The following is a 55,409-nucleotide window of genomic DNA, read 5'->3' as shown; positions in this document are numbered from 1 at the left end:
GCCTCCCGCTTTGCTGCATCCTTCGTGGTGACGTACGTTTCCGGCTCCGCCGAAGCATCGTCCGGTAAAGCGTTCCCGTACTGGTCGAGGGAGGTTCCGGCAGAGTCTGCAGGCCACTGGTTTTCCGTCATTGTCACTCTCTTCCATTGATACGCAGCTGGACACTGGAAACAGCAGGACTAATAGTAAGTATGGTTACTAATTAGATGGTAGGCATAGCTGGCGACGGCTGCCAAGGCGGGAACCAAGATTTATATGCAAGAATATGCGCATGAATGCAGATAGCAGTGCTTGCGCGTTGAGCGCGGACAGCCAGTACGTGGAGCTGGCCGTCGAGGTCTTCGCCATGCTGGCCGACGCCACCCGTGTCCGGATCATCCTGGCCTTGCGCGACGGCGAGATGGCCGTCGGTGAGCTGGCCGAAGTAGTGGGCAAAACACCGGCCGCAGTGTCCCAGCACCTCGCCAAGATGCGCTTGGCCCGGATGGTCTCCCCGCGCCAGGACGGCACCAGGGTTCTGTACCGGCTGGAAAACGAGCATGCGCGCCAGCTGGTGGCAGACGCGATTTTCCAGGCCGAGCACGCTCTCGGCGGGGAACCGGAGCACCACCGCCGCGAGCGGACGGCAGACGCATGAGCAGGCAGGAGCACCTTCACGAGCACGCAGACGCCGAGCATGATCATGGGCATCCTCACGAGCCGGACCACGGGCACAGCCACGCGCATGAGCCTGGCCACGATCATGACCACGGCCACCATCACCACGGCGGCTTCAAAGGCTGGCTCTTCGAGCTGTTCGTCCCGCACACGCACGATGCCGCCGACTCCATCGACGACGCCATGGAAGCCAGCGTCGAAGGTATCCGGGCGCTGAAGATCAGCCTGTTCCTGCTGCTGGGCACCACGGTCCTGCAGTTCCTCGTGGTGCTGGTCAGCGGTTCCGTGGCGCTGCTGGCGGACACCATCCACAACTTCTCGGACGCCCTCACCGCGGTTCCGCTGTGGGTCGCCTTCATCCTGGGCCGCCGCGCCGCCACCCGCCGCTACACCTACGGCTTCGGCCGGGCGGAGGACCTCGCGGGCCTGTTCATCGTCGCCGTCGTTGCCCTGTCCGCCGTCGTGGCAGCCTGGCAATCCGTGGACCGGCTCCTGCACCCCCAGCCGCTGACCAACCTGTGGTGGGTCTTCGCCGCAGGCCTGATCGGCTTCGCCGGCAACGAGGCAGTGGCCATCTACCGCATCAGGGTGGGCCGCCGGATCGGATCCGCCGCCCTCGTGGCCGACGGCGTGCACGCCCGCACCGACGGCTTCACCTCCCTGGCCGTGGTGTTCGGCGCCGTCGGCGTGATGCTCGGCTTCCCGCTGGCCGACCCCATCGTTGGCCTCCTGATCTCCGCGGCCATCCTCGTCCTCTTGTGGGGGACGGTCCGCAGCATCGGGCGGCGGCTGATGGATGGCATTGAACCGGAGCTGGTGGACACAGCCCAGCAGGCCCTCGAGGGCACGCCGGGAGTCCTTGCCGTGCCGCATCTGCAGCTGCGCTGGTCAGGTCACCGCCTGCAGGGCGCGGCAACCCTGGTGATGGACGACGGCGTGACGCTGGCTTCCGCCGAACAGGTCATCGAGGAAGCCGCGCACCGCCTGAAGCATGCCCTGCCCAAGGCGGACCACATGGTCCTCACCCCCTCCGGCGGCAGCATCCAATAGCGCAAGGCCGGGCCGCCGTCGTCCGTTCCATCCCGGTTGCTTTCCGTACGCAACGGCACCGCGCCGGGAACGACGGCGTGTCCTCCCCCTGAACCGCAACCCGGCAGAAGCAACTGGGCGGGAGGTTACGGGGTCAGCAGCAGAACTTTCAGTTGTACTTTCGACTGTCGTGTTCGGGTGGGCGATCCCCTTGGGCAAGGTGTCCCGACCAGGTTCCGACACGGCGATCTGCTTTTCCGCAAAGAGTACAGTGCCGGCGAAAAGTCCCTTTCGGGTCCTCCACGGTCAGCCAGTGGTGCCCAACGTTCAGCTTACAAAGCAGCGTCTGAAACATGATGATCCATCCAGGGATGCCCGCACGGAAGTTTTGTACGGCCTTACCAATAGGGCGGAAAGCCGGTGCGTTGCCCAGAAAGTGGGACGGCAAGATAATTCCAACAGTTACTGCCAAGGCTCCAATTGTCCGCCCCTGCAGACGTGGGCACCAGTACCAGGCATCCCCTGCCCGCCGGCGCTGGCCCGAAGCCCTTGTCATCGGGAATTGTCTGACCCTCCCTTGAGGATTGGTGCAGGTGGGAAGGACGCACTGGCGAAAACAGTCGGGCAAGGGGTGAGGGGCCATAGGCTGGGCTGATGGCCGAGATCGCTGATGATGCCGCCCAGCACCAGGCTGATGAGGGCGAGCTGGGCGGCGCCGCGGAGGATGGCCAGAGCGGGGGCAACGTACGACGGCGTGCGCGCGCCCCGGAGGACGGCAACGGTGAGTGCCATCAGGATGGCCACTGCCACGAGAGTGGGCACCAAGGCAGCGAGATGCGGTGGGTGGCGATGGCGCTGCTGGTGATGTTCACGGTGGCCGCCGTCACCGCAACCCGCCGGCTGACGTGGTCCTGGCAGCGGTTTCCCGTGGTGGCAGGGACCATGGCCGCGGGCATCACGGTGACTCTCGCCGTCGTGTTCGGCACGGGGGCCATCGAGTTTACGCCGCGGTACGTCCTCGCCGTCGGCGGCATTGTGATCGGCAACTGCATGACCATCGCGGTGCTGGCAGGGCGCCGCTTTTTTGAAGCCGTCCGCGAGCAATGGGACCAGGTGGAAGGCTGGCTGGCGCTGGGCGCCACGGCCCGGCGGGCCACATTAACCCAGGCGCGCTACTCGGTGCATGCCGCCCTGATCCCCTCCACCGACCAGACCAAAACCACCGGCCTGGTGACCTTGCCCGGCGCGTTTGTGGGTGCGATCTTCGGCGGCGCGTCCCCCTTGGAGGCCGGCCGGTTCCAGGTGGTGGTGCTGGCGTCAATCATGGCGGCCGGTGCCCTCACCGCCGTCGCACTCATCCGCTCCCTCGGAGCCGTAAAGGTTCGGCCGGAACAGTTCTAGGCCCGCTCACCCGGCAAGCATCTGCCGCAGCTCGGCGGTCATCGCGTTCACCAGCTCGGGCCTGCCGTGGAACTGGGCCGGCGTGTTCTGGAAGAGCTCGATGCCCCAGACGCCGTCTTCGCGGACGGCCACCATGGTCTGGTGCGCGAGGGTGGCCGGGGATACGTCGGTCCGCCCGGGCGGCACCAGTCCGGTGATGGCGATCAGTAGCGCCGTGCCGGGCCCCAGCGGGCGCACTCCGCGCACCTTGGTGACGTACGTAGCGGTTTCGTGGTCCTCGAAGATGGGAGCCAGGTGCTGGAAGATCTCGTCCGGCCCCGTGGCTGTACTGCCGTCGAATCCGATCTGGAGCCCGCGCTCCCGGAAAAGTTCCGCCATACCCCGGGCATCCCGCCGGTTCCAGGCGGCGATCAACCCCCCGTACGGCCTGCGGACTTCTGAATCATCCATTGCCGCTCCCAAGGAACGTCCGGATGGCCTCTGGGTCTACGAGGCCGGGCGCCACCGCGATCACCGCGCGGAGCCCCAGGGCCGCGATCCCGGCGCGGCGCGACCCGCGCCGGGGCTCTGCAGGCCTAGGCAGGCTTGGCAAAGGCAGCCGCGCTCATGATTTCGTAAGCGACGAATGGCGCGTCACCTTCCACCCACGCGTCATGGCCGGCCGGAATGGTGTAGGCGTGGCCCGCAGTGACCGTAGCCCGGGTGCCGTCATCCATTTGGACCGTCAGCGTTCCGGCAGCGCAGATCCCGACGTGATTGACCTGGCAACTGTCCGTGTGCACCACGGTCTTGATGGTCTCGGACCACCGCCAGCCCGGCTCAAAAGTAAACCTGCCCAAAGTGGTGTCTCCGATGTTGACCACATCGACGGCGGTCTTGGGCGGACGGCGCCGTTCGTCGGGTTCGTCGAACGACTTCGCCTCAAGGGCTTTGACTGCTTCTCCGGCCATTTCCTTCTCCTGACAGGGAGTGATTGGAACTATTCATCCGGAGCGCCCAGACCGCTCCTGGGGTAGGTTGGCCGGCCTGGGGTAAGTCTCACGCCGTGCCAACACTGGCACCCAGCGGTATCAGCGTGCGCCCGGGAGGGGAAGGTGTCAATATCTTGTTACCCTCCATTCAGGGCAGGTCCGCTGTGGCACGGCTTTGCTGGAGCTGCCATAGTCTTATCCTCATCCAGCGCTACTCAACGGTAGGGACAGACACATGAGCATCAGCGTGAACCGGCGCCTGGTCATCGGAGCCGACCACGCCGGATTTGGGTACAAGCAAGCCCAGAATGCCGATCGGGAGGCTTAAGGTGTCATCTCTTCCTGACCGCGCCGCGGGCGCAACACGCACAACCGGGGCCGGGGCCGGGAATCAAACCGGGGCCATCATCGGTGTCAGCCTGAAAATGTACTTCGGCTATGAACGCACCCTCGCCTGGTGCAGGGCCGTTGCCGGCATAGCCTCCGCACACCCGGCAGTGCGCAACGGTGACATCGAACTCTTTGTCCTCCCGGCCTTTCCGGTTCTCGCCGAAGCGGCCCGTGTCCTGGCCCCGACCGGCACCGGCACTGGTGCCTAGGACATCTTCTGGGAAGACGAAGGCGCCTACACCGGGGAGGTCGCCGGACCAATGATCACAGAACTCGGCGGAGCGTATGCGGAGATCGGCCACGCCGAACGACGCCGCCTCTTCGGGGAAGACGACGATGTCATCGGGCGGAAGCTCGCTGCCGCCTACCGCAACAGCCTTACGCCCGTCCTGTGCATCGGCGAGAGGTACCGGGGAACTGCCACTGAGGCGGTGCGCCAGTGCATTAGCGAGATGGAGGCCGTGTTCAGGCGTGCAACAAGTCTGGGCGCCGGGGGGCGGACTATCGTGGCCTACGAGCCGCAGTGGGCGATCGGCGCGCCGGAACCGGCAACGCCGGAGTACATCAGCGCCGTCATCACCGGGCTGGACACGCACCTGCGTTCATTGCCCGGGCAGGCCGAGAGCCGGGTCATCTACGGCGGCAGCGCCGGGCCGGGCCTGATCGGCCGGCTCGATATGTCCGTCGCCGGCCTGTTCCTGGGTCGCTTCGCCCATGACCCGAAAGCGCTGAAAACCATCCTGGACGAGACCGCCGCGCGGCTGGGCCTGCCCGGCCCTGCAGAACGCACGCCATGACCTCAACTATAGGACTGAGCTGTGCTATCGGACTGAGTTGTGCGACGAGAAACCCGCGAAGGGTCAGGAAATCTGCAGCCCCCCGTTGATGTCGTAGGTGGAGGCCGTGATGAAGCCGGCGTCCTCGCCGAGGAGGAACACCATCAGGGCTGCGATGTCCCGCACGGTCCCCACGCGGCCGACCAGGATGTCCGCAGCCATGTCTGCCTTGCGCTCCTCAGTCAGCGTGCCACCCATGATGTCGGTGTCCACGGGTCCGGGAGCCACGCAGTTGACGGTGATTCCATGCTGGCCCATTTCCCGGGCCAAGGCTCGGGTAAAGCCGATGATGGCCGCCTTCGAGGCGCTGTAAGCCACCTTGGAATAGGTGCCGCCACCGCGCTGCGCGGAAATGGACGAGACACTCACGATCCTCCCGAGCTTCCGCTCAATCATGCCCCGGAGCACGCGCTGAGTAACGAGGAACGTACCTGTCATGTTGATCTTGAACACCCGCTCCCAGCCCTCGAGCGTCTCGTCCATGAACTCCGTCGGTGAACTGATGCCCGCCAGGTTGACCAGGCCTACGATTGGCGGCAGCGTGGCCTCGACCTCGTCAATGGCGGCGTTGACCGTCGCCTGGTCGGAGACGTCCGCGCCTACCCCGATCGCCGGGACCCTGTAAACGTCCGCGATTTCTTCGGCGGCCTTCCGTGCCGAGTCGCCGTCGATATCCAGGATCGCCACCGCCCAGCCTTGGCTCGCGAGCATTTCCGCCGTTGCCCGGCCGATACCGCGCGGCGATGCGGCACCCGTCAGCACCGCAGTCCGCTCGGCCGGAAACGTTTGTGAAGGAGTCATGTCCAGTTGGCCTCTCGTAGCATGGTTGTCAGTTCCTGGTGTCGAAATCGTCGGCAGCGACAGCTTCCTCACCGACCGCGGCCGGCGTGCCCGGCTTTACATGTCCCTCCGCGCGGTGGCGCGCGTAGAGGAAGGTGGCGACGGCGGTGATCGCAAGGCAGGCGGCGAGGAACACCAGGCCGGACCGGTTGTCTCCGGTGGCGTCGTTGAACAGCCCTACGGCGTAGGGAGCAACGAAGCCGCCCAGGTTGCCGAGCGAGTTCACCATGGCAAGCCCGGCTGCCGCGGCAGCGCCGACCAGAGCCGTCGAGGGCATGGCGAGGAACGGGGCGATGGCGGAGTAGATGCCCATGGCCGCCAGCGTCAGGGCCATCATGGCCAGGACCGCGTTGACCTGGACCAGGTATCCGGCGGCCAGCAAACCAACGGCGGCCATGACCATGCTGATGCTCGCATGCATGACCCGGTTGCCGGTGCGGTCAGAGCGCCGGCTCCAGAAGTACACGAAGACGGCGGCAATCGTGTACGGGATGGCAACGATGAAGCCGACTTGCGTGGTGGTGAATTTGCCCAGTGCGGCGACGATGGTAGGCATCCACAGGCCGAGGCCGTAGATGCCGCAGACCAGTCCGAAGTACAGCGCGGAGTAGGCGATGGTCCGCGAGTCCTTGAGGCCTGCGAGGAAGTGATGGGGCTGGCCCTTCTGCTTGTGTGCCAGCTCATCGTCCATGGTCTTGGTCAGCCATTCCCGCTCATCGTCCGCCAGCCAATGCGCATGGCTGGGGCGGTCGGTCATCAGGAACGGGGTCAGGAGGCCGAGGAGGATGGCCGGGACGCCTTCAATGATGTAGAGCCATTGCCAGCCTTGGAGGCCCAGAATGCCGTCCATCTGCAGCAATAGGCCCGAGACCGGGGCGCCCAGGGCATTGGAGACGGGCTGGGCGAGGATGAAGATGCCCAGTACCGTGACGCGCTGGGCGGCAGGGAACCACAGCGTCAGGAAGAACAGGATGGCAGGGAAGAACCCCGCCTCAGCGGCACCCAACAGGAACCGGATGACGTAGAACGTTACCTCGCCATTGACCAGCGCCATGGCCGTGGCAAAGATGCCCCAAGAGATGAGGATCCGGGCGATCCATTTACGGGCGCCAAACTTGTACATGCCGCCGTTGCTCGGGATTTCCAGCAAGGCGTAGCCGAGGAAAAAGATGCCTGCGCCGAGGCCATAGGCAGAGGCACTGAGGCCGATATCCTCGCTCATGGTCAGCTTTGCGAAGCCGACGTTGTTCCGGTCCAGGTAAGCGATGAAGTAAAGCAGGACGACCAGGGGCATAAGGCGGTTGCGGACCTTGCGCAGCGTCCGCTGGCCCAGCTCGTCAAGTTGATTGGCAGGATTCATTGACGTCATCGTGCACCTCGCTGTGAGTAACGATCCCGCCCGGTTCCGCAGCGGAACAATACATATTTACCACTGAGAAACGCAATAGTCACCATACTTAGCATCTTCAGTTTGGGATTATTGCCGGGCAGCACTTCCCATCAAGCAGGTTTTAGTTGATGGGTGCGGGTCCGAGTTCTTCGAGGAGCTTTTGCATGGCGACGTAGGCCTTGTTGCGGTAGGCGACCAGTTCGGGGGTGCGCTCTGCCGGGACGTTGAGGAAGCCGGATCCGGTTTTGGTGCCGAGCTTTCCGGCCTCAACCAGGTCCGTGAGGATTTTCGGAGTCGCGAAGCGTTCCGGGAAGTCGGTCTGCAGGGATTTGTAGCAGAAGTTGTAGACGTCCAGGCCGGCCATGTCGGCGATCGCGAACGGGCCGAAGAACGGCAGCCGGAAACCGAAGGTGGTACGGACCAGGGTGTCGACGTCTTCCGCGGTCGCGATGCCCTGTTCCACCAGCTGGGCAGCCTCGTGGAAGAGGGCGTACTGCAGCCGGTTGAGCACGAACCCGGTGACGTCCTTGACCACGGCGGTCTGCTTGTTGGCGGCGTGAACCAGGTCCCGGACGGTCCCAACGGTGGCAGCGGAGGTCCCGGCGTGCGGGATGATCTCCACGCCAGGAATGAACGGGGACGGGTTGGAAAAATGCACGCCCAGGAACCGTTCCGGGTTGGTGACCGGTTGTGAGAGCTCAGCGATGGAGATGGTGGAGGTGTTGGAGCCGATGATGGCGTCAGGACGGGCGGCGGCGCTGATGCGGGCCAGGGTCTCGTGCTTGATGGCGATGACCTCGGGGACGGCTTCTTCAATGAAGCCGGCGTCCGCCACGGCTTCCTCGATGTCCGTGGCGGCCCAGAGGTTTTGCCGCAGGGTCTCGGTGGCGCCCGCGGGGAACAGGCCGTCGGTTACGAACTGGTCGGATTCGGTAAGCAGCCGCTCGTAGTTCTGCCGGGCCACCTCGGCGGACACGTCCGCCAGTGCCACCCGGGCGCCGCCAAGCGCCAGTACCTGGGCGATCCCGCCGCCCATGTAGCCGGACCCGACCACCGCGATCTTGCCTGGGTTTTTAGGTGTTTCCGTCATGGCCAGTCATTCTCCAATCAGTCGGATTCGTAGGAGTGGATGGCGTCCACCTTGGCCGCGGAGGCCGAGCTTTCATCGAAGCGGTAGCTGAGCCATTCGCCCACGAGCTTCTTGGCAAGTTCCAGGCCGATGACCCGCTGGCCCATGGTGAGGACCTGGGCATTGTTGCTCAGGACCGAGCGTTCCACGGAGTAGCTGTCGTGCGCGGTGACGGCCCGGATCCCTGGGACCTTGTTGGCCGCGATAGCCACCCCCAGGCCCGTGCCGCAAACCAGCAGCGCCCGGTCGGCTTCGCCGTCGGCCACCTTCCGGGCGGCGTTGACGGCAAGATGCGGGTAGGCGGTGGAGTCGTTGGCGTCGACCCCGATGTCCACCACGGAGGCAACGCGGGGATCGGCTTCAAGCAGCGCCTTCAGGGCGTCTTTATATTCAACGCCAGCCTCATCGTTACCGATGACGATGCGCCAACCTTCGGTGTTAGTCATTGTGTACTCCCTTACCGGCCGTTGTGGCCTCGTCCGATGTTGCAGATTCTGGCCTGGTCAGTTCCCTCTTGATGTGTTGGGCGATCCGTTCGCTGATGAGTCCGAACGAGACCGCGCCGGGGTCAGGGTGCCCAAGGCTCTTTTCCGCGAGGGGCCGGGCGCGGCCCTTGAGCGGGCGGAGATCAGCAGTCCGGTCGGCGGCTGTCTGTGCAGCGGCGGCAGCGGCGGCGAGGGCGTCAGCCAAGGAGGTGCCGCCGTCGAGCTCGCCCAGCAAGGTGTCCCGGAAGGGCAGGAGGGCGTCCACCATGGTCTTGTCCCCGGGTTCGGCCTTGCCTAGTTCGGTGATCGCACTCGCGAAGGCCTTCACCGCGGCGGCCGCATCCCCGGCCGAGTAGGACTGGCGGTTGCCCAGCGCCAGGCCCGCGGCGATGACCGCTGATCCCCAGAGCGCTCCCGAGGTTCCGCCGGCCCGTTCGCTCCAGGCCTCCCCGGCGGCGGTCAGGACCCGTTCAACCGATGCCCCGGTTGCCGCCTTCCGCTGTCCGGCCTCGAGGGCCGCGTCCACGCCGCGGCGCATGCCGATGCCATGGTCCCCGTCGCCGGCGATGGCATCGAGGTTGCCCAGTTCCTCTTCGTACTCGACGACGACGTCCCGCACCCGGGCGAGCACGGCCGCCGCCTGCTGCCCGATCGCTGCCGCTGCGGAGGTGGTGTCCTCGGCCGCCTCGGACGCGGCGGCCTCCGGGCCGGCAAGTTCCCGGCGGGCCCGGGCTGGCGTGTTGCCCTTGCGGAACGCCGGGGTGTCGGCCGGGGCGGCCCAGTACTGTTCGAGTTCCTCGTCGAGCCAGAGCAGGGTCAGGGAGAGCCCGGACATGTCCAGACTGGTGACGAGTTCGCCGCATTCGGGCTCCACCACGGTCAGTCCGGCGGCACCGAGGAGCTTCTCAATCTTGCCGAAGAGCAGAAACAGCTCGTCGTACTTGACCGTACCGAGACCGTTGACGATGGCGACCACGCGGCTGCCGGCGTCCTCGGGCTTGTCCTCCAGAAGCTTGGAAACAAGCAGCCCGGCCAGCTCCGAGGCGGTCGGCATCGGGTGTTCGGAGACGCCCGGCTCGCCGTGGATTCCCAGGCCGAGTGACATCTGGCCCTCCGGGACGCTGAACAGCGGCGCGTCCGAGCCCGGCAGGGTGCACCCACCGAACGCCACCCCGAGCGAACGGGTGCGGTGGTTGGTCCGGACCGCGAGGCGCTCCACCTCGTCCAGGTTGAGGCCAGCTTCGGCGGCGGCGCCGGCGATCTTGAAGACGGTAAGGTCCCCGGCGATGCCGCGGCGCTTTTCGATCTGCTCCACCGGTGCGCTGGCGATGTCGTCGGTGACCAGGACGGTGCGGGTCTCGATCCCTTCGGCGTTCAGGCGCAGCTGGGCCTGGCCGAAGTGCAGCACGTCCCCGGCGTAGTTGCCGTAGCTCAGCAGCACACCGCCGCCGGCGTTTGCGGCTTTCGCCACCCGGTAGACCTGCCCGGCCGCTGGTGAGGCGAAGATATTCCCGCAGGCCGCGGCGGCGGCCAGGCCCGGACCCACGAGCCCCGCGAACGCCGGGTAGTGGCCGGAGCCGCCGCCGATCACCAGGGCGACCTGCCCGGCGGGAACCTCGGTGGCGCGGACTACGCCGCCGTCCACCCGGGCGACATGGCCGGGGTAGGCCGCGACGAAGCCGTCCAGTGCCTCATCCGCGAACTCGGCGGGATTATCGAAAATCTGCGTCATGATTCCTCATCGAATCCGTGTTGGATTATTAGTTTCCGGTACGGGGTCCGCGCCGCGCGGGGGGCCTGCCATCTGTTCAGGAGCCGGCCACTCTGGCGCCGGCGCCGGCGGGCTGCTGCCGGCCCTGCGCCACCTTGCTCGTGCCCAGGGCATAGCCGTCGGTCTTCGGCAGGACGTGGCGGCGCAGGTAGTCCTGGTTGCTGGCCGTAACCGACAGGCCGTCGCCGCCGTAGTGCTCCGTGCACAGAATCCCCTGGAAGCCCACGGAGATCGCCATCTTGAATGCCTCGCGATAGTTGATCAGGCCGTATTCCATCGGGGCCGGCATGGCAACATAGCTGTCCCGGGCCACGTCCTCATCACGGATGTAGTTCTTCATATGCCAGTAGTTCGAGTAGGGCAGGGTCTTGGCCAGGAGTTCGCGCCAGTCTTCGATCGGCCGGTGCAGGCGGACAAGATTTCCGATGTCAGGGTTCAGCCCGACGTTGGCCAGTCCAATATCCTCCACCAGCTGCACCGACGAGCTCCCGGTGCCAAGGTAGGTGTCCTCGTACATCTCCAGCGAGAGCAGGACCCCCACCTCGGCCGCGTGCCGGCCGAGGTCGCGGAAACGCATCACCGCGTTGTCCCAGGCTTCCTTGTCGTCCACGGGATCCTTGTAACCTTCAACCGTCCAGAACCAGAGGTGCTTTTGCTGCTCCGGGGTGATTGCCTGGTGCAGGCCAAACGAAACCACTTCGCAACCGAGTTCAGCCGCGGCGTCGATGGTTCGATGGCTGTACTCAAGGTTGGCTGACCAGTTGCCTTTCTCGATCACGCTGCGGCGGATGGCCGAGATGACGGGAATGCCGATGCCAACGCTTTCGGCGGTCTGTTTGAACTCGGTCAGGCGTTCTTTGCTGAGATCGCCGGGACGAACCCAGCTGTCCGTGAGGTCGGCGTCGGCAAAGCCGGCTTCCTTGACTTCGGTGAAAACCTCCGCCCAGGCGGAAGCGTCAGCGTCGTTGATTGGTGTGCCTTGGGCGTCCGTTCCTGGAAACTGCAGGAGGGCCGCGGTGATCGGCCAATTTTCAGCTGTGTACGCCATTGGTTCTTCACTCCTTCGTGAATCCTGTTCCTGGAGGAACCGCCCCGGCAGAAAGCTGTCAAGGCTACAAGGACTGTCCCGGGACACTCAGAAACCTATCGGGACTGTTCCCGCTTTGGAAGGGGTCACCGACTGCCCAGGCCATCCAGCTGTGGCGACGCACCCGAAGGTCCACTTATCCCTCGGTAAGTCCGGTGCGTTTGGTGGGGGCGATGACTTTGATGACGGCGGAGTCGTCGGCGGCGGCGAGGCCTTGGGCCTGGCCGAGGAGGTAAAGCTGTTCGGCGGCCGCGGCTACGGGGGTCGCGAGGCCAGCGGCGCGGGTGGCTTTGCCTACGATGCCCATGTCCTTGACGAAAATGTCCAGGCGGGACAGGACTTCAGCGCCGCCCTCGTTGTAGGCCTCTAGGATGCGGGGGCCGCGGTTGGAGAGCATGAACGAGCCGGCGGCACCCGCTTCGAGGGCGGCGAGGGTCTTGGCCTGGTCAAGGCCGAGTGCGTCAGCGAGGGCCATGGCTTCTGCGGCGGCCGCGATGTGGACGCCGCAGAGGAGCTGGTTGACGGTCTTGAGGGCCTGGCCGTCGCCGGGCTTGTCGCCCACAACGGTCAGGGTGGAGGCGAGCAGTTCCAGGACCGGGCGGGCGCTGTCCAGGGCCTCGGGCGAAGCACCGACGACGATCAGCAGGTCTCCTTCGCCGGCGCGCTTGGGGCCGCCGGAGAGCGGGGCGTCAACGAGGGCGACGCTGAGTTCGGCGAGGCGGGCCACCGTCGGGGGGACCGCGTCGGTGCCGACGGTGCTGCCAAGGATCACGACGGCGCCGGGTTTGAGCACGGCCGCGACGCCGGTGGCGCCGAAGAGGACCTCGTCGAGCTGTTCGGCGTTGCGTACCGCGAGCAGCAGGGCATCGGCGCCCCGGGCCGCTTCCCTGGCGGAGGTGAAGGTCCGGATGCCTGCCTCCTCCGCGAGTTTCAGGCGCGGTTCGGCGATGTCGAAGCCGTGGACGGTGAGCCGGGTGGCGAGACGGGCCGCCATCGGCAGGCCCATCGCGCCCAGGCCAAGGACGGTGACTGTGTACTGTGCGGTCATGGTGTTCTCCAGTGAAGGCATCGTTTCAGGTGGTGGGGGCTAAAAGGTGTTGCTGAGTTTGCGTGTGACCTGGACCAGGGACTGGTCATCACCCACGTTGCCAGCGAAGACGACGAACGGGATGCCCTTGGCAGGGCCGTCCACCGGCTCCCAGAGGCTCACGATGCCCGGCAGCATGGGCCCTCGGACCATCGCATGCCGGATCTCCAGTCCATGGGCCGCGACGTCGGAGGAAGTGATGCCGCCCTTGGCGATGACGAACCGGGGCGGGAAAGTCTTGAGCGTGCGGTTTACCACGGAGACGACGGCGGCAGAGACAGTGCGTGCGATCCGCAGGCTTTCGACAGTGTCATCGGTCCTGATCAGCAGGCGGCTCGTGTGCAGGATCACGTCCCCGCCGTGCAGGGCAGCGGTGACCTCATCGACGCACCGGTCCAGGTAGGCGTCCGCGTCCGCGCGGAGCAGTTCCGCAACATCAATCTCTACGATCCGGGCCGCGGCGTGCTGGTCGGTAAGGGCCTTCAGCTGGCGGGTCGTAACGCCCACGTGCGAGCCCACCACGATCAGGCCGCCAGCCTCGGACGGGGTATGGCCGGCGTAGGCTTCCGCGCCGCTGAGCTCGGCCCGGATCTCCTGCCCGATCCGGGCCCGGACGAACGGCGGACCTACCCGGTAGAGGAGGTTCTTGCCGCGGCGTTCCGCTTCCTCCAGTCCCAGGGCAAGGGCGCGCAGATCATTCTCCGTCACAATGTCCGCCACGATCGGGGTGGACTCCGTCGCCGCGCCGATCGCGTCCGCGATCGCCCGGGCCGAACGCTCCGGATCCGCAGGAACACCGTCTGTCCCGGCCCCGGCCCGGACAATGTCCAGACCCAGCACGATCACCGACGCTGCCGGGAAACGGCCGCCGGACTTCTCCTCCACATACCGGGCCATCTCGGAGCTGGCGAACCCGAAGCTGGCATCACGGGCAAACTCCGTCTCCGCGACCGGGATCAGCTCCCCCGCCGCGGCACCGGTCCCGCGCATGTAATGCACACCGCCGATCGTCACCCTGCCCGCGTCCGGGAACGCCGGCACGATCACCACCCCGTCGGTCACCTCACCGCTGACCGCGGCGACCGTTGCGGCAATAACATCGGGCTCCAACGGAAAGTGCCCCCGCAAGGTCGAATCACTCCGGCTCACAAAACCCACCTTCAGCGGGACAGCCCCCGCGCCGGAGGCGGTGCCGGATCCGGTGGCGCCGGCCGCCGCCGTCAGGGCGTTCCGGACGACCTCCTCATTCCGGACGGCCGCCTCGGCCGGATCCAGGCTGCGCGTGTTCGTAAGCACATACACCGCAGGCTTGCCCTGCCCAAAAGCCCATTCGAAGTCCGCCACTTCCCACCGCGTCAACACCGGCAAATCGGCCACCGACTGGGTACCCGTCGGATCATCATCCAAGACCACCAGAATCCGGAAAATCTCCGCGGAGGACCCCGCTACTTTACGGGCTACCAGCGTGGCGGGAACCTGGACTTCGGGCGGAAAAGAGGCCAGCAACTCTGCTTCTATGGGCACTTTGAACTCCGATATGGGGGAACGATTGGCTCAATTGCCTTTGTAAGTTTCCTGGCCTAGGGGCTCGTTGCCCTGTGGCACGCATCACCGTGATTCTTCAGCAGAATATTCCTTTAAAGGGCCAGGGGCACCAGGGTGGAGCAAAATCGGGCGGGAATCTTGTCGGTGCGGTTTCCGGCCAGCTGACACTTCATACTCCCGTTACCGCCGAAGGTGCCGATAACCCATGTTCCGGGCCGACCATGTGCCACTTGGGCAACAGCTTGAATTACGTCAACAAATTGGGTCTTTTTGATCCACCGCGTCGCGCCTACCGTGGGACAACACAGGACGGCCAAACCGGGCTGCCGAAGTACGGAGGGTCTTAAAAGATGACATCGCACGTCGCAGACTGCAGCGTAACCAACTGTTCCTTCAACGACCATACAAACTGCAACGCCGCCGCCATCACCGTCAGCGGCGCCGAAAACCACGCCAGCTGCGCAACGTTCATTGACACCGGCATGCACGGCGGCCTCCCCAAGGTGCTGGCCGACGTCGGAGCCTGCCAGCGCAGCGAATGCGTCCACAACGACCACCTGATGTGCCAGGCACCGGAAGTCCATGTGGGTCCCGGCGCGGACAACGCCGACTGCCTCACCTACGCCCACAGCTAAGCTTCCCGCCCCGGTGGTTGAGCCTGTCGAAACCTTGGCGGGCCCAACTACCGGCGCTTTTGCGTGTCCGGGCTACTCTGCCGGCGCCCACAGCGTGCAGTTGATCGCGTCCGCCACCACGTCCTGCAGCTCGCCGGTGCGGTGCAGCACTTCCAACTGGCGGACAGCACCGGTGCCAGCAGCCAGCAGATCATCAATCAGTGCTTCCACCCGGTCCAGGTCCCCGCTGTCCTCCAGCGCACGACGGATGTGATTCAACAAGGTATTCACGACGGCGAGCGCCGAGGAAGGGCGGCTGGTGAGCGGATCCAGCAGCTCGCCGCGCAGTCCCCACCGGCTGGCCTTCCAGCCGGCCAGGCGGAGCAGTGCCGCCGGCACAGCCACGGGTTCGATGCCGTCCCGCCACTCCCGGGCCGCGGTCTCCACCAGCCCGCGGACAATACCGGCAAGCAGCACGGTGTTCTCCGGCCGCAGGCAAACATCGGCTATCCGGACTTCAACTGTGGGATAGTGCCGCGACAGCCGCGCGTCGAAGTAGATCATGCCCTCGTCCAGAGCCACGCCAGTGCTGATCATGTCGTGCACGAGCTGGTGGTAGGCATCCGGGGAACCGAGGATTTCCAAGGGTCCGGCGGACGGCCACCGGTTCCACACCTGCGAGCGGTAGCTGGCATAGCCGGTTTCTTTTCCATGCCAAAAGGGGGAGTTGGCGCTCAGGGCGATCAGCACCGGCAGCCAGATGCGGATCCGGTCCAGCACGCCCACAGCCTCTTCCGCCGACTCCACAGACACATGGATGTGGCAGCCGCAGGTGAGCTGTTCCCTCGCGGTGAGCCCGTACTCTTCGGTCATGGCCATGAAGCGGCGCAGCTGCACCGGGTGGGGATCGGCAGGAAGTGGGGACGTGGCCAGAGCGGCTACCCGAACGCCCACGTCCTGTGCCGCCCTGTCCGCGATGGCCCTTCCCCGAATGATGTCCGCTTCCAGCGCGGCCATGGTGGCGTGCGGAGGAGTGACTACCTCGATCATTTCCTGCTGGAATTCTGCGGTCAGCACTGGACCGGAAGCGGAGTCCATCGGACGGACGTACAGGTCCCACAGCGCGCCGGCCACAGGCACTGCCTCTCCCGTGCCTGGGTCCACCAGCAGCAGCTCCTCCTCGACGCCGAACGTCCGCGGCACCCCTTCAGCGTCGCGTCGGCCGGCGCCCAGGACTGAGCCGGCCTCTGCCGTGGCGCCTTCTGTTCCTGAGCCGTCCATCGCCGTCGTCCTTCTGTCATTCCATCCGGGCCAGTTCGTCCCAGAAACACGCAAGCGTGGCCGTGCCGTTCATCAGGACCTCCAGGTTGGCGCTCTCGTCGCTGTCATGCCAGTGGTCCTCCACCAGGCCCGTGCCGAAAAACAGGACCGGGGTATCCAGTGACCGGCTGAGGAGCTCGGCCGGCCCGCCGCCTGCATTGCCCATCCTGCCCACAGTGCCGGTGCGGAAGCCGCTGGCCATGGCCCGTTCCAGCGCGGCAACAGCCGGATGGTCCGGAGTCCAGTACGGCTCCTGGGCGGTCTCAAGGTCCACGCTAAGCGTGTGCCCGTAGTTCTCCCCGACGGTGTCCTGAACCCATTGCCGGAACTGCTCCGCCACTTTCTCCACACGCTGGCCGGCGACGGTCCGGAAGCTCAGGTCCACGGACGCCACCGACGGAACGGCGGCGCTGGAAAGTCCGACAGGATCGCCGGCGATCAAAGCTGTGACCTCCACCGCCGGCCGGAGCCACAGGCGTTCCGGAACCGTGTACCCCTTCTCGCCCAGGATGCTTCCGGACTCGGAGCGCTCTACCCAGTCCTCTTCTGTAAACGGCAGGCGTGCGAGCGCCTCCCGAAAGTGCTCCGGCACTGGCGCAATGTCGTCGTAGAATCCGGGGATGGCGATCCGGCCATCTTCGTCGTGAAGGCCGGCGAGCAGCCTGCCCAGTTCAAAGGCGGGATTGGGCGCCGCCCCGGAGACGGCGCCGCTGTGGACGTCCACGTCAGGACCAGTAAGCTCCAGGTGCGCGCTGAGCATCCCGCGCAGGCTCAGGCACAAGGCTGGATGATCTGCGCGGAAGAGCAGGGTGTCCGAGAAGAGCACCAGGTCCGCCTTGAACCTGTCCCCCTGCTCCTCCAGCAGCTGGGCCAGGTGCGGCGAACCGCTCTCTTCCTCCCCCTCTACGAGGTACTTCAGGTTGACGGCGGGCGCGGGGGTTGAGCCTGAACTCCCGGCGGTTGAGCCCGTCGAAACCCCGGTGGAGTGCGAGAGCGTTGGGGTTTTGGCCGCATTAAGTGAGAGAGCGTCCGGGTTTTGGGGGTCATAAGTGAGAGAGCGTCTGGATTGTTGGTGCAGGTGGGCGCGGAGGGACCAGAGGTGGGCCAGGACCTGCCCCTTGGCGTCTGAGCTGCCCCGCCCGTAGAGCCGACCGTCCCGCACCACCGGCTCAAAGGGTGCGGTCTGGTCCCACTGCTCGGGCTTGGCCACCCGTACATCGTGGTGGCTGTACACCAGGACGGTGGGGGCGCCGGGGGCCTCACACCATTCGGCGTACACGGCGTGCGACTCCCCGGTGGGCAGCACCTCCACCACCGGAAAGCCCACGCCGCGGAACGCCGCTGCCAGCCAGTTGGCCGAGCGGAGCAGGTCCTGCGCGTGCTCCGGCTCCCCCAGCACGCCGGGCACGCGCACCCACTCGGCCAACTCCCGCTCCAATTCGCCCTGCTGTGAGCGGACGAAGGCGTGAAGGTCCGTGCCGCCGTCGTTCTCCGCAGCTGGCTCCGGGCCATGGTTCTTGAGGCCCTCGTTGTCCGGGCCGTCGTGTGTCAGTTCCTCGTGACCGGGCCCGTCATGGCCCTCGAGGCCGTGATACTGCTCCATGCCTTACCGCGGCTGGGCCGGGTTGGTGGGATCGCCCTGCGACGGCGGATTGATCGGAGGTCCCGGCACGCTGGCCGTCTGCGGGGTGTCCGGCTGGCCCGTGTTGACCTCAGGCGTGGTGGGCGTCCGCGGACCTCTGGGTACGGCGCCGCCCTGCAGGTCATGGAGCCTCTTTTCCAGGATCTGCAGGATGGGCAGGCGGTTCCCGTGGGCCTTCTCGTAGGTGACCAGCTGTGCCACGTCCGCCTCCTCGAGGCCGGAGATCCGGGACGGCAGGGTTCCCGCCGGCAGGTGGTCGTAGTCCGGCAGCGGCAGTTCGCTGTGCTGGGGTACTTCGTTCATGGTTGTTCAGCTCCTTAGGTCAGTGAGGTCAACAGTTCAGCGCACGCCTGTTCACAGCGGCGGCACGCTTCCGCGCAGATCTGGCAGTGGTCGTGCATGTCCGCGTGCTTTTCGCATTCGTCTCCGCAGGCCTTACAGGCGGTCCGGCAGGCTTCCACCAGTGCCCGGGTGATGGTGGCGTCGTACCCGGTGAGCCGGGAAAGCACCTTCCCCGTCGTGGCGCAGATATCCGCGCAGTCAAGGTCGATGCGGATGCACTGGGCCAGGTCCGCCACCATGTCCTCGCCGAGGCAGGCGTCGGCACAGCCGGTGCAGGTCTGCGCGCATTCGTAACAGGCGCTGATGCACTCCGAAAGCCTGGTCACATCGATTCCGCCGAGGTCCTTGGGATACGCGTCGATCATGGACCGTATATGGGTCATGCCTGTTCTCCTGTTCCCTGGCTTCTTCGATTCGCCAACCTTTTTGGTAAGTACACTTACTTGTTTCACGGTACCGGGATGGGCGCCGCTGGTACAGGGGCAAGATTCCCCTCCCACCAACCCGACCAGCGGCGGCACGGCAACGCCGCGTCAGGCGCTGGCCTCGGCCCCCACCGGTTCAGGCTCCAGGGATCCGTGGGCAAACACTGATTCGGCCATCTGGGCGGCGATCGCATCCCAGTGGTATTGCTTCAGCAACTCGCGGGTCTTCGCTTTCGGCCCCCGCGATGGATCCCGCCGGCCGAGAGTCCGGCACAGCGCCGCGAAGTCCGCACCGTCATCGCGCAGGTGCACCACCCCGGGGAAATCGGCGACGACGTCCGGCACCCGCGTGGAGACCACCGGAAGGCCGGCCGCCAGGTACTCGAGCGTTTTGGTGGGGCTGATGGAGCGGGTGGCCTCGTTCAGCGCGAACGGCATCAGCGCCACGTCCAGCCCGGCCATCGCGGCGGGCAGGTCCGCATAGCAGGTGTAGCCTTCGTAGCTGATGTTGGGTGCCTGCGGCAGGCTGGCCGGATCGATCTTGGCCACCGGCCCGTACATCCTGATATCCCACTCCGGGAGGGCGTTCGCCAGGTCCGCGATCAGCGCGAGGTCCAGCCGTTCGTCCAGGACGCCCACGTATCCGGCAACGGGACGCTGCCCCGGAACCCGGGGCTCCGCCGTCGGGAGCCTGTAATGCTCCGGCTCCACGCCGCTGGGAAAGAGGAGGGTGTCCGTGCGGCCCTGCCGCACCATGGAGCGGTGGAGCGAGCGGCCCCCGGCAAAAACGACGTCGGCCCGGCGCAGTGCCTGCCGCTGCCTTACCACCAGTTCGGGCGGGGCGTCCTTGAAGGCGGCGAGATCGTCCATCACGTCGTAGACGAGCGTGGTGGGGTTCAGGGCGAGGGCCAGTTCCAGCGCCAGCGGCGTGTACAGCCAGACCACGCGGTCGCCGGCAGGCGGCCCCACCAGTTCAGGCAGCTGCGCGATGTAGTCCGGCAGGACGTCGTCGAAAAAGCCCACGTGGTGGCCCTGCTCCGGAATCTCCAGCCAGGCGCGGTGGAGGCCGTCCACCTGAATGTGGTTCATCCGGTTTGGTCCGCTGAATCCCGGCGACGGTGTGAGCGGCTCCTCCACATACCAGGTGGAACAGCGGGAACCCAGCCGGGAGACCAGGTGCTGGGGACGCTGCCAGACCCAGTCCCAGCGGAGGTGCGACAAAACAATCAGTTCACTCGGCATTGGCTATCCTCAATTCCATTCGTGTCTCCGTGCGGGGAAGGCTGTTTCCCTGATCCGCTTCAGGGGCCGGTATCCACTTCCAGTGGGACATCTGGGACTCATACCCGCGCAGCCACGTGGCAACCGGTTCGCCCAGGGTGTACGCCGGCAGGTCCTTTGCGGGCATGCCGGCCGCGGCTTTCGTGTAGGTTTCTGACATCACGGACGGCTGCCGCGCCAGCTCCTGGTCCAGCCAGAAGACGCCCACGGGGTCGATGTGGCCGTCGCTGCGGAACAAGAGCGAGTCCCAGTCCGTGGAGTCGATCACCGGGAACCAGCACAGGCCGTCCAGCGGCACCCCCATGTGCCGGGCCCGTTCGCACTGCTCCAGGACGTACTTGAACCAGGTGGCCCGGTCCGAGGTGCGGCCACGGACATTGGTTTCGGTGAGCAGGCATGGCAGCCGGTACCGGTCCCAGTACAGGTAGATCTGTTGCGCCAGCGGCAGGGGGTGCGGGGTGTTGGGCGTGCCGCCCTTGTCATCGAAGTGCCACTGGCAGTGGGCGTAGTAGTCCAGGCCCAGCACGTCGATCCGCCCCGGTTCCAGGCCCTGCAATTTCCCGCCGCCCGCTTCACGAAGCAGCTCGGCCATGGGCCCGTCCGGGTCATAGCCCGTGCCGTTGAACCTGCCCAGGAAAGTGTCCAGCACCAGGAACCGGCGCTCGTTGGCCATGGTGGCGTAGGCGCTTCCGCCGGCCCCCTCCCCGGTGTGGTGTTCGCAGCTGTCCACCCACACATGCTTGGCGCCCGGCAGCAGCTCCTCGTAAGCGCGGCTGGCCTCCGCTACGGCCGGAATTACGTTGAGAATCTGGGCCACAAAGTTGTCCAGGCCCTTCTGGTAGGGCGGCCAGATGCCCTCATGCCCCGTGAGGAACAGGGTGGAGAACGGCTCGTTAAAGAGCGTGTACTCCTCCACCCACGGATAGCGCCTGGCGAACTCTTCTGTGTACCGCAGGTAGGCGGCGCGGAAGCGCGGATCCGCGAAGCCGCCCTCCATCCACCGGGGATAGCTCGTGTGGTGGACCAGGTCCACGATGGGCCGGAAGCCGTGGTCGCGGAGATAGTGCAGCACCTTGTCCGTGTCCTGCCAGTTCAAGACACCCTCTTCAGCCTCCACCCGGTGCCAGCGGACGGGGTATCTCAGCCTGCTGATTCCGCACTTGGTGAGCAGCGCCAGGTCCTGCTTCCACTGGACATCGTGCGCAGTGGATTCGAAGATGTCCTTGTCGTGCCTGGGGAGGTAGGTACTCTCGAACGCGCCGATGATCTCGATTCCGCTCATATGCCGGCGCCTTCGCCCTGCAGAACGGGATTTTTGGCGCTCTCCGTAGTTGCAGCGCTGCCAGGGCTGTCCGCGCTGCCAGCGCGGCCGGCCAGGTGCTCGTACACCAGGTCCAGCAGTTCCGCGGCCCGCAGGTTCAGCCGCCGGGATTCGTCCAGGTCCCGGTCCAGCCGGGCAACCTCGGCACGGAGCTCGGCGATGTCAGTTGCGGCGATGGCCAGCCGCAGGTTGATCTCCTCCAGCGGGTCCTCCAGGGGCTCGTGCTCGTGGATGGCGTCAATCAGGGGATCATTCATGGCATTGCCCTCACTTTCAATCGGCTGGCAGGTACGGCGCCTTCTTCCCGGCGCCCGTTGTGTGGTGTTACATCTTCCGCTTCAAGCCCCAGCCCGGCGAGGCTGGACTTCAGCTCTGCCAGATCCACTGGGGCGTGGAACCGGCAGCCCGGAAACGGCGGCGCGGACTCTCCCGGCTGGACTTCCAGGACCGCCTCAGCCGGTGCGTCCTGGTTCCTCAGCAGGTGCCCGATCAGCGTCAGCGTGTTCTCCCGGCCCTGCCCGTTGAGGGAATTCAGCAGCAGCCGCGCGTACACGTGCAGCGGGCCGGCCCCCTGATGGGCTAGTTTTGCCAGCGGGGCGGTCTCGCGCAGGGAATTGAGGTTGACCCTTTCGCCGCGTAACGAGCCGGTGCCACCGTGCGGGACATGCAGGTTCTGAACCGCAGGCCGGCTGTAGTCCACCGCCACCACGTGGTGCCCCTGCTCCGCGAAGTGCCGGGCATCGGCGCCAAGGCCGCAGCCCAGCTCCAGGATCCGGGAGCCAGGACGGAGCCCGCCGGCCCAGTCCTTCGCGAAAGCCGACGGTTCAGACCAGGACGACGGCGTGTGCCCGGCACCCTGCCCGGCGTCGCCGCGGAGCAGCCCCCTGTGGTGGTCCTCCCAGTTCTCCCGGTCCCCGTCCAGGCTGCCCAGCCAGTTGTCGTAACGACGGCGGGCCGGCGGCGGCGTGGTGAACCGGAAGGCCGGGTCAGGGGTCCGCCAGGTGCGGCCATAGATCGCCGCCAGCATTTGCTCCGGCTCCGCCGGGGCAGGCAGTTCCCTGCCGTTGATGGTGAGGCTGCGGAGCGGGAAAATCTTCACCGTCCCGGCGCGCTCGCGGGCGTGGAACGTGCCGTGGAACCAGCCATCAACCAGGAAGTAGGTGAAGATGTCCAGGTAGAACCGGTCCGTGCCGTCCGCCGTCGGGAACAGCAGCTGCAGGTGCCCCGCCGAGTGCCGCACCGTTTCGTAGCCTTGGGCGTGGAGGGCCCGTTCCAGCTCGAAGCCCTCCAGCGCGATGTCCGACGGGTTTTGATGCCGGCTCAGGTAGGCCAGGTCCACGTCGTCGTCGCCGGGCATTACGCGCCCATCGCGAACAGGTCCCAGGAGGGTGCCGCCGGTAACGAACAGTTCCTGCCCGCGGCCGCGCAACCACTCCACCAGCCGGCAAGCCTCATCCAGGGCTTCATCGATCAGGTACGCGCGCTCGCCGGCGAAGTTGCGCCCGATGCGCCCCCACTTGTTGACGATCTGCGGGATACCCGTGCCGGCTTCCTCGAGCGCGAACTGGTGCGGTGCGTCATCAAAGGCGACGGTCGCCGTCGTACTCAGCGGCAGTCCGTCCTGGAGCACTGAGAGCCGCGCCCATCCCGTGAGCCTCCCGGCGAGGGCCGCAGGCCAGTCGATGACGGACACATCCGGGCCGGGCGTGACGGTTTCGCCGGCACGGACGTTCCAGATGGGCCTGCCTCCGAGCAGTATGGACAACGTGGCGTCCGCCGGGATGGGCGGGCCCTCCAGCCGCAGCGATCGCCGGTCCGCCTGGAGCCGGTGGCTGTGGTTCCGGGCGTTGTGGCCCTGGGCGGCGTGGGCCTGGGGCGCGTGCGTCTCGACAGCCTCGCTCATGGTTGGGCCACCAGTTCCGGGTCCTTGGACGGGTCCGTGTACGGCAGGCGGACGTCCACCACCTGGCCGGTCATGGCCGAGGCCAGGACCTGGATGCTCGCCCCGGCAACTGCCGCCGCGGGCAGCAGCGATCCTTCCGCTTCCACCCCGAACGCCCTGGTCCGCATGGGGGTGGCGGTCCGGCTGGGGCTGATGCAGTTCACCCGGATGCCGTCCGTGCTCCATTCATCCGCGAGCGCCTGGGTGAGGTTGACGATGGCCGCCTTGGTGGCGGAGTAGACCGTGTAGTTGGCGCGGCCGCGGGTGTACGAGCTGGAGGCGAAGAGGGTCAGCGATCCCCTGCTCGCCGCCAGGTACTTCTGGGATTCCTGCGCCACGATGAAGGCCGCAGTGAGGTTGACGTCCACATCGTGGTGCAGCTGCTCATCGGTCAGCTGCGCGAGCGGACCCACGCTGAGCACGCCGGCCGTGAGGATCACATGGTCAATGCGGCCATGGACGGCGGCAGCCTCGGCGAGCGCCCGCGCCACGCACTGGCGGTCCTCCACATACGTCCCGTTGCCCGTGCGGCTTTGCCCGATCACCGAGGCGCCTTCCGCCTCAAGCTGCTGGACCAGCTCCAGGCCAATGCCCGAACTGGCACCGAAAACCATGACCTTCGCGCCGCGCAGCCCGCCGGTGTTCCCGCCGGGTAGCACGGTCTTGTGCTTGAGCTGGAAAAGCTTGTCCGCAAGGTGGATGTCGATGGGCTGGGTGATCTTGATATTCGCCTCGTCGCCGTCCACCACGAAAATGGGGACATCCGGGCAGTATTTAAGGACAACGGAGCAGTCGTCAGTGGCCGAGAAGTCCGGGTCCTGGTTGGCCCGCTCGTAGGCCGTTGCGATCACGGACATCCGGAACGCCTGCGGCGTCTGGCCGCGCCGCAGTTTGGCCCGGGGCGGCACGGCGCGGATGAAGTTGTGGTCGTCCACTTCGATGATGGTGTCCGCTGACGGAATGGCGGTGTCGACGGCGGAATAAACGTCGAGTGCGCGGATGCAGGCTGTGATGATGTCCTCGTCGAGCAGGGGCCGGACGGCGTCGTGGAAAATGACGTTGGCGTCCTTGTCCGCAATGGCCTCCAGTGCGCGGCAGGAAGTTTCGCTGCGGTCCGCCCCGCCCGGATAGATGCCGGTAACCTTGCTCGGCCTGGCAGCTGCCTTGCCGTCCGGGGTGGAGTCAGCCCCGCTGTGCAGCAGCAGTTTCCCGGGCCTTGGGAATGTAGCCGGGCGCCATCATGACGATGATCTCGTCCACCAGTCCGGAGTGCTCGAACAGCTCCACCGTGTGCTCCAGGCTGGTGCGGCCGGCGATGGGGACAAATTGTTTAGGGATGTCCAGGCCCATCCGGGCGCCGACTCCTCCGGCGAGGATGACCGCCACGTTGCGGCGCCGGGTGCCGGGGGTGGAAGAGGGTGGTTTCTGGTCCATGGCTGGTCCTTTCTTCGAAAAATGGCGGCCTAGCGAAGGCCGGTGGGGGTGCCTCCCGCGTTCTCCGTAGCGGATGGAATGCTGATGGAAGCGGCCTTGAGCCGCTGTTTTGTCTCCTCAGCGGTGATGTAGGAATTCATGCGGGGATACTCGCCCACCGGGACCACTGCCGAGACGAACGTCCTGTTGTGGATGCGGACCAGGTTGTAGGAGCGCGCGCCGGCCAGGCCCTGCATTGCACCGGACGGAAGGGCCAGGTCCTGGTTGTAGCTGGTGGAGGACGCAACGGCCACGGGGATGTTGGCGAATGTTGAAAAGACCGTGTGATGGGTGTGGCCGGAAAGGATGCCGATGACGTCGCTGCCCTCCAGCACCTGGGCCAGGTGTTCCTGGTTCCGCAGCTCGGAAAGCACCGCAAGTTCCTGTACCGGCGGAACGGGCGGGTGGTGCATCACCAGGAGGGTGCCGTCGTCGGCCCTTGTTTCCAGCTCGCCAGCCAACCACTGCAGCTGGCCGTCGGTTATCTCGCCGTGGTGGTGGCCCGGCGTGGAGGAATCCAGGACCAGCACGCGCAGGCCGCCCAAGTGGTAGCAGCGGTCCACGGGAAGCGTCCCCGGTTCCTCGTCCAGGAGCAACTTCCGGAAGTTGGCGCGTTGGTCATGGTTGCCCATGGCCCAGATGATTTGTGCGCCCATCCGCTCTGCGTAGGCCTCGCAGGTGGTGCGCAGCCGGCGGTAGGCCTCTGCGGTTCCCTTATCCGTGAGGTCGCCCGAGAAGATGATGGCTTCCGGGCCCAGGCCGCTTGCTTCGATGGAACTGAGGACCTCCACCAGCCCCGCCTGCGGATCCAGCTCGCCGTACAGCAGCCCTTCTTCCACGAAGTGCGGGTCACTGACGTGGACCAGCACATGGTTGGGGTTTGAGTACTCGGACCGGATTACCTGCATGGGGGCCTCTCAGCAATCCCCACCTCGGCGATACCGGGGCGGGGTGGTGTGCTGACGGGCACTGCTTGCCGTCGAAGGAAGAACATCATAAGCATGCTTATGAACGCATGGGAAGAGTTGCGTGCCCGCACCTTGTACTCACCCGCCCGCCACGAGTAGATTCGGAAGTGTGACGGGGATCATTACCGTCTCCCGCGGCCCTCCTGCAGAGGTTGCGGGTGCAGCTGCTGGAGCAGGCCGGCAGCACTTGGTGCAGAACCGGATAGAGCGTGAAATGCCGTCCTCCCACTTCCAGCAGTTCCTTGATGAAGCCACCACCCCTGACCCTTCATCCGACCACCCGCTGGGGCCTGATTGCCTCTACGGCCTCTACGTCAGCTGGGCATCCCTGCACGGTTTCCGGCCGAAATCGGACCAGGCCTTCCGCGCCGGCATGCTCAGGTGCGGAGTGCATCCGGATAATTGCCGGCTGCATATGACCGGGCCCGCGGCTGCCGATTACATCCTCTACAGCTACCCCGCCGTAGCCTGACTCGGGCTGCCCAGGGCGGAAGGGGACAGCCATGGGATTCGATGTGCACGAGCCGGAGGAACGCAGACACCTCAACCACGCGCTGCTGACAGCTGACATCACTGTTTCAGAGCTCTGGTTGCGGTACTTCAGCATGAGCGGCATGGCCGGCGAGTATGAGGTCCAGGCCTACGTGGAGGGACTCATCTCCCTGCCCGCCCTTCAGCGGAACCTGCTGGCCATGGCCGCCGAGGAGATCGCCAGCGAGTCGGTTTGAGCCCAAGAGGGCGCTTGGTCAGAAACCCTTTCCCTGCGGCTCCGTTCCGCGCTACTGTGGGCTCATCCACTGGCCACGCGCCATGGGACATTGGGCTCATGCAGCTGGGCCTCTGGATCATTTCCGGAGGAGAACCGCGCGGTGAACACCACTCGACGAAACACTTCCAGATGGCGGCGCACGGCCGCCCTGTCCTTAATCCCGGCAGTGATGGCTCTGACTTCCTGTTCAGCCGAGGTCCAACGCGGCTGGCTTCCGGGCGAACGGGACACCACCGACCACACGCCCCTGGTCACAGACCTGTGGGTGAACTCGTGGATTGCCGCGGTGATTATTGGCGCCATCACCTGGGGGCTCATCCTGTGGTGCATCATCGCCTACCGGCGCAAGAAAAATACCGTCGGGTTCCCGCGGCAGATGAGCTACAACCTCCCGTTGGAAGTCTTCTACCTCTCCGTACCGCTCATGATTGTGGGGGTCCTGTTCGTTTTCACTGACCGGGACCAGCGGGCCATGGACGACCGCTTTTCCGATCCCGACGTGGTGATCGATGTCCGCGGCAAGCAATGGTCCTGGGACTTCAACTACGTCAAGGAAGACGCCCATGAGGACCCGGGCGTGCAGGCCCACCTGGACGGCAACTGGGGCGCACCGGACCGGCTGCCCACCCTGTACCTGCCGGTGGGCAAGAAGGTGGAGCTTCAGCTGAACTCCCGCGATGTCCAGCACTCCTTCTGGGTGGTTGAGTTCCTCCAGAAGCGGGACCTGTACCCCGGCGAGAACCAATACAACAGGTACATCAACATCATTCCCACCCGCACCGGGGAATTCACCGGCAAATGCGCCGAGCTCTGCGGCGAATACCATTCCGAGATGCTTTTCAAGGTCCGGGTAGTTTCCGAGCAGGAATACAACAGCCACATCGCAGATCTCCGGGCCAAGGGCAACACCGGTATCCGCGGCGACGAATTCGACCGGAACCCGGCACGACCAGCCCTGGAGCCTGCACAGCAAAGGACGGAACCGTAATGACCACCACCGGCCAGAACCTGGGCGCAACGTCGGCCACCGCCGCACCTTCGGTGGTTAAACGCCCCAAAGGCAGCATGGTTGTCAGCTGGATCACTTCCACTGACCACAAAACCATCGGCTACATGTACCTGATGGCCTCATTTGTGTTCTTCTGCCTGGCAGGCATCATGGCACTGCTGATCCGGGCCGAGCTGTTCGAACCCGGCCTGCAGATCCTGCAGACCAAGGAGCAGTACAACCAGCTCTTCACGATGCATGGCACCGCGATGCTGCTGATGTTCGCCACCCCGCTCTTCGCAGGCTTCACCAACGTCATCATGCCGCTGCAGATCGGCGCGCCCGACGTGGCGTTCCCGCGCCTGAACGCGCTGGCTTTCTGGTTCTTCCTCTTCGGCTCCATCATTGCAACCTCCGGCTTCATCACCCCGCAGGGTGCCGCCTCCTTCGGCTGGTTCGCCTACGCGCCGCTGTCCAACACCACCTTTACGCCGGGGCTCGGCGGGGACCTCTGGGTGTTCGGGCTGGCGCTGTCCGGTTTCGGAACCATCCTCGGCGCCGTCAACTTCATCACCACCATCATCTGCATGCGCGCCCCGGGCCTCACCATGTGGCGGATGCCGATCTTCACCTGGAACGCCCTGGTCACTTCGATCCTGGTGCTCATGGCGTTCCCGCCGCTGGCCGCAGCCCTGTTCGCACTGGGTGCGGACAGGAAGTTCGGCGCCCATATCTATGACCCCGCCAATGGTGGCGCCATCCTCTGGCAGCACCTCTTCTGGTTCTTCGGCCACCCCGAGGTGTACATCATCGCGCTGCCGTTCTTCGGCATCGTCTCGGAGATCTTCCCGGTCTTCAGCCGCAAACCGATCTTCGGCTACAAGGGACTGGTGTACGCCACGATCGCCATCGCTGCCCTCTCCGTGACGGTATGGGCCCACCACATGTACGTCACCGGGGCAGTGCTGCTGCCGTTCTTCGCATTCATGACCATGCTCATCGCGGTGCCCACCGGAGTGAAGTTCTTCAACTGGATCGGCACCCTGTGGGGCGGTTCGCTCACCTTTGAGACGCCCATGCTGTGGAGCCTCGGCTTCCTGATCACCTTCCTCTTCGGCGGCCTCACCGGCATCATCCTGGCCTCACCGCCGCTGGACTTCCACGTCTCGGACACGTACTTCGTGGTGGCACACTTCCACTACGTGGTTTTCGGCACCGTGGTGTTCGCCATGTTCGCCGGCTTCTACTTCTGGTGGCCCAAGTTCACGGGAACCATGCTGAACGAGCGCCTGGGCAAGATCCACTTCTGGATGCTGTTCCTCGGCTTCCACGGCACCTTCCTCATCCAGCACTGGCTCGGCGTGATGGGCATGCCCCGCCGGTATGCGGACTACATGCCCGAGGACCAGTTCACCGGGATGAACCAGTTCTCCACCATCAGCTCCTACCTGCTGGGGGCGTCCCTGATCCCGTTCTTCTGGAACGTCTACATCACCTGGCGCAGGGGCAAGAAGGTCACCGTGGATGATCCCTGGGGCTTCGGCGCCTCCCTGGAGTGGGCCACGTCCTGCCCGCCGCCGCGGCACAACTTCACCTCGCTGCCCCGGATCCGTTCCGAGCGGCCCGCCCTGGACCTGCACCACCCCGAGCTGAGTGTCCGGGATAACCCACCCGCCGACAACCCCGCTGCCAACGTCCTGGGCGCCGCGGACATCGGGGAACGCAACGTCAGGGACCTCAACCCCGAGACGTAACACCCACCCCAAAGCCCCCTGCCCGCCGGTCATTCCTCGACCAGCCGGCAGGGGGCTTCTCCATGCGATATTGACCCGCAAAATACCTTGCGACGCAACAAAACGCCGGCGCATCCGGAATTTCGGCGGCGCCAGCGTTTCAGCGCGTCGGACACTACCCGGGGGACGGCTGCCCGCTGCTGAACAGCCGCCGCCCGCCGTCGCGCTTTACTCCTTGTTGAGCTTGTCCTGAATGGTCCCCGCGGCCTTTTCCATGGTGTTGGGCAGCTCGGTGGTGCCGTAGAAGCGGGAATCAGGGTGCGTGGGCGGCGGCATGGGAACACCGGCCGGGGGCTCTGCCACATAGCTGAACTCGCCAAGGCCGTCCGGCGTGGGGCCCTTGGCCCAGGAACCTTCAGCGGCGGCCTGGCCGTCGGAGAAGTTCCGGTACTGGTACGCGACGTCCCGCATCTCCTTATTGAGGGGGAAATTGCTCGGCACCGGGAAGTTCTCGTTGCCTTCTTCCTGCAGTTCACGGGCCGCGGCAACCCACTGGTTCTGGTGCATGGTGTCCCTGGCCAGCAGGAAGGACAACATATCGCGGACGCCGTGGTCGTCAGTCATGTGGTACAGCCGGGCCACCTGCAGCCGGCCCTGCATCTCGGCGTTGGCGTTGGCCCAGAAGTCGGCGAGCAGATTGCCGCTGGCGGTGACGTAGCTGCCCTGCCAGGGGTTGCCGTTGCTGTCCACAGGCCGGACGCCGGCGCCGGCCACGATGGCTGCCTGAACGTCAGTGCCGCCCACCACGGCTGCCACGGTGGGATCGGCCTGGACGGCGTCGCCGGTGATACCCAGGGGCGCCTTTTCCAGCAGCTGGGCGATCATGGTGGCCAGCATCTCAACATGGCCAAATTCTTCGGCACCAATACCGAAAAGCATGTCCCGGTACTTCCCCGGGATGTGGGCGTTCCAGGCCTGGAACGAGTACTGCATGGCCACGGTAATTTCGCCGTACTGCCCGCCCAGCACTTCCTGGAGCTTGCGGGCATAGACGGCATCCGGCTTATCCGGCGTCGACTTGTATTGAAGTTCCTGCTTGTGAAAGAAAACCATGAGTATGTCCTCTCGACCATCTGGATTTTTGGACCCCGGCCCGATCCCTGATGCCGATTTAATCAGCATGCTTACTATCCTGCGACAGCGGAGCCGATATATCCAGACGTTTGCCTCCCCTAAAAAGAAGCCACCCGCCCACAGCAAGGAGCACACTGATCGCGAGGAAGCCAACATCCCAGGCCAGCGGGCCGCCCAGATCATCCCGCACATGGTGGAGCTGCAGCAGCTGGTGGTTGACCAGGCCCTCGATGACGTTGAAAGCGCCCCAGCCGCAAAGCACAAGCCCGGTGTGGAACCGCCAGCCCGCGGACAAGCGTCCCTGCCGCCGGGCCCTGACTGTGAGGACAGCTGCGGCCACCACCAGCACCCACATGGCGCTGTGAAACAGGCCGTCCGCCAAAGTGTTCAGTTCCAGGCCAGCCACGGTTTTGGTGTTACCGGCCTCGGTGTGGCTGAGCATGTGGTGCCACTGCAGCAGCTGGTGCAGGACGATGCCGTCCACAAACCCGCCTATTCCCATGCCGAAGAGGAAGGCGGGAGCCTTGCCGGGGACTTTCGCGGTCGCTGGCCCAATGCGGTCTTCCCGTGACACTTTCCGCACCCCCTCCTCCGGCGAGCCTTTCACCTGGTCCCTACCCGCCGTCGGCCGCCTTAAGCACGCCGGACCCCGCTGCCGGGTGACGGGTTGCAGAACCCTTGACCAACCCCGCCACCAGGTGGAAACGTAGGGCACGCGGTGCGCCTCCAGCAGCGGGGTGGTTCCAGCAGGCGAGGGAACAGCACTGCGAGCCACGACATCTGAGGTGGCGCTCATGCGAGCAATGGTTTACCGCGGCCCCTACAAAATCCGCGTCGAAGAAAAAGACATTCCCAAGATCGAGCATCCCAACGACGCGATCGTCCGCGTCACTACGGGGGCGATCTGCGGCTCCGACCTGCACCTGTACCACGGCATGATGCCGGACACCCGGGTGGGGATGACGTTCGGGCACGAGTTCGTGGGAGTGGTGCACGAGGTTGGTCCTTCGGTGCAGAACCTCGTCCCGGGCGACCGGGTGATGGTCCCCTTCAACGTGTACTGCGGCTCCTGCTACTTCTGCTCCCGCGGCCTCTACTCCAACTGCCACAACGTCAACCCGAACGCGACGGCGGTGGGCGGCATCTACGGCTACTCCCACACCTGCGGGGGTTACGACGGCGGCCAGGCTGAGTTTGTGCGCGTGCCGTTCGCCGATGTGGGGCCCGCCAAAATTCCGGACTGGATGGACGAAGAGGACGCGGTCCTGCTCACCGATGCGCTGCCCACCGGCTACTTCGGCGCCCAGTTGGGAGACATTGTTGAGGGCGACACCGTGGTGGTGTTCGGCGCCGGGCCGGTGGGCCTGTTTGCCGCGAAGTCGGCCTGGCTGATGGGCGCAGGGCGCGTGATCGTGATCGACCATCTGGAGTACCGGCTGGAGAAGGCCCGTTCGTTCGCTCACGCCGAGACGTACAACTTCGTGGAGTACGACGACATTGTGGTGCACCTGAAAAAGGCCACCGACTACCTGGGCGCCGACGTCGTCATTGACGCGGTGGGCGCCGAGGCAGACGGCAACTTCCTGCAGCACGTGACCGCGGCGAAGCTGAAGCTGCAGGGCGGCTCGCCCATTGCCCTGAACTGGGCCATCGATTCCGTCCGCAAAGGCGGAACGGTGTCCGTGGTGGGCGCGTATGGGCCGATCTTCAGTGCCGTGAAGTTCGGCGACGCGCTGAACAAGGGCCTGACGCTGCGGATGAACCAGTGCCCGGTGAAACGGCAGTGGCCGCGGTTGTTCGAACACGTCCGGAACGGGTACCTGAAGCCCAGTGATATCGTCACCCACCGCATCCCGCTGGAGCACATCGCCGAGGGATACCACATCTTCTCCGCGAAGCTTGATGACTGCATCAAGCCACTCATCGTTTCCACCCCGGCCTGAACCGCCCAGGCATTCCGGACTGAAGGGAAGAGATCCATCATGGCTGTAACACCCACGCCGTACATCGCCGGCAAGCCCGAGCCCAGGGAGTCCGCGGAGCAGTTGCGGGCCCGGATTCCCGGCTGGGGCGTGGACCGGGACCCGGCGGACCGCCCCTCGTTCCCGCGGGAACAGCCGGGCATCCAGACCGGCGCGCACTGGGACTTTCCCGAGCGCCAGCCCGAGGAATGGCCCCGGGAACGCTCCATCGAGCACGCATTCCTTACCCCCGTTTTCGGTACATCGGCCCCGCTTGCCGGGGCATCCGGGGCCATCCGGAAGTACGCCTACGCCCGGTTCAGTGAGGGCCGGGCCGCACACTGGCTGCTGCTGATTGCCGCGGACCGGGTGGACGCGTGGGAACACCACCTGCGTTCGCTGGGCACGCTGCGGCCGGACAACCCCGTCACCGAAACCGGAGTGCTCAGCGAGTTCTCCCGGCATGGTGTCCGCTCCCGGTTCGGGCAAAAGCGGGCCGACGTCAACCACCAATGGATCGATCCTTTCGTAGTGGGCGGACCGTGGGTGCTGGCCGGGCTGGGTGCCGTTGCCGCCGGTCGGCTGCTGTGGCGGGTTTCAGGAGCCCGGCGGGTTTCGGGAGCGCGGCGGGTTTCGGGAGCGCGGCGATGACCCAGGCTGCGGCCGGCCGCGCTTCGTTCACCACCGTGGCTGAGGGCGTCCACCGCGTCTCCGAAGCTTTCGTCAACTTCTACTTAGTGGAAAGCGCCGACGGGCTGACCCTGGTGGATTCCGGGCTGCCGGCCATGTGGAAATCCCTGGAGGATTCCGTTCGGGGACTTGGGCACGGGATGGGCGACATCAAGGCCGTTGTCCTCACCCACGCGCACTTCGACCACCTGGGGTTGGCGCACCGGCTGCATTCCGAATTCAAGGTGCCGGTCTGGGTCCACGGCGGCGACTCGTTTATCGCCCGCCACCCCTACCGGTACCAGCATGAAAAATCCCGTTTTGTGTTCGCGTTGGCCCACCCGAAAGGCCTGCCCGTCCTCGCCAGCATGACCAGAGCGGGCGCGTTGCGGGTGAAGGGCGTGGACGAGCTGACCCTGTTTCCTGCGCAGACCGGCACCCTCCCGGTGCCGGGGCAGCCCGAGGTGGTGTTCTCCCCCGGCCACACGGCCGGGCACTGCGGGCTCTACCTGCGGGACCGGGACGTGCTGTTCAGCGGGGATGCCCTGGTAACGCTTGATCCGTACTCCGGCCGCACCGGTCCGCGCATCGTGGCCGGCGCCGCCACCATGGACAGCCGCCAGAACCTGGACACCCTCACCCAGCTGGCTCAGACGGGGGCTTCCCTGGTCCTGCCTGGCCACGGCGAGCCCTGGACCGGCGGCATCGACGAGGCGGTGGCAGCAGCCCGGCGCGAGGCCGCGTCCTGAATTCGCATACTGCCGAGGCCCTGCCGCGCTGCCGTGCCAGCCCGCCGTCGTGATCCCTCCTGACTGGACACAGAAAAAACACCCGGTTGAAACATTTCAGCAACCTCGGCCGGGCAAGCTGTGACTACGGGGATACAACAGCAGGAGGCACCGCATTATGGAGGCACAAGGAGTACGTACGGGCCAGCTTCGCATCGGCGACCAGATCGAGGCGTGGCACAACGGCAAGCTTTTCCACCGGGGGCGCGTCACCGACGTCGTTCCCGCCCTGGAACTGTTCTGGATCCTGGACGCCAGGACCGGCACGCGCAAGCTGCTGGATCCCGAGGCGCTGGAGATCCGGCACGTCGAGGCGCAAGTGAAGCCGCTGGCCACGGCCTGAGCTACTTTCCCGCGGCGCCCGGAGAAAGTAACCTCTGAAACCGGAAGAAATTTTTGGTGAAGGAGGCCGGGTTTGAGCGAGGACAAGTCCCAGGGTAGTTGGGAGGACGGCGGAGAGCCGTTGATCTCCGCGGAGGACCGCCAACTGCACGAGCTGGTACTCAACAGTGTTGACGTCACGGCGTTCCTCCAGGAACTGGCGGTGCTCACGGCGTCCACCCTGTCCACTCCCTCGACTCAGCTCCACTGCGGCGTGACCGTGGTCAGGCACCGGAAACCAAGCGTGGTGGCCAGCAGCGATGAGCGTGCCCGCTCGCTGGATGAGCTCCAGAACGCCTTCGACGACGGCCCTTGCCTCACCGCCCTCCGGCGGCACGAAATCGTCCTCGTCCAGGACCTCAGAAGGGAGGGGCGGTGGCCCGAGTATGTTGGCGTGGCAAGGGATCAGGGCATCGGACTGATCCTTGCCATCCCGCTGGAACTTGCCGGCGAGGCCGAAGCCGTGGTGAACCTCTACGCGGAAAACCCCGGCAGCCTCTCACCTCTGGACATTGATACTGCCCGGAATTTTGTGGCAAACGCGGCAAAATCACTGCGGTTGGCGCTAAGGCTGGGCAACCTGCGGGATACCAGTGAAGACTTGGCCGCTGCGATGAAGTCCCGGGCGACCGTGGACATGGCGGTGGGCGTGATCATGGCGCAGAACCGCTGCACCCAGGACGAGGCCATCCATGAGCTCAGCCGGTCTTCAGGGGTAAGGAAGACCAGGCTCCGTGACACGGCGGCAGTGGTGGTGGGCGCGGTCAGTGGCAAGGGCTCTGATGCGGCCCGCGAAAGCATTCAGGCCCTCCTCGAGGAGTAAAGGCCCGGGCCTTGCCTAGGGGCGCTCCTGGTACACGTCCGGGATGCCGTCCTGGTCCGCGTCCAGTTTTTCGGCTTCTTCAGCTGCGCGGTACTGGCGGTTCCGGGTCCGCAGCACGGCCGTGGCCAGCAGCGCCGCCAGCAGGGACGCAGTGAGGATTCCCACCTTGGCGTGGTCATCATGCAAACTTCCCTGCCCGAAGCTGAGCTCGGCCACCAGCAGGGACACCGTGAACCCGATGCCGGCCAGGACCGCCACCCCGAAAACGTCGACCCACGTGAAGGACTCGTCCAGGCGCGCCCTGCTGGTTTTCGTCAGAAGCCAGGTGGTGCCCATGATGCCGATCGGCTTTCCGAGCACCAGCGCCACGATGATGCCCAGGGCCACGGGATCGGCCAGGGCAGAGCCAAGCCCTTCCCAGCCGCCCACCGCGACGCCGGCGGAGAAGAACGCGAAGACCGGAACCGCGACGCCCGCCGATATGGGCCGGAACCGGTGCTCGAAGATCTCGGCCAGCCCTGGTCCGGCTTCCGGCCCGCCCGCAGCCTGTGAACGGATCACAGGGATGGCGAAGCCCAGCAGGACGCCGGCCACCGTTGCGTGGATGCCCGACGCATGGACCAGTCCCCACGTCACCACCCCGAGCGGCAGCAGGATCAGCCATGCAGCCGCGGTGTGGCGGCCGAAGAAATAGCGGTACTTGTGCGCCAGGAACGCGTAGATGGCCAGTGGTATGAGGGCCAGAAGCAGCGGCATGGTCTGGAGGTCGCTGGTGTAGAAGAACGCGATGATGGTGATGGCGATCAGGTCATCCACCACGGCCAGGGTCAAGAGGAAGATCCGCAGCGCGCTGGGCAGGTGCGATCCGATGATGGCCAGGACTGCCACGGCGAAGGCGATGTCCGTGGCGGTGGGGATGGCCCAGCCGCGCAAAGTATCCGGGCTGGCGAGGTTGATCAGGGCGTAGATGGCTGCCGGGGCCAGCACGCCGCCAAAAGCCGCAGCCACGGGAACCACAGACTTGCTGAGCTGGCGCAGGTCCCCCGCCACGAACTCCCTCTTGAGCTCCAGCCCTACCAGGAAAAAGAAGATGGCCAGCAGCCCGTCGGCCGCCCACCCACCAAGGCTCAACTCAAGGTGCCAGGGCCCGTAACCAATCTTGAAGTCGCGCAGGGCGAAGTAACTGTCCGACGCCGGTGAGTTGGCCCATACCAAGGCAACCACGGCCGCGACAACCAGCAGGGCTCCGCCCACGGTTTCCTTGCGGAGGATCTCCCCGATCCGCAGGGCTTCGGCATAGCTGCCGCGTCCGAAGATGGTGGAGCGGGTGGGGCCGGAACGGGGCGTTGGGCTCATAAAGTGTCCTCAGGCTTGGCTCGACAAAATTATGCCGACCAGACTTCCCGGCGCACCTTCGATCCATCCTACAGGCGGTACTACCCCGCCCGGCGACGACCGCTTCCCACCAGCCTGCTGTCCTGGGCAATGGCGGCGACGGCGTCGTTCAAGTAGCGGCTTGTCACCTCAGAATTTGCCAGCTTAACGAGTTCGGCTGCCACCACTACCAGCTTGACGTTGCGGTGGCTGCTGGTGCTGACCAGCACCTGAAAGGCGTCATCGGAGTTCATTCTTAGCTGGCCCATCAGGATTCCCCGCGCCTGGTCGATGACGCTGCGAGTGGATGTTGCCCCTGCCACCGCATCACGGGCCGTCTCCTCGGTTTCCCGCCGGAGGGTGGAGGTGAGATCCACCATCACGCCGTCAATGGCTGTGACTTTCCCGGTGGCGTCCACTATTGCCTCGCCCGAGGTCAGCACCCTGCGGGTCCGGCCGCGGGAATCGATAATGCGGTGATACATGCAGAAGTAGCCCCCGGTCCTGCAGACCTGATCAACGATTTCCTGGCAGCGGGCCCTGTCCTCCGGGTGCTTGTGCGAGAACAGCAGTTCCAGGGTGGGGACCACCTCACCGCGCTCGTAACCATGCAGCTGGAACATGCCGTCCGACCATTCAACCTTCCAGCCGTCCAGATCCGCATGGAAAGTGCCGGCAATACAGGGATCGTCACCCAGTGCACTGGAGTATGTGTAGGGACCGCTGAGTTCAGCCACAGAGCCACCTCCGGTCTAATTTTCCAGCCTCACCCAACCAGGGCAGGCACCATTGCCTTGTGACTCAAGTATGGCCATGATGGCGCGTCGCCGCTAGGTGGGATTCCCCCATAGGCTGCAATAACGTGGTCTGCGGAAAGCCGCGCCCTTGACTCTTATACCCCCTGGGGGTATATTTTCGAGTGTTGTCAGTGAAGTGGTATGTCCCGGCCGGTGCAACGCACCCGCTTTTCACAGCCGTTCAACCCCAGCGCCCATTGATCCTTTATCAAGGAATGGAAACTGACATGCATGACATCGAAAACCGCGACAGCGAGGCCGGCCGCGCCCGCACCGAAGCTGTTTCAGCCCCTGCCGCGGCTGCCGCCGACCACGGGCACCATGACCCAGGGCACGCCCATCACGGCCACGGGCACGAAGACCACGGGCACGCACATCACGACGACGACCACGCCGTCCACACCCACGGCCAGCATGCAGGGCACAGCACGGCCATGTTCAAGAACAGGTTCTGGCTGACGCTGGCCCTCTCCGTTCCAGTGGTCTACTTCAGCCCCATGGTGGGCCACCTCCTGGACTTCATGGCACCGATGTTCCCGGGCTCCACGTCGATCCCGCCGGTCCTGGGCACAGTGATCTTCCTTTACGGCGGCCAGCCGTTCCTCAAGGGCGGCCTGCAGGAGCTGAAGGACCGCCGGCCGGGCATGATGCTCCTGATCGGCATGGCTATCACGGTGGCGTTCGTGGCCTCCTGGATCACCAGCCTGGGCCTGGGTGGTTTCGACCTGGACTTCTGGTGGGAACTCGCGCTCCTGGTGGCCATCATGCTGCTGGGCCACTGGATCGAGATGCGGGCCCTGGGTTCAGCGCAGGGCGCCCTCGATGCGCTCGCTGCCCTGCTGCCCGATGAAGCCGAACGCATCACGGACAGCGGCACCGAAACCGTGCCCGTCTCCGAACTCCGCCCGGCTGATCTTGTCCTGGTGCGTTCCGGCGCCCGGATGCCCGCCGACGGCACGGTGGTCCAAGGGCAGGCCGAGTTCGATGAATCCATGATTACCGGCGAATCCAAGACCGTGCCCCGCGGCCCCGGCGATGCCGTGGTGGCCGGAACCGTCGCCACCGATTCGAGTGTGCGCGTCCGGGTTGACGCAGTGGGCGAGGACACCGCACTGGCCGGCATCCAGCGGCTGGTGGCCGAAGCACAGGCATCGTCGTCGCGCGCCCAGGCCCTGGCCGACCGCGCCGCCGCCTTCCTGTTCTACTTCGCCGCGGGCGCCGGCGTCATCACCTTCATCGTGTGGACCCTGCTGGGCAGCATTCCCGAAGCCGTCACCCGGACCGTGACCGTGCTGGTGATCGCCTGCCCGCACGCCCTGGGCCTGGCCATTCCGCTGGTCATCGCCATCTCCACCGAGCAGGCAGCCCGCGCCGGCGTCCTGATCAAGAACCGGATGGCGCTGGAGCGGATGCGCACCATCGACGTGGTCCTTTTCGACAAGACCGGCACCCTCACCACCGGCGAGCCGGAGCTGAAGGACGTGGCGGCGGCGCCGGGCGTGGAGACCGATGAGCTGCTGGCCCTGGCCGCCGCCGTCGAGTCCGACAGCGAGCATCCCGTGGCGCGGGCCATCGTCCGGGCAGCCCGGGAGCGGAACCTGGCCCTGCCCGCGGCGGCCGAATTCGCGTCGCTTACCGGCCGCGGCGTCCGTGCCTCCGTGGACGGCCGCGCGGTGCACGTAGGCGGGCCCGCGCTCCTGCGCGAGCTTGGCGCCGTCGTGCCGTCCGGCCTGTCAGCCACGACGGGCGGATGGATGGACCGCGGCGCGGCCGTCCTGCACGTGATTGACGACGGCGGCCGGGTGCTCGGGGCGGTCAGCCTGGAGGATGCGGTCCGTGCGGAGTCGCGGCAGGCGGTGGCTGCCCTGCAGCAGCGCGGCGTCAAGGTGGCCATGATCACCGGTGACGCGCGGCAGGTGGCCCAGGCCGTGGCCGAGGATCTGCACATCGACGAGGTGTTTGCTGAGGTCCTGCCCGCAGACAAGGACAAGAAGGTGGCCGAGTTGCAGGCCCGGGGCCTTAAGGTGGCCATGGTGGGCGACGGCGTCAACGATTCACCCGCCCTGGCCCGCGCCGAGGTGGGAATTGCGATCGGGGCCGGGACGGACGTGGCCATGGAATCGGCCGGGGTGGTGCTGGCCGGCAACGATCCGCGCGCCGTGCTGTCCATGGTGGACCTGTCCCGGGCGAGCTACCGCAAGATGTGGCAGAACCTGGTGTGGGCCACAGGCTACAACGTCCTGTCCGTGCCGCTGGCCGCGGGTGTTTTAGCCTTCGCCGGGGTGGTGCTGTCCCCCGCTGCCGGCGCGGTGCTGATGTCTGCCTCCACTATCGTGGTGGCTTTGAACGCCCAGCTGCTCCGGCGGATCCGGCTCAATCCGTCCGCGGTGCGCTAAGGAGACGCTCCATCACCTCCTGCACGAAACCCCTCAACGCTCCATCACCTTTCGCCGCTTTTTCGACGACGCTCCATCACCTAGGAAAGAAACCTGTCGACATGAAGTTCAGTTCATTCGCCCTAGCCGGCGTACTCGCGGTCTCGCTCGGCCTTGCCGGGTGCGCCGCCGGGTCCGGAACCTCCAGCGGCGGCATGCATTCCAGCCACGGCAGCTCCAGCCCGGAGTCCAGCATGATGCCCGACGCCAACGCGGACCATAACCAGGCAGACATGGTGTTCGCCCGAATGATGATTCCGCATCATGCCCAGGCGGTGGAAATGAGCGGCACAGTCCTGGCCAAACCCGACCTGCCCGCGGAAGTCACCGCGCTGGCCAGCCGGATCAAAGACGCGCAGGCACCCGAAATCGAGACCATGACCGGGTGGCTCAAGAGCTGGAACGTGCCCAGCACAATGCCGGACCACTCCGGGGACGGCATGTCCGGGATGGTGGACGCTGCAGGCCTCGACAAGCTCAAGGCCGCCCACAGCACCGAAGCCTCCAGGCTCTTTATGGAACAGATGACGGGGCACCATGAAGGCGCTATTGCGATGGCCAAGCAGGAGATCGGTGCAGGCAAATACAATGACGCCATCCAGCTCGCCCGCGACATCGTCACGGCGCAGGAGGCTGAAATTGCGGAGATGAAGAAACTCCTGGCCGCCCTGTAACCGTCCCCTCCCCCAAACGCTCTCTCACTTAATGCAACGAATGGGCGGACGCTCTCTCACTTTCCTTACGAAAGTGAGAGAGCGTCGGCCGGAAAACCGCGTTAAGTGAGAGAGCGTCCCTGTGGGTGGCGGCGCCGCCGGCTTGGTCAGGAGTCAGGCGGTGCGGCGGTTGACGTGTTCGGGCCGGATTCCGATCCCGATGAACCGGGCCGTGATCGGGCGCAGCAGCGGCGAGGCAGCCCGCAGAAGCATCACGAGCCAGCGGGGTGCCACGCGGTTACCGGTGGTAGCCCGGAGGAGCACCCTGTGTCCGTTGCGCTGAAACTGCTGCATGATCTTCACCGGCATCTCCCTCCGGCGCTGCACGCCGGCGAGCTTCCGGACCGGTGCCGTCCCGCCCGCGAGGTCGTCGGCGATGGCGTTGGCCAGGGCGACGGCGTCCTGGATGGCGAAGTTCACGCCGACGCCGAAGATTGGCGACATGGCATGGGCAGCGTCGCCGATGGCAATAAACCCGGGACGGTACCAGCGCCGGAGCCGGTTGATCTGGACGGAGAGGAGCTTCACCTGGTCCCAGTCCGTGAGGTTGCCGACGACGGGTCGCAGGAACGGCGCGGCGCCGGTGATCCGCGCTTGCAGGCCGTCCACCTCCGCCGCTCGAAGCTCGTCAAAACCACCTTTGCGGATCACCATGCCCGACTGGTACCTGTCGCCACGATCAATCGTGAGCACCATCCCTCGAGCAGATATGTATCCGAGGGTTACGGGCGGAGGGCCCGGCGGCTTGGGCAGGTTGAACCACAGCACGTCGATCGGCACGCCGTAACCCTCGGGAGTCAATCCGGCAGCCGTACGGAGGGCAGAACTGCGTCCGTCGGCAGCGACGGTGAGGGTCGCACGGATCTCGATGCCGCCGTCGGACGTGATGGCCCGGACTCCGCGCACCTGGCTGTCTTCGATGATGAGGCCGGTGGCCTCGGTGAGCATGCGGAGCTCGAAGGTGGGGAACGCCGACGTCTCGCGAGCAAGGAAGTTCAGGAAGTCCCACTGGGGGGCGAGGACGAGGAAGTTGTCCGGCGCGGGGAGGGTCCCGAAGTCCACGATGGTGATGCGCCGGCCGTCGACGACGATGTCCAGGCTGGACAGCCTCGTCAGCGGCAGTTCCAGGAACTTCTCGCGCAGCCCGAGTTCGCCGAGCAGGGTGACCGTGGATGGATGCACGGTGTCGCCGCGGAAGTCGCGCAGGAAGTCGCCGTGCTTCTCCAGCACGGTTACCCGCAGGCCGCGGCGCGCAAGCAGGTAGCCGAGCACCATGCCCGCCGGGCCGCCGCCAGCAATCACGCAGTCCCGTTCGATAACGCTTTCCACAGTCATATCATCGTGCCCCTTTGCGAAAGGTGATAGAGCGTTCCCTGGAAACGCGCGAAAGGTGATAGAGCGTTGCCTGGAAACGCGCGAAAGGTGATGGGGCGTGCGGGGTGGGGCGGCCGGCGTCGGGCTGATGCGTGTTAAGTTGAAAAGCACGGACGCATCGGCTGGAAAGAGAAATCTCCCTTGGACTCATCCGCACCAGTAAGAATCCTGACTGTCTGCACGGGCAATATCTGCCGCTCTCCGGTGGCCGAGCGGCTGCTCCAGGCGGGGCTCAACCAGGTGCTGCCAGGCGGTTTCGAAGTGCGGAGCGCAGGAACCCGGGCCATGGTGGGAGATCCCATCCAGCCCATCTCGGCCGACATCATCCGCACATTCGGCGGCGACCCTGAGCAATTCGCCGCCCGCCAGTTGACTCCAAAGATCCTGCGCGGCGTGGACCTGGTGCTGACCATGACGTCCGGGCACCGCGGCGAAGTCCTGCAGCTGGACGCGTCCCTCCTCAAACGCACCTTCACCATCCGGGAGTTCGCCCGCATGCTTGACGTCCTGGACCGGCGCGCCGAGGCCGGGGTTACGGCACCGGAGGAAACGTACGACGACGGCGATCCCCTGGCTGCGAACCGCACCTTTTGGCGGGGCCTGCCGGCGCGGGCAGCCGCAGTGCGCCACTTGTCGCTGCCCGCGGACTCCGCGGAGAACGACATCATCGACCCCTACCGCCGAGCGCCCGAGGTGTACCGGCAGATGGAGGACGAACTCGCGCCGGCGATCGTGTCCGTCCTGCGCCATGCACGCCTCAATGCCCCGATGCCCGGGACGCGGACGGGTTCGCTGTAAATCCCAGATGACAGTTTGGATACGTATATAGCCAGGGAAGGCCTGGCGGGCGGACACTGTTCCCACCATACGCACAATGAGGTGAGGCACAATGAGCACGCCAGACGGTTCTGAACCCTCCGGCAGCACCCCTTCCGGTTCCCATCCGCACGGCCTGGGCTGGGTGGCGCACGGACGGCGGCGCTGGATCGCCGCCCTGCTGGCGCTGGCACTGGTGGCGGTTGCCGTCGTCGCGATCGTTAACCTCAACCGTGCCGGCAGCACCGAGGCGCAGCCCGCCGGAACTCAAAGCGCTTCCCAGACGCCCACCCCCAGTGAGACGCCGTCCGAAACAACCCCGCCGCCGCCACCACCTCCCCCGCCGCCGCCTCCACCCATTCCGGAGCTTGGTGCGGCGGCAATGAACGTCCTGGTGATCGGCAGCGACAGCCGTGACAACGCCCGGAACGCCGCCGCCCACACGGCCGCCACCGGTGAGCCGTTGGACCACCGTTCCGACACGCTGATGGTGGTCCACGTCCCGGCCGACCGGCACACCCTGTACATCGTGTCCATTAACCGGGACCTGTGGGTGGACATTCCGGGCTTCGGCGGCGGGAAAATCAACGCCGGGCTGCAGTACGGCGGCATCGATATGACCACCCAGACGGTGCAGCAGCTCCTGGGCATCACCATTGACCACACCCTGATGCTCGACTTTAACGGCTTCCGGGGCCTGATCGACGGGCTCGGCGGCATCGACGTGAACGTCACCCTCCCCTTCCAGTCCACGCATGAGACCGGGCATGTCTTCGGCCCGGGCGTGAACCACCTGGACGGGCAGTCAGCGATGGAGTTCGTGCGGGAGCGGTACGCCTTTTCCGACGGCGACTTCCAGCGGGTGCGCAACCAGCAGACACTGCTCCGTGCCGTCCTGGCCCGGCTCACTGGCGGGGGCGCGCTGAACGACGTCACCGCGGTCCGCGGGCTGGTGGACTTAGCGTCCTGCTGCCTCACCGTGGACAGGGGCTTCGACCCGGTGCAGGCCGCCATCCTCGCCTACAGCCTGCGCAACCTGGACACCAATGCGATCGGCACCATGACCCTGCCCACCGCCGGATCCGGGTTCGTGGCCGGCCAGTCCGTGCTGTTCCCCGACTACGGCGGCATCAACGCCGTGGGGGCGGCGCTGCGTGAGGGCCGGATCGCGGACTTCGCGGTGCCGTAGGGGGCCGTGCGGTGGCGCCGGGCCGGTTCCCTCCCGCCGTCGTGCGTTATTTTCCTGACCACGGGGGTACGCCGCTGGTAGTGTTCCTGCATTCGGGCATGCCAGGCGGACGGGGTGATTCTTTGTGAAAGAGGACGGGCTGACGGAAGCTGTCCAGGAGGCCGGGGCGGTGGAACTGCTGCTGGTCCGCCACGGCGAGAGCGAAGGCAACGTGGCCGCCACAGATGCGCGGCTGGCCGGGGCTGAGGTCATCGAGGTGCCGGCGCGGGATGCGGACGTGAACCTCTCAGACACCGGCCAGGAGCAGGCCAAAGCCTTGGGGGTGGCGCTGGCGCGGATCGCCGCGGAAGCCCGGCCCGACGCCGTCGTTTCGTCCCCTTACGCCCGGGCGCGGCAAACGGCGGAAATCGCCGTGGAAACCGCGGGCTGGCCGGTCAAGGTACGCACCGATGAGCGGCTGCGGGACCGGGAACTGGGCATCCTGGACCGGCTGACGCGGATGGGAGTGGAGAACCGCTTCCCGGAGGAGGCCGAACGCCGGGAGTGGCTGGGCAAGCTGTACTACCGGCCGCCGGGCGGGGAGTCCTGGGCGGACGTTGCCCTGCGGCTGCGCTCCGTCCTGGATGAGCTCAACAATCTCAGTACCGGGCACCGGGTGATGCTGGTCTGCCACGATGCTGTGATCCTGCTGTTCCGGTACGTGCTGGAGGGGATGAACGAGGAGGAACTCCTGGACCTCGCCGCGAGCACGTCTGTACTGAACGCCTCGCTGACACGGTATGTCCGGCCCTCCGGTCAGGGGCCCTGGACACTGGAAAGCTTCAACGTGGCGGACCACCTCACCGAGCAGGGTGTCACTGTCACCGAGCACGCGGGAGATGCCAGTGTCCACCCGAAATGACTCCAACTCCCCGACTCTGGTGACGCCGTCGCTCCTGCGGGAGTGGCCGTTGCCGGCGCCGGGCGAAGACAAGTATTCACGCGGCTCGGTCCTGGTGATCGGCGGTGCGCGGGCCACGCCGGGAGCGGCGCTGCTGGCCGGTACTGCCGCGCTGCGCGCCGGCGCGGGTAAGCTCACGCTGGCTGTGGCGGAGTCCGTCGCCGCGCAGGTGGCTGTAGCGCTCCCCGAATGCGGGGCGATGGGGCTGCCGGAAACCGCTGAGGGGTCGGTGACGGGTGAAGGGCTGGACCGGATCGCCTCTTATCTCGACCGCGTCGATGTGATCCTGGTGGGGCCGGGCCTGGATGATCCGGACCTCGCCGAGGAATTGTTGCGGGTCCTGCTGGAGCGGGAGGCTCACTCGCGCTCCGGTGACTCAGGCTCGGGTGATTCAAACTCGGGTGAGGGGAGCGCCCGCGGAGGCCCCGCCGTCGTCCTTGATGCTTATGCCCTGGGCGGCCTGGTGAAGGTGGCAGGCCAGCTGGGACCGTGGAAGGGGCGGCTGATCCTGACGCCCAATCCCAAGGAGGCGGCTGTCCTGCTGGAACGGGAGGTGGATGACCTGGCGGCGGATGTGGCTGAAATTGCCGACAAGTTCCAGGCGGTGGTGAGCTGTCAGGGCCTCATTGCCCGGCCTTCCGGGGGCGATGAAGTGGAGGAATCCGAACTCTGGCAGATGACCACCGGGTATGGCGGACTGGGAACATCGGGAAGCGGGGACGTCCTGGCCGGCGCGATTGCCGGCCTGCGTGCGCGGGGAACCACCGGCCCGCAGGCTGCCTGCTGGGGAACCCACCTGCACGCTGCCGCTGCGGACCGGCTTGCGAGCCGGATGGGCCCCCTCGGATTCCTCGCCCGTGAACTGGCGGACGAACTTCCCGCCCTGATGCTGGAACTGAACACCTGAGCCCGCTCCCCTGAAGCTGGAAACCCGGCATGGGATGGCCCCCGGCCGAAGCCGGGGGCCACCGTATCGGGAGATTCAGGCCTACGCTGCCGATGCGCTGTCAGCGCTGTGGCGTGCCCAGAATGGCGATCCGCCCAAGGAGGCAGTCAACAATTGGATGCCCGATATCCCGAACCTGTTGAACCTAGGCGGCAATCTCTTGCTGGGCCCCCTTTGTCTCAATCTCGATCTTGCGCGGCTTGGCCTTTTCGGCAACCGGAATCCGGAGCGTCAGGACACCGGCGTCATACGTGGCCTTCACGTTGTCAGTGTCGAGTGTGTCCCCGAGGATCAGCTGGCGGCTGAACACGCCGCGTGGCCGTTCGGAGGCGATCAACTCGGTGTCCTTCCCGGCAGGTTCGGGACGCTCTGCCCGCACCGTCAGGACATTCCGTTCCACATCCAGATCCACTGAATCCGCTGCAACGCCGGGCAGGTCAAAGGCGACGACAAAGTCCTGGCCCTCGCGCCAAGCGTCCATCGGCATCGCTGCCGGACGCGCTGCAGTGCCGAGGACCTGCTGGGCCAGCCTGTCCAGCTCGCGGAACGGATCGGTTCGCATCAACATGGCTTCCCTCCTCGTAAGAGACGGTCCAACATTGTTTATGATCTCAGCCGATCTGTATTGGCTGATACAGATTTTTTAGCACTGCGCCAGGAGATCTTCAAGCGGTTCGAGGAAGAATTTTCCGGAATTTTTTGCGCCCGGGCAGACGTGGCGAAGGGGCCTCCCGCGCTGCGCGGGAGGCCCCTTCTTCTGCGTGTTTTGGCTGTTCAGCTTCGGGTGGGATCGGGACGCAGCGGTGTGGGCCCCGGATCCGGCACGGGCAGCGGCCCCGGGGGTTCCGGCGTTGGGAACGGATTGGGGGGCTGCGGACCCGGGTGGCCGGGCTGGGCGGGATCAGGCTGGTCCGGGCCTGGTTCCGGCGGGAACGGTTCGGGCTCGTGCACTGGCGGGATGGTCATATGCTTCCCCTCTCACGCTGGGCGATGTGCCTTAGCGTGAACAGGATACGCCAGCGGCCGGAACCCCACTAGGCCGCCCCTCTTCGCCGGATGCCCTATCAGCTTTAGTCCTCAAGGCGGCCGGTTGGGGACTAAACCTGATAGCGCATCGTCCGGATTTCTGCGGGAGGTGATGGAGCGTTCCCGAAAAACCTGCGGGAGGTGATGGAGCGTTCCCGAAAAACCTGCGGGAGGTGATGGAGCGTTCCCGAAAAACCTGCGGGAGGTGATGGAGCGTTCCCGAAAAACCTGCGGGAGGTGATGGAGCGTCGTTGTGATGGGTGGGGTGGTTGGCTGGCGGGCCGGGGCTCTCGTCCGGTAGCGAACGGCCGGTTCAATGTCCGGCCGGGTCTATATATTGAAACCATGACCCAGACTCCGCTGCAGGATTCCGCCGGCACCGCGACTGCCACGCCCGCTCCCCCGGTTGCCAAGAAGATCCCCACCGAACGCACCCACCATGGGGACACCTTCGTGGACAATTACGAGTGGCTGCGGGACAAGGAATCCGAGGAAGTAGTGGAGCACCTGAAGGCTGAGAATGCCTACCAGGAAGCCGTCACCGCACACCAGGAGCCGCTGCGCGAGGCGATCTTCCAGGAGATCAAGGGCCGCACGCAGGAAACAGACCTTTCCGTCCCCCACCGCAAGGACGGCTGGTGGTACTTCAGCCGTTCCGCGGAGGGCAAGGAGTACGGCATCCAGTGCCGGGTCAAAGCAGAAGACACCGGCAACCCGGTACAGGACTGGACCCCGCCCAAGGTGGAGGCCGGCGTCGACATTCCGGGCGAGGAAGTCCTGCTGGACGGCAACGTCGAAGCCGAGGGCAAGCCCTTCTTCTCCGTGGGCGGCTCGGCCGTGACGGTGGACGGCCACCTCTACGCCTACGCCGTGGACAACAGCGGCGACGAACGCTTCACCCTACGCATCAAGGACCTCCGCACCGGTGAACTGCTGCCGGACGTCATCGAGAACATCTTCTACGGCGTCTCCTTCTCCCCCGACGGCACCCGCATCTTCTACACCGTGGTTGATGAATCCTGGCGCCCCTACCAAGTCAAGGCGCACGTCCTGGGCACCCCCGTTGAGGACGACGCGGTGATCTACCAGGAGGACGACGCCGCCATGTGGCTGGGCTTCGAGCTCTCCGCCGACCGGCGCCACCTGGTGCTGGGCATCGGCTGCTCCGAATACAGCGAGACCCGCCTGCTCCGCTTCGATGACCCCGCCCAGGAACTCACCACCGTGATCTCCCGGAACGAGCGGGTGCTGTATGAAGCTGAGCCGTTCCTGCTGGCCGGGCCGGACGGCGAAAAGACGGAAAAGATCCTGCTGACCCACAACCGCGGCGCCATCAACTCCATGGTCTCCCTGGCTGACCCGGCCGAGCTCCGCAAGCCGCTCGCCCAGCAGCGGTGGGACACCGTCGTCGAGCATTCCGACGACGTCCGCGTCAATGGCGCGGGGGTCACCTCCACGCATCTCGTGGTGTCCATCCGCAAGGACACTATCGAGCGCGTCCAGGTCATCGGGCTGGCCGGGCTGGGGACCGCCGCGCAGGAGCCGCCCGTGGAGCCGGCGTTCGATGAGGAGCTGTACACGGCCGGGGTGGGCGGATCGGACTACGAGGCTCCGGTGATCCGGCTGGGCTACACGTCCTACTTCACGCCGTCGCGGGTATACGACTTCCTGCTGCCCACCCCCGGGCAGCCCGCCGGCGAACTGCTGCTCCGGAAGGAAAGCCCGGTGCTGGGCGGCTACGACGGCAGCGACTACGTGGCCACGCGTGAATGGGCTCAGGCCCAGGACGGCACCCGGATCCCGCTTTCGGTGCTGCGGCACAAGGCCGCGAAGCAGGATTCGACGGCGGCCGGCCTGGTATACGGCTACGGCTCCTACGAGATGAGCATGGATCCGGGCTTCGGCATTGCGCGGCTGTCCCTGCTGGACCGCGGCGTGGTGTTCGTGATCGCCCACATCCGCGGCGGCGGCGAGCTGGGCCGGCACTGGTACGAGGACGGCAAGAAGCTCACCAAGAAGAACACGTTCACCGACTTCATCGACGCCACCGACTGGCTGGCCGGCTCCGGCTGGGTGGACCCCTCCCGGATCGTCGCCCTGGGCGGCTCGGCCGGCGGGCTGCTGATGGGTGCGGTAGCGAACATGGCCCCGGAAAAGTACGCCGCGATTGTGGCGCAGGTGCCGTTTGTGGATCCGCTGACCAGCATCCTGGATCCGGACCTGCCGCTGTCCGCGCTGGAGTGGGAAGAGTGGGGCAACCCCATCACCGACCCAGGGGTCTACGCCTACATGAAGTCCTACTCACCCTACGAGAACGTGCACCAGGCCGCCTACCCGAAGATCGCCGCCGTGACATCGTTCAATGACACCCGGGTCCTCTATGTGGAGCCCGCCAAATGGGTGCAGGAGCTGCGGAACAAGACCACCGGGACCCAGCCGATCGTGATGAAAATCGAGATGGACGGCGGCCACGGCGGCGCGTCCGGCCGCTACGTCCAGTGGCGCGAACGGGCCTGGGACTACGCCTTCATCGCCGATTCGCTCGGCGCCACGGAGCTGCTGCCGGGCGCTGGCCTGCGGTAATTGAGCGTACGACGGCGGGCGCGTCCCGCCGTCGTACGCCCGCCTTGCGCCCCAGGGAACGGCGCCCCAGGCAGGGGCGTCCCCGGCGCAAACCCGGGACCTCAAACCTGCGGGTGCTCCGCCAGCCACTCTGCCAGGGTCTCGAGATTGGCGCGGACCGTCCTCCCCTGGGCCCGTTCCACCAGCGCATCCGCCAGCTTGCCAAACACCCCGCCCAGGCCGGACGCGGCGTCGATCCTCTGGGTGAGGCGCGTACCGTCGGCGGCCGGTTCGAGCGTTAACGTCACGGTGAAGTCCAGCTTGCCCTCGACCGAACGGGACACCATGCGCCGGGGCGGATCGAATTCGGTGACCTCCACGGTCCAGTCGAACTGCCGTCCCATGATTTTGCTGGTTCCACGCCCCCGGGAACCGACTCCAATAGGGCCGTCCCCGACCTGGCCTGACGAGGTGACGGAGGAATCATAGACGGCGATGTTTTCGAATTTCGACAGAAAGTCAAAGACCTCCTGCGGCGGCCGGGCAATAACGACACTTTCTTCTACAACAGGCACTGCAGTCTCCTTTGAAAGGCACCTGATGCCGGCGGCCTTGCCGGCACAAAGGCAGGCACAGCGCCAGAGTGGACCCCCAGCCCGCCAGTGTCAATGGCTTCCCTCAAGGGCAAAGCGTAGCTGCAGCAGGGCAGCCTCCTGCGCCAGTCTGACCTGCCGGACCGGCCTGACCAGCAGCAACGTGACGCCTGGCAGGTCCGGCGCGATTCCCAAAAAAACTAATCATGCTTACTATTGTCTGGCGCCGGCTGCCCGCTGGGGGCAGGTTAACCGGCGCCTGATGTGGAGGCTTGAGTGAGCATGGAACAGGAAATGCGTCCCTTGACCGACGACGAACTGATCGCAGAACAGGCAACGGCTTTGCCGGACAAGGAAGTTGCCTCTGTCCTTGACCTGAACGCTGACCTTGATCTGGGTATTGACGCGGCAGCGCCCATCGACCTCGCCGTTGCGGCCAACGCCAACGTGGCAGCCCCGATCGACGCGGCGGCCTCGGCCAACATTCTCTCCTTCGGCTCGGATGCGCAGGCACTGGCGGACCAGGGCGTCATGATCGATCAGGGCATCGTGGCTGACGCGAACGCCGAGTCCACGCAGGACAGCATCATCGACCAGGGCAACGACACCATCGACGGCGGCACCCCCGACAGCACCGGCGGGGACACCATCGACGGCGGAACCGCGGCCGACGGCGGCACCGTCCTCCCCGACGGAACGGGCACCGACGGGCTCGTCCCCGACGGCGGACTGGGCGACGCCCTGCCCGACGTCGGCGCGCTGCCCGTGGATCCCGCTGCTGCCCTGGACGGGGACCTGCTCAACGTCAACGTGGACCTGGCGGCCGATGCGGATATCGCTGCTCCCATCAACGGTGCCGTGGCAGCCAACGCCAACGTGGCCGCCCCGATCGACGCCGCCGTGGCCGCGAACATCGGCTCCATCGACAGCCAGGCCTACGCCGTGGCGGACCAGGATGCACTGATCACCCAGCACATCGAGGGCGAAGCCAACGCCTCCGCTGACCAGCAGTCCAACCTCGAACAGTAAGCCCAGATGACCCACACCACCGGTGGGCCGCGCTCCCAGGCCGGCCCGCCGTCGTCCGCTGCGCCCCTGGCCGAGCACCCGCTGCACGTCCCTGCCCTGGCTGACGGCGTCCAGCTGATCGGACAGTCGCGGGGATCCGGCTACCGGGAGCCGCCTTCGCTGGTCCGCCGCGCGGACGGGCAAACCCTCCAACTGACGCCTTTGCTGTTCGCGGTGCTGGAGGCAGTGGACGGCAGGCGCACCGTGGAGGACATCGCCGCGCACGCCAGTGCGGCGTCGGGAAGGCTCGTCAGCGCCGGGAACGTGCGCACGCTGATGGACTCGCAGCTGCTGCCGCTGGGCCTGCTCCGGCTGGCGGACGGGTCCCAGCCCGACGTGCGCAAGGCGGACCCGCTGCTCGGCATGCGTTTCCGGTACACGGTGACGGACCCGGACCGCACCCGCAGGATCACGGCACCCTTCGCCGTCCTGTTCAACCCGCTGATCGTCGTGGCGGTGACGGTGGCCTTCCTGGCTTCGTGCTGGTGGGTGCTGATGGTGAAGGGGCTGGGATCGGCCACCCATGAAGCGTTCGAGAACCCTGTTCTGCTCCTGCTGATTTTCGTCGTGACCATCCTGTCCGCCGGCTTCCATGAGTTCGGGCATGCCGCCGCTGCACGCAAAGGCGGCGCCACCCCGGGGGCCATGGGGGCAGGCCTGTACCTGATCTGGCCGGCGTTCTTCACGGATGTCACCGATTCATACCGGCTGGGCCGCGGCGGCCGGCTCCGCACCGACCTGGGAGGCTTGTACTTCAACGCCATCGTTGCCGTGGCCATCATGGGCTTGTGGTGGGCCACAGGCTTCGATGCGCTGCTGCTGGTGGTGGTCACGCAGATCCTGCAGATGGTCCGGCAACTGCTGCCCCTGGTCCGGTTCGACGGCTACCACATCCTGGCGGATGCCACCGGGGTCCCGGACCTGTTCCAGCGCATCAAACCGGTCCTGCTCGGCCTGCTCCCCCGGCGGTGGGGCCGGGTGGAAAACAAGGTCCTCAAGCCCTGGGCGCGTGCCGTGGTGACGCTGTGGGTGCTCGTCACGGTGCCGTTGCTGCTGTTCAGCATGGCCACGATGGTGATCTCGTTCCCGCGCCTGCTGGCCACTGCGTGGAGCAGCGCAGCCAAACAGCAGGTGATGCTCGCTGAAAGCCTTTCCGCCGGCGACCTTGCCGGCACGGCCGTGCGCGCCCTTGCCATCCTGGCCGTTGCCCTGCCCATGGTTGGCATGCTCTACATCCTGCTGCGGCTCCTTCGGCAGCTGGTCACCGGGCTCTGGCAGAGGACTCGCGGCAAGTCTGTGCAGCGTACCGCTGCCATGGCGGCCGTGGCAGCATTGCTGGCCGGACTCGCCTGGGCGTGGTGGCCCGACGGCGGGACGTACCGTCCGGTCCAGCCTTACGAACGTGGGACGCTGGCTGATGCGACCGCCGCCATCGTCCCGTCGGCAGGGACCGCGGGCATGGCGCTTCGTGAGGGCGGCAGCGGGCGGACCGTGGCGCTCTGGCCCAAAGGAGCCACGACGCCAACCCGGGAGAACCCGCAGCTGGCCATGGTGCTGGTTCCGGCAGAGGGCTCCGGCGCGGACCCGTCCGCTGTTGCTCCGGCTGGATCCGCCGGTGCAGCCGCACCATCGTGGGTGTTTCCGTTCGACCGGCCGGATGCTCCCGAGGAGGACGGCAACCAGGCGCTGGCGGTGAACACCACCGACGGTTCCGTCACCTACAGTGTTGCCTTCGCGCTGGTGTGGGCCGAAGACGGAGAACCGGTGGATACCCGGAACGAGGCCTACGCCTTTGCCAGCTGCACCGGCTGCGCCGCGGTGGCAGTGGGCTTCCAGGTGGTCCTGGTTGTGGGGCAGACGGATGTTGTTGTTCCGGAGAACCTCTCTGCTGCAGCGAACTACAACTGCCTTGAATGCCTCACCTACGCCCTCGCCAGCCAGCTGGTCCTCACCCTTGATGGGCCGCTGACAGACGAAGGCATGGCGTCGCTCCAGGCGCTGTGGGCCGAGATCGCGGACTACGGCAGGAACATCCAAAACGTGCCGCTCTCCGAAATCCAAGCCCGGCTCGCCGCCTACAAGGAACAGATCACAGCCATCATCAAGGCGGACCCCAGCGCCACCAAGGGCCCCACGCCGGCGCAGACTTCCGCGCCGGCCAGCCCGCCGGGCGGAGCCGCCGCACCCACAACGTCAGCTGAACCGGGTGTGCCCGCACCCGGGTCACTCACGGGGACCCAGGCACCCGATCCGGCAGGAACATCGCCTGCCACGGCACCGGCGACGCAGCCCGCTTCCGATGAGGTGGCGCCGTCGTACGCTCCCGTTGAGACGCCGGCCCCAACAGCGGATACTGGGGGCACGGCCCCCGCCGGCCCCGCCACCGCAAACCCCAGCTAGGAGAGCAGATGTCGTTGAGCAAGGGAACGTCCGTGGAATGGAACACGCCGCAGGGCAAGACGCACGGCAGGATCGTGGAGAAGAAGACGGGCGACTTCGAGCTGGACGGCAACACCCACCGCGCCAGCGAGGACGATCCCCAGTACGTGGTGGAATCCGCGAAAACCGGGGCGCGGGCAGCCCACAAGGCCTCAGCCCTGACGGAGAAGAAGTAACCGTGGCCGCCCAGCATGAGGTTGTGATCATCGGCGGCGGCAACGCGGGTATTTCCCTCGCCGCCCGGCTGGAACGGTATGGCGTCAAGGATGTGGCCGTGGTGGAACCGCGGGACCACCATCTTTACCAGCCGCTGTTCTCGCACATTGCCGGGGGCAGGGCCTCAGCGAAGGAAGCGGTCCGGCCGCAGGAACCGCTGATTCCGAAGGGCGCCACCTGGGTCCGGGACGCGGCTGCCGGGATCGACACTGATTCAAACACGGTGACCCTTGAGTCCGGCGCCACGGTGGCGTACGGGCAGCTGGTGGTCTGCCCGGGCCTGCAGTATGACTGGGATGCTGTGCCCGGCCTCGCCGAAGCTGTCCATTCACCACACGGCGCCTCCCACTACGAGTTCGAGCTGGCGCCGAAGGCCTGGACGCTGCTGAGCGGGCTGAAATCCGGCACCGCCCTGTTCACCATGCCTGCGGGTCCGATCAAATGCGGCGGCGCGGCGCAGAAGCCGATGTACCTGGCCTGTGACTACTGGAAAGGACAGGGCGTGCTGGACCGGATCCGGGTGGTGATGGTGCAGCCCTACCCCACGGTGTTCGGCGTGCCGGAGGTAGACCGGGAGCTGGACCGCAAGATCGCCGAGTACGGCATTGAGCTGTGGACCAACAGCGAGCTGGTGTCCGTTGACGCGGCCGGCCAGCTGGCCACCATCAGGAACACCACCACCGGCGTGGAGGAGAAGCTGCACTACGACGTCCTCAACGGTGTCCCGCCACAGTCGGCGCCGGACTGGCTCAAAGCGACCAACCTGCCTGCCTCCGGTGACGCCGGCGGGTTTGTGGAGGTGGACCGGCAAACCCTGCGGCACATCCGGTTTCCGAACATCTGGTCCCTGGGCGATGCCGCCGGGACCACCAATTCCAAGTCCGGCGGGGCACTGCGCAAGCAGACGGCCGTGCTGGCCAAAAACCTGGTAGCCGCCCGGAAAGGGAAGCAGCTGCCCGCCAAGTACAACGGCTACTCGGTCTGCCCGTTCACGGTGTCCCGGAACACCGTGGTGTTCGCCGAGTTCGATGACCGCTACCGGCCCATGCCCACCGTCCCCCGAGTCCCCACCTGGAACGAGAGCAGGCTGTCCTGGGTGGTGGACCGGGACATTTTCCCGCATGTCTACTGGAACCTGATCCTCAGAGGCCGGGCGTAGGTTCTTTTGGTAGATGGCCCTGGGAGAGCCGGTGGTTGAGCCTGCGAGAGCCGGTGGTTGAGCCTGTCGAAACCTCGCTGCGGGGCCTCAATAGGCTCAACCAGGGGCACCCGGCTTCAGCCGTTTTGCGGCCTGGCCCACTCGCCACTCGTCGGCCAGGACCGCGTAGATCAGTTCGGTGGCCCACTGGCCTTTGTAATGCCACTTGTCCACCTGCCGCGCTTCCTGCCGCATGCCCAGACGGCGGCATAGGTCGGCGGATGCTGTGTTCAGCTCGTCCAGGCGTGCCTCGATCCGGTGCATGCCCACGTCCTCGAATCCGAGCCGCAGCATCGCCTCCGCGGCCTCAGTGGCGTAGCCCTTGCCCCTGGCACCCGGCGCCAGGCTCCAGCCCACTTCGCCCTGGCCTTGGCCGGGCAGCCACTTGAGCACCACTTCGCCCTGCAGCACGCCGTCCGCCGCCGACTCGATGGCCAAGGCCACCCAGTCACCTTCCTTTTCGAACACGAAGTTGGCGTAGTGGCCCACCCGTTCCATCGACTGCGTATAGCTCTTGGCCGGTCCGGGCAG

At 66.1% G+C, this 55,409-nt stretch carries 57 protein-coding genes (2 of these 57 cut by a window edge); 27 read left to right on the top strand and 30 right to left on the bottom strand.

All coding sequences use genetic code 11. From position 1 onward, the window contains the following. A protein-coding gene (locus QF047_RS03705) for a hypothetical protein (RefSeq protein ID WP_307274102.1) crosses the window boundary here: on the bottom strand, positions 1-131 show its 5' portion. It extends 664 nt beyond the left edge of the window; the window shows 131 of its 795 coding nt (coding positions 1-131); its start codon is at positions 129-131; its stop codon lies beyond the left edge, outside the window. A gap of 140 nt (positions 132-271) precedes the next feature. Here QF047_RS03705 and QF047_RS03700 point away from each other — a divergent pair, with 140 nt between their 5' ends. The 3 genes from QF047_RS03700 to QF047_RS03690 all read left to right on the top strand — a co-directional run bounded on the left by QF047_RS03700 (position 272) and on the right by QF047_RS03690 (position 3,087). Further along, entirely contained in the window at positions 272-637 is a 366-nt protein-coding gene (locus QF047_RS03700) for a metalloregulator ArsR/SmtB family transcription factor (protein WP_307274099.1), read from the top strand. Next, a complete protein-coding gene (locus QF047_RS03695) occupies positions 634-1,707 on the top strand; it encodes a cation diffusion facilitator family transporter (RefSeq protein WP_307274095.1) in 1,074 nt (357 codons plus the stop codon). Before QF047_RS03700 ends, QF047_RS03695 begins: the two co-directional genes overlap by 4 nt. 813 nt (positions 1,708-2,520) lie before the next feature. Continuing rightward, positions 2,521-3,087: an ABC transporter permease gene (locus QF047_RS03690; protein ID WP_307281749.1), complete on the top strand. Its 567-nt coding sequence runs from the start codon at positions 2,521-2,523 to the stop codon at positions 3,085-3,087. Positions 3,088-3,093: 6 nt separating this feature from the next. Here QF047_RS03690 and QF047_RS03685 read toward each other — a convergent pair whose 3' ends face one another. Together QF047_RS03685 and QF047_RS03680 are read right to left on the bottom strand one after the other, a co-directional pair. Continuing rightward, positions 3,094-3,537: an SgcJ/EcaC family oxidoreductase gene (locus tag QF047_RS03685; RefSeq protein ID WP_307274093.1), complete on the bottom strand. Its 444-nt coding sequence runs from the start codon at positions 3,535-3,537 to the stop codon at positions 3,094-3,096. Positions 3,538-3,662: 125 nt separating this feature from the next. Then, entirely contained in the window at positions 3,663-4,037 is a 375-nt protein-coding gene (locus QF047_RS03680) for a cupin domain-containing protein (protein WP_307274091.1), read from the bottom strand. A gap of 350 nt (positions 4,038-4,387) precedes the next feature. Between QF047_RS03680 and QF047_RS03675 the strand changes: the two genes are divergently transcribed. After that, positions 4,388-4,657, top strand: coding sequence for a hypothetical protein (locus QF047_RS03675; protein ID WP_307274088.1), 270 nt, complete (start codon positions 4,388-4,390; stop codon positions 4,655-4,657). Between the two features lie 3 nt (positions 4,658-4,660). Beyond that, positions 4,661-5,245, top strand: a complete 585-nt coding sequence (locus tag QF047_RS03670; protein ID WP_307281745.1) for a triose-phosphate isomerase family protein — start codon at positions 4,661-4,663, stop codon at positions 5,243-5,245. Positions 5,246-5,308: 63 nt separating this feature from the next. Here QF047_RS03670 and QF047_RS03665 read toward each other — a convergent pair whose 3' ends face one another. The 8 genes from QF047_RS03665 to QF047_RS03630 all read right to left on the bottom strand — a co-directional run bounded on the left by QF047_RS03665 (position 5,309) and on the right by QF047_RS03630 (position 14,597). Next, complete coding sequence (locus QF047_RS03665) at positions 5,309-6,085, bottom strand: SDR family NAD(P)-dependent oxidoreductase (protein ID WP_307274084.1); 777 nt, start codon at positions 6,083-6,085, stop codon at positions 5,309-5,311. 28 nt (positions 6,086-6,113) lie between these two features. Continuing rightward, complete coding sequence (locus QF047_RS03660; protein ID WP_306635365.1) at positions 6,114-7,493, bottom strand: MFS transporter; 1,380 nt, start codon at positions 7,491-7,493, stop codon at positions 6,114-6,116. Positions 7,494-7,635: 142 nt separating this feature from the next. Continuing rightward, positions 7,636-8,604, bottom strand: coding sequence for a 3-hydroxyacyl-CoA dehydrogenase family protein (locus tag QF047_RS03655; RefSeq protein ID WP_307274080.1), 969 nt, complete (start codon positions 8,602-8,604; stop codon positions 7,636-7,638). 17 nt (positions 8,605-8,621) lie between these two features. Next, the gene (locus tag QF047_RS03650) at positions 8,622-9,089 is read right to left on the bottom strand and encodes a ribose-5-phosphate isomerase (protein WP_307274077.1); all 468 of its coding nucleotides are present in this window, start codon (positions 9,087-9,089) and stop codon (positions 8,622-8,624) included. Then, positions 9,082-10,860, bottom strand: coding sequence for a dihydroxyacetone kinase family protein (locus QF047_RS03645; protein ID WP_307274074.1), 1,779 nt, complete (start codon positions 10,858-10,860; stop codon positions 9,082-9,084). Before QF047_RS03645 ends, QF047_RS03650 begins: the two co-directional genes overlap by 8 nt. A gap of 76 nt (positions 10,861-10,936) precedes the next feature. Then, complete coding sequence (locus QF047_RS03640) at positions 10,937-11,947, bottom strand: sugar phosphate isomerase/epimerase (RefSeq protein ID WP_307274071.1); 1,011 nt, start codon at positions 11,945-11,947, stop codon at positions 10,937-10,939. A gap of 175 nt (positions 11,948-12,122) precedes the next feature. Beyond that, the gene (locus QF047_RS03635) at positions 12,123-13,034 is read right to left on the bottom strand and encodes an NAD(P)-dependent oxidoreductase (RefSeq protein ID WP_307274068.1); all 912 of its coding nucleotides are present in this window, start codon (positions 13,032-13,034) and stop codon (positions 12,123-12,125) included. 39 nt (positions 13,035-13,073) lie between these two features. Continuing rightward, complete coding sequence (locus QF047_RS03630; protein ID WP_307274065.1) at positions 13,074-14,597, bottom strand: four-carbon acid sugar kinase family protein; 1,524 nt, start codon at positions 14,595-14,597, stop codon at positions 13,074-13,076. 74 nt (positions 14,598-14,671) lie between these two features. On the opposite strand from QF047_RS03630, the gene QF047_RS03625 reads away from it, so the two are divergent. Both QF047_RS03625 and QF047_RS03620 read left to right on the top strand, forming a co-directional pair. Further along, a complete protein-coding gene (locus QF047_RS03625; protein WP_307274062.1) occupies positions 14,672-14,965 on the top strand; it encodes a hypothetical protein in 294 nt (97 codons plus the stop codon). Between the two features lie 3 nt (positions 14,966-14,968). Beyond that, entirely contained in the window at positions 14,969-15,253 is a 285-nt protein-coding gene (locus tag QF047_RS03620) for a DUF1540 domain-containing protein (RefSeq protein ID WP_306635378.1), read from the top strand. A gap of 72 nt (positions 15,254-15,325) precedes the next feature. Here QF047_RS03620 and QF047_RS03615 read toward each other — a convergent pair whose 3' ends face one another. From QF047_RS03615 to QF047_RS03565, 11 genes are all read right to left on the bottom strand, one after another. Further along, the gene (locus tag QF047_RS03615; protein ID WP_307274058.1) at positions 15,326-16,513 is read right to left on the bottom strand and encodes a glutamate--cysteine ligase; all 1,188 of its coding nucleotides are present in this window, start codon (positions 16,511-16,513) and stop codon (positions 15,326-15,328) included. A 16-nt stretch (positions 16,514-16,529) separates the two neighbouring features. Continuing rightward, positions 16,530-18,155 (bottom strand): M20/M25/M40 family metallo-hydrolase, encoded by a 1,626-nt coding sequence (locus QF047_RS03610; protein WP_307274055.1) that lies wholly within the window; start codon positions 18,153-18,155, stop codon positions 16,530-16,532. Between the two features lie 3 nt (positions 18,156-18,158). Then, positions 18,159-18,497, bottom strand: a complete 339-nt coding sequence (locus tag QF047_RS03605; RefSeq protein ID WP_307274052.1) for a hypothetical protein — start codon at positions 18,495-18,497, stop codon at positions 18,159-18,161. Positions 18,498-18,511: 14 nt separating this feature from the next. Further along, entirely contained in the window at positions 18,512-18,919 is a 408-nt protein-coding gene (locus QF047_RS03600; protein WP_307274049.1) for a four-helix bundle copper-binding protein, read from the bottom strand. A gap of 150 nt (positions 18,920-19,069) precedes the next feature. Beyond that, positions 19,070-20,203 carry a glycosyltransferase gene (locus tag QF047_RS03595; protein ID WP_307274046.1) on the bottom strand — a complete coding sequence of 378 codons (1,134 nt, stop codon included), beginning with the start codon at positions 20,201-20,203 and terminating at the stop codon, positions 19,070-19,072. Beyond that, a complete protein-coding gene (locus QF047_RS03590; protein WP_307274045.1) occupies positions 20,193-21,524 on the bottom strand; it encodes a family 1 glycosylhydrolase in 1,332 nt (443 codons plus the stop codon). The genes QF047_RS03595 and QF047_RS03590 overlap by 11 nt, the downstream gene beginning before the upstream one ends. After that, positions 21,521-21,820, bottom strand: a complete 300-nt coding sequence (locus QF047_RS03585; RefSeq protein WP_306635392.1) for a DUF6752 domain-containing protein — start codon at positions 21,818-21,820, stop codon at positions 21,521-21,523. The genes QF047_RS03590 and QF047_RS03585 overlap by 4 nt, the downstream gene beginning before the upstream one ends. Beyond that, positions 21,817-23,466 carry a bifunctional 2-polyprenyl-6-hydroxyphenol methylase/3-demethylubiquinol 3-O-methyltransferase UbiG gene (locus QF047_RS03580; protein ID WP_307274041.1) on the bottom strand — a complete coding sequence of 550 codons (1,650 nt, stop codon included), beginning with the start codon at positions 23,464-23,466 and terminating at the stop codon, positions 21,817-21,819. The genes QF047_RS03585 and QF047_RS03580 overlap by 4 nt, the downstream gene beginning before the upstream one ends. Continuing rightward, positions 23,463-24,584, bottom strand: a complete 1,122-nt coding sequence (locus QF047_RS03575; protein ID WP_307281742.1) for an SDR family oxidoreductase — start codon at positions 24,582-24,584, stop codon at positions 23,463-23,465. The genes QF047_RS03580 and QF047_RS03575 overlap by 4 nt, the downstream gene beginning before the upstream one ends. Before the next feature lie 103 nt (positions 24,585-24,687). Continuing rightward, a complete protein-coding gene (locus tag QF047_RS03570) occupies positions 24,688-24,939 on the bottom strand; it encodes a 2-C-methyl-D-erythritol 4-phosphate cytidylyltransferase (protein WP_307274038.1) in 252 nt (83 codons plus the stop codon). 29 nt (positions 24,940-24,968) lie between these two features. Beyond that, a complete protein-coding gene (locus QF047_RS03565; RefSeq protein WP_307274035.1) occupies positions 24,969-25,886 on the bottom strand; it encodes a metallophosphoesterase in 918 nt (305 codons plus the stop codon). 169 nt (positions 25,887-26,055) lie between these two features. Between QF047_RS03565 and QF047_RS03560 the strand changes: the two genes are divergently transcribed. From QF047_RS03560 to ctaD, 4 genes are all read left to right on the top strand, one after another. Continuing rightward, entirely contained in the window at positions 26,056-26,418 is a 363-nt protein-coding gene (locus tag QF047_RS03560; protein WP_307274032.1) for a hypothetical protein, read from the top strand. Between the two features lie 31 nt (positions 26,419-26,449). Next, the gene (locus tag QF047_RS03555; protein WP_307274030.1) at positions 26,450-26,674 is read left to right on the top strand and encodes a hypothetical protein; all 225 of its coding nucleotides are present in this window, start codon (positions 26,450-26,452) and stop codon (positions 26,672-26,674) included. A 210-nt stretch (positions 26,675-26,884) separates the two neighbouring features. Next, positions 26,885-27,703, top strand: a complete 819-nt coding sequence (locus tag QF047_RS03550; RefSeq protein ID WP_307281739.1) for a cytochrome c oxidase subunit II — start codon at positions 26,885-26,887, stop codon at positions 27,701-27,703. Next, a complete protein-coding gene (ctaD, locus tag QF047_RS03545; protein WP_307274027.1) occupies positions 27,703-29,457 on the top strand; it encodes a cytochrome c oxidase subunit I in 1,755 nt (584 codons plus the stop codon). Before QF047_RS03550 ends, ctaD begins: the two co-directional genes overlap by 1 nt. Before the next feature lie 207 nt (positions 29,458-29,664). Here ctaD and QF047_RS03540 read toward each other — a convergent pair whose 3' ends face one another. Further along, positions 29,665-30,549 (bottom strand): manganese catalase family protein, encoded by an 885-nt coding sequence (locus tag QF047_RS03540; protein WP_306635401.1) that lies wholly within the window; start codon positions 30,547-30,549, stop codon positions 29,665-29,667. Between the two features lie 58 nt (positions 30,550-30,607). After that, positions 30,608-31,144 (bottom strand): DUF2243 domain-containing protein, encoded by a 537-nt coding sequence (locus QF047_RS03535; protein ID WP_307274024.1) that lies wholly within the window; start codon positions 31,142-31,144, stop codon positions 30,608-30,610. Between the two features lie 220 nt (positions 31,145-31,364). Here QF047_RS03535 and QF047_RS03530 point away from each other — a divergent pair, with 220 nt between their 5' ends. The 5 genes from QF047_RS03530 to QF047_RS03510 all read left to right on the top strand — a co-directional run bounded on the left by QF047_RS03530 (position 31,365) and on the right by QF047_RS03510 (position 35,192). Beyond that, positions 31,365-32,513 carry a zinc-dependent alcohol dehydrogenase gene (locus tag QF047_RS03530; protein ID WP_307274020.1) on the top strand — a complete coding sequence of 383 codons (1,149 nt, stop codon included), beginning with the start codon at positions 31,365-31,367 and terminating at the stop codon, positions 32,511-32,513. Between the two features lie 39 nt (positions 32,514-32,552). Beyond that, positions 32,553-33,182: a hypothetical protein gene (locus QF047_RS03525; protein WP_307274018.1), complete on the top strand. Its 630-nt coding sequence runs from the start codon at positions 32,553-32,555 to the stop codon at positions 33,180-33,182. After that, a complete protein-coding gene (locus QF047_RS03520; RefSeq protein WP_307274016.1) occupies positions 33,179-33,949 on the top strand; it encodes an MBL fold metallo-hydrolase in 771 nt (256 codons plus the stop codon). Before QF047_RS03525 ends, QF047_RS03520 begins: the two co-directional genes overlap by 4 nt. 157 nt (positions 33,950-34,106) lie before the next feature. After that, positions 34,107-34,331 (top strand): hypothetical protein, encoded by a 225-nt coding sequence (locus QF047_RS03515; protein ID WP_307274013.1) that lies wholly within the window; start codon positions 34,107-34,109, stop codon positions 34,329-34,331. 72 nt (positions 34,332-34,403) lie between these two features. Beyond that, on the top strand, positions 34,404-35,192 hold the full coding sequence (locus QF047_RS03510) for a GAF and ANTAR domain-containing protein (protein ID WP_307274011.1): 789 nt from the start codon (positions 34,404-34,406) through the stop codon (positions 35,190-35,192). A gap of 15 nt (positions 35,193-35,207) precedes the next feature. On the opposite strand, the gene nhaA is transcribed toward QF047_RS03510, so the two are convergent. Further along, on the bottom strand, positions 35,208-36,548 hold the full coding sequence (gene nhaA / locus QF047_RS03505) for a Na+/H+ antiporter NhaA (RefSeq protein ID WP_307274008.1): 1,341 nt from the start codon (positions 36,546-36,548) through the stop codon (positions 35,208-35,210). Positions 36,549-36,628: 80 nt separating this feature from the next. Next, on the bottom strand, positions 36,629-37,303 hold the full coding sequence (locus QF047_RS03500; RefSeq protein WP_307274006.1) for a PAS and ANTAR domain-containing protein: 675 nt from the start codon (positions 37,301-37,303) through the stop codon (positions 36,629-36,631). Between the two features lie 287 nt (positions 37,304-37,590). On the opposite strand from QF047_RS03500, the gene QF047_RS03495 reads away from it, so the two are divergent. Together QF047_RS03495 and QF047_RS03490 are read left to right on the top strand one after the other, a co-directional pair. Continuing rightward, positions 37,591-39,759 (top strand): heavy metal translocating P-type ATPase, encoded by a 2,169-nt coding sequence (locus tag QF047_RS03495; RefSeq protein ID WP_307274004.1) that lies wholly within the window; start codon positions 37,591-37,593, stop codon positions 39,757-39,759. 101 nt (positions 39,760-39,860) lie between these two features. Beyond that, on the top strand, positions 39,861-40,472 hold the full coding sequence (locus QF047_RS03490) for a DUF305 domain-containing protein (protein WP_307274001.1): 612 nt from the start codon (positions 39,861-39,863) through the stop codon (positions 40,470-40,472). A 153-nt stretch (positions 40,473-40,625) separates the two neighbouring features. Here QF047_RS03490 and QF047_RS03485 read toward each other — a convergent pair whose 3' ends face one another. Then, positions 40,626-41,846, bottom strand: a complete 1,221-nt coding sequence (locus QF047_RS03485; protein ID WP_307273998.1) for an FAD-dependent oxidoreductase — start codon at positions 41,844-41,846, stop codon at positions 40,626-40,628. 180 nt (positions 41,847-42,026) lie between these two features. On the opposite strand from QF047_RS03485, the gene QF047_RS03480 reads away from it, so the two are divergent. The 4 genes from QF047_RS03480 to QF047_RS03465 all read left to right on the top strand — a co-directional run bounded on the left by QF047_RS03480 (position 42,027) and on the right by QF047_RS03465 (position 45,737). Continuing rightward, a complete protein-coding gene (locus QF047_RS03480) occupies positions 42,027-42,683 on the top strand; it encodes a low molecular weight phosphatase family protein (protein ID WP_307273996.1) in 657 nt (218 codons plus the stop codon). Between the two features lie 91 nt (positions 42,684-42,774). Then, a complete protein-coding gene (locus QF047_RS03475; protein ID WP_306635425.1) occupies positions 42,775-43,890 on the top strand; it encodes an LCP family protein in 1,116 nt (371 codons plus the stop codon). 124 nt (positions 43,891-44,014) lie between these two features. Then, positions 44,015-44,791 (top strand): histidine phosphatase family protein, encoded by a 777-nt coding sequence (locus QF047_RS03470; RefSeq protein WP_307273991.1) that lies wholly within the window; start codon positions 44,015-44,017, stop codon positions 44,789-44,791. Beyond that, on the top strand, positions 44,769-45,737 hold the full coding sequence (locus tag QF047_RS03465) for an NAD(P)H-hydrate dehydratase (RefSeq protein ID WP_307273988.1): 969 nt from the start codon (positions 44,769-44,771) through the stop codon (positions 45,735-45,737). Before QF047_RS03470 ends, QF047_RS03465 begins: the two co-directional genes overlap by 23 nt. 184 nt (positions 45,738-45,921) lie before the next feature. Here the strand turns inward: QF047_RS03465 and QF047_RS03460 are convergent, their stop codons facing one another. Beyond that, positions 45,922-46,344: an Hsp20/alpha crystallin family protein gene (locus QF047_RS03460; protein ID WP_306635430.1), complete on the bottom strand. Its 423-nt coding sequence runs from the start codon at positions 46,342-46,344 to the stop codon at positions 45,922-45,924. An 803-nt stretch (positions 46,345-47,147) separates the two neighbouring features. On the opposite strand from QF047_RS03460, the gene QF047_RS03455 reads away from it, so the two are divergent. Further along, positions 47,148-49,385, top strand: a complete 2,238-nt coding sequence (locus tag QF047_RS03455) for a S9 family peptidase (RefSeq protein WP_307273985.1) — start codon at positions 47,148-47,150, stop codon at positions 49,383-49,385. Between the two features lie 101 nt (positions 49,386-49,486). Here QF047_RS03455 and QF047_RS03450 read toward each other — a convergent pair whose 3' ends face one another. Further along, positions 49,487-49,939, bottom strand: coding sequence for an SRPBCC family protein (locus QF047_RS03450; protein WP_306635434.1), 453 nt, complete (start codon positions 49,937-49,939; stop codon positions 49,487-49,489). 300 nt (positions 49,940-50,239) lie between these two features. Here QF047_RS03450 and QF047_RS03445 point away from each other — a divergent pair, with 300 nt between their 5' ends. The 4 genes from QF047_RS03445 to QF047_RS03430 are packed head-to-tail and all read left to right on the top strand — an operon-like array spanning position 50,240 to position 54,839. Then, a complete protein-coding gene (locus QF047_RS03445; RefSeq protein ID WP_306639136.1) occupies positions 50,240-50,986 on the top strand; it encodes a peptidoglycan-binding protein in 747 nt (248 codons plus the stop codon). A 6-nt stretch (positions 50,987-50,992) separates the two neighbouring features. Then, a complete protein-coding gene (locus QF047_RS03440) occupies positions 50,993-53,425 on the top strand; it encodes a M50 family metallopeptidase (protein WP_307273979.1) in 2,433 nt (810 codons plus the stop codon). A gap of 8 nt (positions 53,426-53,433) precedes the next feature. Further along, positions 53,434-53,640, top strand: a complete 207-nt coding sequence (locus tag QF047_RS03435; RefSeq protein ID WP_307273977.1) for a DUF2945 domain-containing protein — start codon at positions 53,434-53,436, stop codon at positions 53,638-53,640. Between the two features lie 2 nt (positions 53,641-53,642). Next, a complete protein-coding gene (locus tag QF047_RS03430; protein WP_307273973.1) occupies positions 53,643-54,839 on the top strand; it encodes an NAD(P)/FAD-dependent oxidoreductase in 1,197 nt (398 codons plus the stop codon). 96 nt (positions 54,840-54,935) lie between these two features. Here QF047_RS03430 and QF047_RS03425 read toward each other — a convergent pair whose 3' ends face one another. Then, positions 54,936-55,409: the 3' portion of a GNAT family N-acetyltransferase gene (locus tag QF047_RS03425; protein ID WP_307273970.1), read on the bottom strand. It continues 114 nt past the right edge of the window; the window shows 474 of its 588 coding nt (coding positions 115-588); its start codon lies off the right edge, out of view; the stop codon is at positions 54,936-54,938.

The organism is Arthrobacter sp. W4I7 (assembly GCF_030816215.1).
Lineage (GTDB): Bacteria > Actinomycetota > Actinomycetes > Actinomycetales > Micrococcaceae > Arthrobacter > Arthrobacter siccitolerans_A.
This window is presented reverse-complemented; position numbering and strand designations above follow the sequence as displayed.

What these genes read in the sequence shown, in the direction of transcription:
- QF047_RS03640 (WP_307274071.1), bottom strand. Translation starts at nt 11,947, where the DNA reads ATGGCGTACACAGCTGAAAATTGGCCGATCACCGCGGCCCTCCTGCAG.
- QF047_RS03440 (WP_307273979.1), top strand. Translation starts at nt 50,993, where the DNA reads ATGACCCACACCACCGGTGGGCCGCGCTCCCAGGCCGGCCCGCCGTCG.
- QF047_RS03435 (WP_307273977.1), top strand. Translation starts at nt 53,434, where the DNA reads ATGTCGTTGAGCAAGGGAACGTCCGTGGAATGGAACACGCCGCAGGGC.
- QF047_RS03490 (WP_307274001.1), top strand. Translation starts at nt 39,861, where the DNA reads ATGAAGTTCAGTTCATTCGCCCTAGCCGGCGTACTCGCGGTCTCGCTC.
- QF047_RS03605 (WP_307274052.1), bottom strand. Translation starts at nt 18,497, where the DNA reads ATGAACGAAGTACCCCAGCACAGCGAACTGCCGCTGCCGGACTACGAC.
- QF047_RS03600 (WP_307274049.1), bottom strand. Translation starts at nt 18,919, where the DNA reads ATGACCCATATACGGTCCATGATCGACGCGTATCCCAAGGACCTCGGC.
- QF047_RS03515 (WP_307274013.1), top strand. Translation starts at nt 34,107, where the DNA reads ATGGAGGCACAAGGAGTACGTACGGGCCAGCTTCGCATCGGCGACCAG.
- QF047_RS03525 (WP_307274018.1), top strand. Translation starts at nt 32,553, where the DNA reads ATGGCTGTAACACCCACGCCGTACATCGCCGGCAAGCCCGAGCCCAGG.
- QF047_RS03685 (WP_307274093.1), bottom strand. Translation starts at nt 3,537, where the DNA reads ATGGATGATTCAGAAGTCCGCAGGCCGTACGGGGGGTTGATCGCCGCC.
- QF047_RS03460 (WP_306635430.1), bottom strand. Translation starts at nt 46,344, where the DNA reads ATGTTGATGCGAACCGATCCGTTCCGCGAGCTGGACAGGCTGGCCCAG.
- QF047_RS03485 (WP_307273998.1), bottom strand. Translation starts at nt 41,846, where the DNA reads ATGACTGTGGAAAGCGTTATCGAACGGGACTGCGTGATTGCTGGCGGC.
- QF047_RS03465 (WP_307273988.1), top strand. Translation starts at nt 44,769, where the DNA reads ATGCCAGTGTCCACCCGAAATGACTCCAACTCCCCGACTCTGGTGACG.
- ctaD (WP_307274027.1), top strand. Translation starts at nt 27,703, where the DNA reads ATGACCACCACCGGCCAGAACCTGGGCGCAACGTCGGCCACCGCCGCA.
- QF047_RS03580 (WP_307274041.1), bottom strand. Translation starts at nt 23,466, where the DNA reads ATGAGCGAGGCTGTCGAGACGCACGCGCCCCAGGCCCACGCCGCCCAG.
- QF047_RS03655 (WP_307274080.1), bottom strand. Translation starts at nt 8,604, where the DNA reads ATGACGGAAACACCTAAAAACCCAGGCAAGATCGCGGTGGTCGGGTCC.
- QF047_RS03620 (WP_306635378.1), top strand. Translation starts at nt 14,969, where the DNA reads ATGACATCGCACGTCGCAGACTGCAGCGTAACCAACTGTTCCTTCAAC.
- QF047_RS03590 (WP_307274045.1), bottom strand. Translation starts at nt 21,524, where the DNA reads ATGAGCGGAATCGAGATCATCGGCGCGTTCGAGAGTACCTACCTCCCC.
- QF047_RS03660 (WP_306635365.1), bottom strand. Translation starts at nt 7,493, where the DNA reads ATGACGTCAATGAATCCTGCCAATCAACTTGACGAGCTGGGCCAGCGG.
- QF047_RS03565 (WP_307274035.1), bottom strand. Translation starts at nt 25,886, where the DNA reads ATGCAGGTAATCCGGTCCGAGTACTCAAACCCCAACCATGTGCTGGTC.
- QF047_RS03645 (WP_307274074.1), bottom strand. Translation starts at nt 10,860, where the DNA reads ATGACGCAGATTTTCGATAATCCCGCCGAGTTCGCGGATGAGGCACTG.
- QF047_RS03690 (WP_307281749.1), top strand. Translation starts at nt 2,521, where the DNA reads ATGCGGTGGGTGGCGATGGCGCTGCTGGTGATGTTCACGGTGGCCGCC.
- QF047_RS03520 (WP_307274016.1), top strand. Translation starts at nt 33,179, where the DNA reads ATGACCCAGGCTGCGGCCGGCCGCGCTTCGTTCACCACCGTGGCTGAG.
- QF047_RS03595 (WP_307274046.1), bottom strand. Translation starts at nt 20,203, where the DNA reads ATGCCGAGTGAACTGATTGTTTTGTCGCACCTCCGCTGGGACTGGGTC.
- QF047_RS03610 (WP_307274055.1), bottom strand. Translation starts at nt 18,155, where the DNA reads ATGGAGCAGTATCACGGCCTCGAGGGCCATGACGGGCCCGGTCACGAG.
- QF047_RS03455 (WP_307273985.1), top strand. Translation starts at nt 47,148, where the DNA reads ATGACCCAGACTCCGCTGCAGGATTCCGCCGGCACCGCGACTGCCACG.
- QF047_RS03665 (WP_307274084.1), bottom strand. Translation starts at nt 6,085, where the DNA reads ATGACTCCTTCACAAACGTTTCCGGCCGAGCGGACTGCGGTGCTGACG.
- QF047_RS03680 (WP_307274091.1), bottom strand. Translation starts at nt 4,037, where the DNA reads ATGGCCGGAGAAGCAGTCAAAGCCCTTGAGGCGAAGTCGTTCGACGAA.
- QF047_RS03555 (WP_307274030.1), top strand. Translation starts at nt 26,450, where the DNA reads ATGGGATTCGATGTGCACGAGCCGGAGGAACGCAGACACCTCAACCAC.
- QF047_RS03550 (WP_307281739.1), top strand. Translation starts at nt 26,885, where the DNA reads ATGGCTCTGACTTCCTGTTCAGCCGAGGTCCAACGCGGCTGGCTTCCG.
- QF047_RS03540 (WP_306635401.1), bottom strand. Translation starts at nt 30,549, where the DNA reads ATGGTTTTCTTTCACAAGCAGGAACTTCAATACAAGTCGACGCCGGAT.
- QF047_RS03495 (WP_307274004.1), top strand. Translation starts at nt 37,591, where the DNA reads ATGCATGACATCGAAAACCGCGACAGCGAGGCCGGCCGCGCCCGCACC.
- QF047_RS03585 (WP_306635392.1), bottom strand. Translation starts at nt 21,820, where the DNA reads ATGAATGATCCCCTGATTGACGCCATCCACGAGCACGAGCCCCTGGAG.
- QF047_RS03700 (WP_307274099.1), top strand. Translation starts at nt 272, where the DNA reads ATGAATGCAGATAGCAGTGCTTGCGCGTTGAGCGCGGACAGCCAGTAC.
- QF047_RS03530 (WP_307274020.1), top strand. Translation starts at nt 31,365, where the DNA reads ATGCGAGCAATGGTTTACCGCGGCCCCTACAAAATCCGCGTCGAAGAA.
- QF047_RS03635 (WP_307274068.1), bottom strand. Translation starts at nt 13,034, where the DNA reads ATGACCGCACAGTACACAGTCACCGTCCTTGGCCTGGGCGCGATGGGC.
- QF047_RS03615 (WP_307274058.1), bottom strand. Translation starts at nt 16,513, where the DNA reads ATGGACGGCTCAGGAACAGAAGGCGCCACGGCAGAGGCCGGCTCAGTC.
- QF047_RS03445 (WP_306639136.1), top strand. Translation starts at nt 50,240, where the DNA reads ATGGAACAGGAAATGCGTCCCTTGACCGACGACGAACTGATCGCAGAA.
- QF047_RS03475 (WP_306635425.1), top strand. Translation starts at nt 42,775, where the DNA reads ATGAGCACGCCAGACGGTTCTGAACCCTCCGGCAGCACCCCTTCCGGT.
- QF047_RS03695 (WP_307274095.1), top strand. Translation starts at nt 634, where the DNA reads ATGAGCAGGCAGGAGCACCTTCACGAGCACGCAGACGCCGAGCATGAT.
- nhaA (WP_307274008.1), bottom strand. Translation starts at nt 36,548, where the DNA reads ATGAGCCCAACGCCCCGTTCCGGCCCCACCCGCTCCACCATCTTCGGA.
- QF047_RS03570 (WP_307274038.1), bottom strand. Translation starts at nt 24,939, where the DNA reads ATGGACCAGAAACCACCCTCTTCCACCCCCGGCACCCGGCGCCGCAAC.
- QF047_RS03650 (WP_307274077.1), bottom strand. Translation starts at nt 9,089, where the DNA reads ATGACTAACACCGAAGGTTGGCGCATCGTCATCGGTAACGATGAGGCT.